Genomic DNA, 55,884 nt, shown 5'->3' on the forward strand with positions numbered 1-55,884 from the left:
GCTGTAGACGGCTCGGGATTCATGATGCTTACCGGCGGCGTCGACGAGGCGCTCGGGAAATCGGCATTGGTCGGCTTGCCCGTCGGCATTGTAGTCGGCAGCCCGGCAAGCGCACCCGAGGGCGGCATTGCCGGCGCCGCTGCGGGCGCATTCCAGGCCGGCGCGTAGCGCGCGACCAGCATGTCGTAAAGATGGGCGTCCATATTGGCGGCGACCTGCTGCTGATCGGTCAGCGAACGGAAGACGGCGCAATCGAACTGCGTGCAGCCGTCGCGCGCGACCAGCACCTGCGCGACGAGGCCGTAGCGATCATGCTCCAGCGCCTTGCGCAGCACCTTCATGTCCGGCGTCAGGCTCTTCTCGGCGGTCGCAGCGTCGCCAAGCGCGGTGAGCCGGTCGATCCTCGCCGCGGTGTAGGAGACGGCGGCAGCCGCAGCATCAGGCGAGCCGAACAGCGCCTTCTCGCAGCCGCCCAGCACGGCATCGCCAGCGAGATCGTCGAGGCAGGACAGCGCCGGCAGGTTCGCCGTCGCCACGGCCTGGGCGCGGGCTTCGCCAGGCGCGGTCCGCCCCGCCGGTCCATAGATGCGCATGGTGGCGGCCACCGCGATGCCGATCGCGAGCAGCGTAATGACGGTCAGCGCGCCGTTGGCGACCGATTTTTCGGCGCGCACGAGCGTGATCAGGAGAATCAGTCCGAAGAAGCCGGCAGCCGCCAGCGTCATCCACATCGGAAAGGCCGGCGAGCGCCAGATTTCATCGAGCGAAGTGGCCCATGCCCAGTTCATGCGCGACGTCCTCTCACGCGAGCAAAGAGCGAATGGTCAAAGCGAGCACCGTGAGTCGGCAACTGCCCCCGGTCCACCTTGTCGAGGTGAAGCGGGCCTTTTAACGGCGAGCAGAGCAAATTCGTCCGCAACGTCAACGCGTAATGCCGTCAGCGCTTTACGAGAGCGCGAGCTGGCTTTCCTTGGCGACCCGTTCGAAGGCCTCGGTCGAGCTCTTGATCCGGTATTGGCAGTCGTCGCCGTCCGTCGGCAGCAGACGGATGACCTCATACGAACCGCTGGCAGCCGGGCGCGCGACGTTGCTGGCAGTGAACAATACGTGCGTTCCAACGGGGAATTTGTGCTTCAACACCCTCTCCATCACTCAAACAACGCCTGCCCCGCACATGGTCCCACTGCGGCGGCCGGCTGGAAACCCGGCCGTTATATAGCATGCATGCGGCGTTTTTGGCCAGCCTCATGCGAGCATGGCAAACGAGCCAATTTGGAAGTGGTTTCAGGACGATAACGGAACCGCGGCCCGCCATTAATACCGCTGGAACCGGGGCTCAGGCGGTATGGGGCAGATGGCCCTCCGGGCTGGCCTGGTCCACGGCCTTGGGCAGTTCCTGAGCCAGAATCTGGCCCAATTGGTCGACCGGGATGTTGTAGCGGGCGGCGAGCTGACGGACGGTGTCATTGCCGAGCACGGCGCGGAGCTGGTCGGCCGAGATCGGCAGGTTCTGGCCGTTGCCAAGCCAGGATTTGACCTGGTCGCCCATGCCCGCCTGCTGGAGCTTTGCGACGATCGCGCTGAGGCCGCCCTGATTGTTGCTGCCGAGCACTTCGCTCAGCACGGCCGGCAGAACCGCAGCGCCAAGCTGGCCGAGCGCGCTGCGCAGTGCGGGGTTGTTTTCGAGCGAGTCCAGAATTCCCATAGCCGTGCCCTCTCGTTGTTCCACCACGATTGAGCGCCGCGAGACGGCATGCCGTCAAGCAGCGCTCAATCACATTTTAAGCGAGCATGATCTCGTCGGAAAACCGGTGCCCACTTTTCCGGATCATGCTCACACAGTCTCGAACTTTTCGATGACAAGCGTTTCGGCGAGCCCGTCGCGGGTCCATTCCTGGAACGCCGGCAGCGCCATCATCGTGTCCATATAGGCTTTGGCCTCGGGGGCCGCATCGATCGCAAAGGTGCGGAAGCGGTGCACGACCGGCGCATACATCGCATCCGCCGCGCCGAAGCGGCCGAACAGGAACGGCCCGCCGGCGCCATAGCGCGTCTGGCACTCGCGCCAAATCTCCTGCACGCGCGCGACGTTGGCCAGCGCATCCGCCGACAGCGCCACGGCGCGCACGGGACGATGCAGGTTCATGCCGCATTCGCTGCGCAGGGCTACGAAGCCGGAATGCATCTCCGCGCACACCGAACGGGCATGCGCGCGCGCCGCGACGTCGTCCGGCCACAGTTTCTTTTCCGGATAGCGCTCGGCGATGTATTCGATGATCGCGAGCGAATCCCACACCGTGATGTCGCCGTCGACCAGCACCGGTACCTTGCCGGCGCGGCTGAAATTCAGGATCTGTTGCTTGTCCGCGGAATTGTCGGTGTAGAGCGGAATCACGGTCTCGGCGAACGGAATGTCGTTGGCGCGCAGCGCGAGCCAGGGCCGCATCGACCATGACGAGTAGTTCTTGTTGCCGATCGCAAGCTTGAGCGCTGCCATGTCACTGGTCCTTTCCGAGTCTCCTGGATGCGGCTGCTTTTAGCGCCATCGCCTGCCACCAATCAATCGTTGCCGCGCCGAAGCATGCGTGGCAATCGTTGGCACCTGCGAGGAGAGAGACATGAGCAGGCATTGGGTCGACATCACCGCCGTCGGCTTTTTCATCATCGAATGGCTGGTCTACGGCATGACGCTGGAGCACTCGGCCTATGGCCGCGACAGCCTGTCGGCGCGGATGAACCGATATCGCGAGGTCTGGGTCCGCCGCCTGCTCGACCGCGAGGCGCGCATGGTCGACATGCAGATCATGGCCTCGCTCCAGAACGGTACCGCGTTCTTCGCCTCCACCAGCCTGTTCGCGCTCGGCGGCGCGCTGGCGCTGTTGCACGCCACCAACGACGCCATCACGATCCTGAGCAAGCTGCCGCTCGACCTCAGCACCTCGCCCGCAATGTGGGAGCTGAAATGCGTCGGCCTCGTGCTGATCTGCGTCTATGCCTTCTTCAAGTTCGCCTGGGCCTATCGCCTGTTCAACTATGTCGCGATCCTGTACGGCGGCATGCCGCCGGCTTCGCAGCGCGACACGCCACAGGCGGAAGCCCACGTCATCCGCACCACGCGCGTGTTCGAATCCGCCGGGCGCCATTTCAACCGCGGCCAGCGCGCCTTCTTCTTCGCACTCGGCTATCTCGGCTGGTTCGTCAGCCCCTGGGTGCTGTTCGTGACCACGGCAGCGGTGGTGATCGTGACCTGGCGCCGGCAATTCGCGTCGAGCGCGTGGGAGGCGATGGCGCCGGACGATGGCGAGGTGCGGAAGCGCGGTCATTGATCTCCATATCGTCATTGCGACCGCAACAACGGAGAAAACAGCCCCGTCATCCTGAGGTGCGAGACTTGCGATGCGATCGCATTGCAAGCCGAGCCGCGAAGGATGAACGGCCCCGATGCAGCCGGGCCGTCGCCCTTCGAGGCTTGCTCAGCTGCGCGGTTGCGCCGCCGAGCGCGCACCTCAGGGTGACGGTTATGGAGTTTGGCTCGCCTCATCATCAGACACGCCTTCGCGTTCTCGCGGCTCAATTTGCCTGAGCTTTGCTTGATCTCTCCACCCTCTTATCCAAGAGGGCGCAGGGAAGGCGGGGTGCCGGCTGGCACCCGCGGTCCGCTGTGCGCGGGTAGTGCAAAAGGAATTGCACAGCGGCATACAGGTGAAGCCGAACACACGGCCTTCCCTGCGCAGTGGGTTGACGGCTTATGCCGTACTCTCCCGGGAGCCGAGTTCGTTCTGGCCTCCCTCACCTTCGCGAAAGTCGCGGACACCGCGCCGGTTGACGCGAATGCCGCCTCCGCAAGAGCTTGACCGTAGCAACGACGGTCAGGACCACACGGTTTTGCCGTACGCGCGTTCGCTTGTTCGCCACAGAGCCCGACAGCGTGGTGCACACAGCCACCGGGATATTGGCGAGACGAACTCTCAGCGCCGCTCGTCGGCGTGAAGCCTCGGGCTCACGGAGAGCAATCCGCCCTGCCCGCACATCTCACGCCCGACGCTGCTGCGTCCACCGCAAGCCCGGCTCGCGAAAAATGACGACACATGATCGCCCCTCAAGGTCGAGCCGGGATGGCCGACACATACGACAAATCCGAATTTCGGTAAAGTGGAATATATTTGCGCTCACGGCTTGACGGCCCCGCAGGTGTTTTGCCCGTCGGGCACGCCATTGCCGGCGGGAGCCTCTTGCCGCGTGCTGTCCGCAGATTTCGCGTGCGTTACTTGACATTGAGAGCGCGACTGGGTGCAACTGAAAGCATGATTAGATTTCCAGACATCGCGGACCTGCCGACCACGCTCTTCTCCGGGACAGACGTGGTCCGCGGCGTTGAATGCTCCGCATCCGATGGCGATGGTCCGGGACGCGTTTTGGTCGAGGTCGACGGCAAGCCGGACGTTCTCGCCTTCTATGGTGCAACGCCCGAAGGTGCGCCGGCCGACCCCGTCATCTTTCTGCGCGGCGATGCCGTGGAGAAGCGCGGTAGCGAGGTCGTGGCCAACGAGTGGTACGTTGCAGCGACGGCTTACGACGTGCAGGCGCTGACCGAACAGCTGAGCGCCAGCTTCCATCGCCCCTATGTCCATCTGGCGCGCCCCGGCATCCTGGGGTCCACAGGTCGTCATCTCGACCGGCGGCGGCCGCGCGAGGTCGCGTTGGTCGATGCGGCGCTCACCCGGCTCAAGGCGCATTTCGGCTGGCGTCGCCTCAATCTCGTCGGCCAATCCGGCGGCGGCCATCTCGTGGCCGCACTGCTCGCGCGCCGCGACGATATCGGTTGCGCGGTGATCACTTCTGGAAATACGGCGGTGGCGCAGCGCAACCGCGAGAACGGCTGGACCGCCGACATCACCGGCCACGCCGACTTCCTCGATCCGATCGACCATGTCGCCGAGGTGGCACGCCATCCTCCGCAGAAGATCATCGTGCTGACCGATCCGCACGACCAGCGTGTGTCGGCGTCAGTTCAAACCGCCTATGTCGAGGCGCTGCGCCGAGTTGGTGTTGCCGTCGACCATCGCTTCCTGCCGGCGTCCGGCAAGCTTCGTCACGATCTGCAACTGCCGGGAATTCTGGCAGCTTTCACTTGGCTCGCGAACCACAGTGCGTAGCATTACGGTTCACTTCCTGCACATCTTCCCGGACCGGACATCGAATCTGGCCACGGGCCGATCCATCTGCCAAAGCTCTACATCGCGGCCGTCGACGAGCCTTTCGGCGCAGGTGATAGCGGATTCATCGTCGACGCAATCCATCTGAATCATTTTAATTGGGCGGTCATGTCGTCCCATGATCAATGCACGATAAGCGGACATTTTGGTCTCCACACAATGCGCGATGGCAAGCGCGGTCCGGAAGATGGCGCTGTCGGCATTTGAATTCGATAGGGATCGCACCGTCTTCTTCTAGGCGCGGCATAAGCCTCGGAAGCGCGGAGCGTCCCGACACCGGCCCCTATGCCGGTCTTATGCAATCATGGCTGCGTCCGTCTCGAAATCATACCTCATCCCACGACATATCCGCGGCACCGCGCAAGACAGCGCGACATATCGCAGGACATGCGAGGGGTGCCGACCGTGGAAACGTCGCCATGGACTCCCGGCCTGTCCTGCCAGACAGCAATCAACGAGCTGATGAAAATGATGTCTACCCCAGAGACCAACAACAGGATCATCGATCCGATGATGGCAATCGCGAACTGCTCGACGCGGCAGCGCATCGTCGTGGTCGGCGTAAAGAGCATGGAATTGATGATTGAGTTGCATCGTCGCGGATATCTGCTGGCCGCGGCAGCAGGCAATTGCGGCCTCCCGGCAGGTCAATATGAAGTCGCGCTGGTGGATTGGCGGCGACGCACGCTGCACGCCCTCGACGCGACAATGGATTGGCTCGACGACTTCCTGAGCCCCCGCGCCGCGCTGGTGATCTGGCTCGATGCGCAAAAGGCGGCGGCGAAGGACGCCCTTCGTGCCGCGGTGATGAAGCGCGGCTTCGTCGTCCTACAAGGCGCCGAGCATCCCTGCGGCAGCGTGCTTCTGGCGCAACGTTGGCAGGCCATCCCCGTTCAGCAGGCGGCGTGAGCACGCACCTCGCCGGCCCCCTCGAAGATTTAAATCAGATGCTGAAATCGAAGACACGACGCGCCGTCATTCGCGAGTGGATGGCTCTGGCGCCCGAGCAGCGGCGATCCGCCGAGCAGGCGGTCGCCTTTGCGCGGCGCGCCGTCGAAAGACACAGCCTGCCACGCAGCCGGCGAACGCCGCATGCCGTGATGATCGCATGGCTGACGCCCCGTACCGGGCGGCCTTAGGCCACGGAAGCGGTTCCGGCAGCCATTGACGCGGGAAATTTTCCCACGTATTCGTGCCGCCGCGAATTCAGCGGCAGCCGGGCGCAATGGATCCTGACCTTCGGCCGGCATCGGCACACACTGCAATCAAGCCGAACCGATCGCGCGACGTCGCTTACGCCGGGCTGCTGGCATCGATCACGGCCATAGTGGTCGCCGGCCTTCTGGCGCGGCTGGATTCATTTCCCGGCTTGCACGGTGATGAAGCCTGGGTTGGGCTGCGCGCGCTCGAGCAGCAGGCCCGCGGAATGTTCACGCTTCGCGGCATGAACGGCTACACCGGCTCGCTATTCCCCGAGATCGTGAGCCAAGTCTTCTCGGTGGTCCCGGCCAGCGTCGGCAGCCTGCGGCTGGCGGGCGCCATCCTCAATGGACTGGCCCTAGGCCTGACGGCCCTCGCGCTCTGGACAAGAGGAGCGGCCGCGCTCTATTTCGCGCTGGCGATGGGATCCTCGCTGCTCTTCCTGTTCTACAGCCGGGTCGCCTGGGAGGTGAACGCACTCCAGAACCTGCTGCTCGCGCTCGTGCTGCTGGCTCTGCCACATCTGCTGGACCAAAGCCGAAGCTCTCATCGCTGGCTCTTCCTACTGCTGCTTGCCTTCTCATTGGGGTGCTGGAGTCACGCCATATTCGTCGCTGCGGCGCTCTCCTTCGCCGCAGCGACGCTCCTCGTCGCGCTCAAATGGCCGAGCGAAAGCAGCGCAAGGCTATTGCTGATCGGCCAACTGAACCTGCTGGTTCAGCTCGTCCTGTGCGCAAGGCATTATGTCGGCGATGGCGCCTTTGTGGCCCGGGCCTTGCCGGCGATGCTGGCCGGCCTCGCTTTGATTGCGCTCGCGACCCACGCCTATGTTCGCATCGAGGACCGGCTCCTTCCGCACACAATGAAAGCCCTGACCAATCGGCGTGTCGCGAGATTTGCCAACATTGTGCTTGTCGGTTTCGTGGTGCTCGCGCTGACGGCGTCGCCGATCGGCGATGTCAGCTTTTTCGGCACGGTCTCGGGCGTGATCCTGCTCGAGCGCGTCGTCTCCTATCTGCCCGACCCGATCGAAATGATCGCGCTGCACCTGCGCATGGTGCTGCTGCTCGCATTGTTCGCGGCGGTCGCACTCCGATCCTTCCGCGCCAAACCAAGCAAGGCGGAGCAGCTCCTGCTGCCGCTGTTCTGTCTGTGGACGATCGCCTACTTCCCGGCGCTGCGGCTTTCGATCGCCAGTGTTGCCGATCGATATTACATCATACCCCAATTCCTGTTGTTCGTTTCAATCGCGCTCGCCGTCGACGGACTTCGCGCGAACTGGAAAATGCCGGCCATCGCGCTCCTCCTCACCGGATTCGTCCACGCGCAAGTCACGACATTTCGCGAAGCCTTTCGCGGCGAGGACAGGCCGCCATTCGAGCTGTTCGACTATGCCGGCTACACCGACACTTCTCGTCATTTCATGAGGCTCGACGCGCTCAAGAATGAATTGAAGTCACGGGCCACTTGCCGGGTGAAGTCCTCCAGCTTCTTCATCGCCCAGCCGATGCGCTTCCTGATGGCGGTGGGTCAGCCCTGTACGGGCAGTAGCGAAGTGCGGGTGGAATATTGTGCGGCGTGTCTCGCGCCGGTTCGTGGCTTTGAGTTGCAGATGCGGAAGTAGCCCGGTTGTACGGGCGTCACGATCCAAAATCCTGCGGCGTGAACGGAAGGTCCAATACCTTCCACTCCTGGTACTTGTCGGCGGGCAGCATCGTGTAGGGCTGGCAGGCCTCGAGCGCGCTCATCGCCGACTTCACGAGGGCCACCCCCTTGGTGGATGGCGGGGCTTCGATCAGGATCGGCGGGCGCGCCAGCGTGCCGTTGGTGGCCAGCACCGTGCGCAGCTTGATGCGCAAATTGTCGGTCGGCGCGACCCCGGCCGGCAGCTTGGCGCAGCTCCTCAAATGCCGGCGAAGCTCGGCGATGACCTCGGGCGGCAGCTTCGCACTGATCGAATCCTTGGCATCGCCGCCATCATCCTTGGGCGCGTCTTTCGGCTCGGCCGGCAATTCGGGCGGCAGGCCCAGCAGGACGCCGTACTTGACGGTGACGTCCGGCTCCGGCGGCTGATAGGCCGGGGGCGCGGCCTGTGGCTGCGGCATCGCGGGTGGCGGCTGCTGCTCAGGCTGAGGCTGCGGCGGGGGCTGTTGCGGCGGCGACTGCGATTGCGGCGGCTGTTGTTGCGGTTGCTGAGCTTGTGGTTGCGGCGGCTGCGTTTGAGGCGTTTGCGGCTGCGCGTTGGCCTCGCGCTGCTTCGGCGCCTGCGAGGGCTGTGGCTGCGGCTGTTTCTGCTGCGGTTCGGACGACGCCTGCTTCTGCGATGATTGCGGCGCGGCCTGCTGCTTGGCCGCAGCCTTCGGCGCTACCGCCGCCTTGTCCTTGTCGGTGAAGTCGATCTTCGGCAGTTGCAGATCGGGGAGTGGCTCCGGCGCCTTCTCCTTGACCTGTTCTTTGGCCTCCTGCTCCTTGATCTCCTCCTGTACCTGCTCCGGCGTGACGATATCGACCGAAACCGTCTCGGGCGGCACGGGATGAAATGGATGGACCTCGCTGATCAGGATGATCAGCCCCACCAGCGTCAGATGCGCGATCGCCGACGCTGCAATATCCGTCCGTATGATCTTCTGCAGTTCCATCGCCTGATCTTAGGTTGCCGGCCTGCTCCTAGCATACGGCAGCCGCCCCTCAATCCCATTTCGGCGCGAAGCCGAAATCCGTCAGTCGGCCCTTCGGACTGGCCAGCGCCGCAATCTGCGCCATTTCGTCGTCCGAAAGCTCGAAATCGAAAATCTCGATGTTTTCCGACAGACGCTCGACGCGCGAGGTTCTGGGAATCGCAGACACATTCTGTTGCACGAGCCAGCGCAGGCAGATTTGCGCCGGCGTCTTGCGATGGGCGCGCCCGATCGCGGCGAGCGTCTGGTCGGCCTTGATGCGGCCCCTGGCGATCGGGCTGTAGGCAACGAGCGCCAGCCCATGCTGGTCGCAGGCCGCCCTCACCTTCGCCTGGCCCAGATAGGGGTGATATTCGACCTGGTTGCAGACGAGCGGCTCCGGCGACAGCGCGACCGCCTGCTCGATCAGCGCCACCGTGAAGTTGGAGACGCCGATGTGCCGCGTCAGGCCCATTTGCTTGGCATGCGACAGCGCGCCCAGCGTCTCCACCAGCGGCACGTGCGAATTGGGCCAGTGCAACAGCAAGAGGTCGACGGACGGAAGCCGCAAGCGGACCAGGCTCTCCTTGACCGAACGCTCGAGATCGTGGGGCGCAAAATGGTTGGTCCAGACTTTTGTGGTGACAAAGACCTCGTCGCGGCGCACGCCGGAGGCGCGCAGGCCGTCGCCGACCTCGCGTTCATTGTCGTAGATCTGGGCGGTGTCGATGTGGCGGTAGCCGAGCCGCAGCGCCTGCTCGACCACGCGCGCGCAGGTCCGGTCGCTCAACTCCCAGGTCCCGAGCCCGAGCGCCGGGATGCTTGCGCCATTGGCCTCGACGAACAGCATGAGAAGCCTCTCTGTTGCGGTCGCCCCTAACGCATTATGGACCTCGCCCGTGAGGCTGCCAACGGAGGCGGTGTCACGCGAGCCGGATATTCAGTGCAATGCTAACGGGAAGTTCGCGCAAAGCCTTGAGGTCAGGCTTTGGCGAGCGCCTGGAACACCATGTCCGGTGCATGCGCGATCACCGCGAGCAGCGCCCTCGCCGGGCCGCGCGGGGCGCGCTTGCCCTGCTCCCAGTTGCGGATGGTCTCGACGGGCACACCGAGTTTGGCGGCGAACTCCATCTGGGTGAGGCAGGCACGGCGGCGCAGGTCGCGCACCGCAAGCGAGCTGGCATCAGCCGGCGCTGCATTGGTCGCGGGCTGGATTGGAAACGGCTGGACAGGAAACGGCTGGACAGGAAACGGCTGGACAGGAAACTCTTGCCCGTCCCGCAACTCGACGATCCGTCCGTCCGCCTTCAGCCGCACACGCATGCTCATTCCCCCAAGCGGGGCGATGATGCGGCAGTACGCTTAAGTTCGGATTAAAGGTGGCAGCGGGCGCGTACCGCCCCAGAGTGCGCCCCTACTTCAGCCCGAACCAGAGCGTCGCGATGCCGAGGAAGGAGAAGAAGCCGACGACGTCGGTCACGGTCGTCACGAAGGTGCCGGAGGCCACGGCCGGATCGGCGCGCACCCGCTCGAGCGCCATCGGGATCAGGATGCCGCCGAGCGCGCCGGCGACGAGATTGACGATGATCGCGAGCCCGATGACGATGCCGAGGCCGGGGATCTTGAACCAGACCACCGCCGCAATGCCGGTGATCACGGCGAAGGCCAGGCCATTGACGAGACCGACCGTGGTCTCGCGCACCACCACGCGCCAGGCATTGGAGGAACCGAGCTCGCGGGTGGCAAGCGCCCTCACCGCAACCGTCATGGTCTGGGTCGCGGCGTTGCCGCCCTGGCTTGCGACGATCGGCGCCAGCACCGCGAGCGCCACCATCTTCTCGAGCTGGCCCTCAAACAGGCCGAGCACCGAGGACGCGAGGAAGGCGGTGGCGAGATTGACCAGCAGCCAGTTGAACCTCGCGCGCGCAATGGTGAACACGGTGTCGGAAAGTTCTTCGTCGCTGTTGACGCCGCCGAGCGCCTTGAGGTCCTCGTCCGCCTCTTCCTCGATGACGTCGACGACGTCGTCGACGGTGATGACGCCGACGAGGCGATCCTGGGTGTCGAGCACGGGAGCTGCGACCAGGTTATATTTGCCGAACATGCGCGCCACCTCCTCCTGGTCCTCCAGGACGGAAACGCGGCGGCGATCCTCGTCGGTCAGCTCGGCAAGCGCCACCGGGCGGCGGGCGCGGAGCAGGACGTCGAGCGAGACCGCGCCCTGCCAGTGCCGGTCCTTGTCGACGACATAGATCTCGTAGAAGCGCTCGGGCAGATCGGGCGTATCGCGCATGTAGTCGATCGCCTGTCCGACGGTGAAATCCTGCGGCACGGCAATGAACTCGGTCTGCATCCGCCGGCCGGCGGAATTTTCCGGATAAAGCAGGCTGCGCTCGAGTGCGACGCGTTCTTGCAGCGGCAGCTTCTCGAGGATCTCCTCCTGCTCGTCCTCGTCGAGGGTCTCGAGCAGCTCGACCGCGTCGTCGGATTCGAGCTCGCGGACGCCTTCGGCCACCGTTTCCGGCGGCAGCTCGTCGAGGATCTCCTCGCGCACGGCCTCGTCGACCTCATTCAGCGCGGAGAAGTCGAAGTCGCGCCCCGTGAGCTCGACCAGGCGGACGCGGTCGTCGGGCTCCAGCGCCCCGATCAGATCGCCGAGATCGGCCTCGTGCAGCTCTGCAACGCAGGCGCGCAGTGCGGCGCTGTCGCCGGCCTCGATCGCATGAGCGATCTCCTCGACGAATTCGTGCCGGATTTGGCCGTCTTCATTGCGCATCGGGACGTGGTCGAGTACCGAGGCCTCGGCGGAAGCGGTACCGTCCATATGGTCATCCATGGTACGCCTCGCCGTTTGACGGGTTGATCAGGTGGTTTGGGCTGACGGGTCAGGCAATACCCACATGCTAATCGCGAGCGCAATGACAAAGATGCATCGACCGAAATGGACCTCGATAACGGCGGGCGCGGCTCTCGCTGCCCTCGCCGGGATCGCCTCGGCCGCGGCCGCCGAGTGCCCGCGCAAGGACGCGCTGGGGACCTCGCGGGTCTTGAGCGTCGATGCGAAGACCACGCCGCGCGTGGGCCTGAAGAGCTTTCCGCAGACGCTGCCGCTCGCCGACCACGAGGTCGTATTGACCTTCGACGACGGCCCGCATCCCCCGACGACATCGAAGGTGCTGGCGGCGCTGGCGCAGGAATGCGTGCGCGCGACCTTCTTCCTGATCGGCCTGCACGCCTCCGAACACCCCGACATGGTCAAGCGCATCGCCCGCGAGGGCCATACCATCGGCCACCACACCTGGTCGCATCCGTTCATGGCGCGAATCCCGTTCGACAAGGCGAAGGGCGAAATCGACCGCGGCATCGCCGCCGACGAGACGGCACTGCACGGGGTGTCGACCACGACGCCCTCGACGCCGTTTTTCCGCTTTCCCTATTTTGAATCGACGCAGGCAGAGCTGGACCTGCTCCAGTCGCGCGGCATCGTCGTGTTTGGGGCTGATCTCTGGGCCAGCGACTGGAACGAGATGACGCCGGATGAGGAACTGAAGCTCATCACCGAGCGCCTCGCCGCCGCCGGCAAGGGTATCATCCTCTTCCACGATCCCAAGGCGCGCACGGCCGCGATCATGCCGGCTTTCCTGCGGTATTTGCGGGAGAACGGCTACCACATCGTTCATGTGGTGCCGGCGGGCGCGGCCCAGAAGAACGCCGACGCGCGTTGATGCCGGAATGTCACGCCGGCGCAAAATGGGGTGATTTGGGCCCTATTAACACTCTGTTCATGCTACCCCATGCAATGATGACAGAGGTCCCCAGCCTGAACCGTTTCGGGACGGCTCCGACCAACGAATATTGCGGCCATCGCGTGTGAGGGCAGACGAGATTCATGATCGGCACTGGCGTTGCTTTCCGGACGCGATCGTGGACCGTCCTGCTTCTGGGGTTGTTGACCACGGCGTCGCCAGCGGCCTTCGCGGCCGACTGCCCCGGCCATCCGGACGCGCTCGGCACCTCCCGCACCATCGTCGTCGATCCGCACGAACATCCGCGCATCGGCACCATGCAGTACCGTGAGACGCTGCCGCTGAAGGACCACGAAGTGGTCCTGACCTTCGACGACGGTCCGCTGCCGAAATATTCCAACCAGATCCTCCAGATGCTCGCCGACGAGTGCATCAAGGCGACCTTCTTCATCATCGGCGAACAGGCCAAGGCGAACCCGGAAGGCGTGCGCAAGCTGGTCGCGGCGGGCCATACCGTCGGCACCCACAGCATGACCCATCCGCTGACATTCAACAAAATGCCGCTCGACAAAGCCGAGGCGCAGATCAACGGCGGCATCGAGTGGACCTCGGCCGCGATGACCGATCCGTCCAAGCTCGCGCCGTTCTTCCGGATTCCCGGCCTGATGCGCGCTGAGGGCGTCGAAAACCTTCTGATCTCACGCGGCATCCAGGTCTGGAGCGCCGATTTCCCGGCCGACGATTGGCGTCATGTGTCGCCCGATCGCGTCTACCAGCTCGCGATCCAGCGGCTGGAGGCCAAGGGCAAGGGCATCTTGCTGCTGCACGACATCCAGGCCCGCACGGTGGCGGCGCTGCCAAAAATCATCCGCGACCTCAAGGCGCGCGGCTATCGCATCGTGCATGTGGTGCCCGCCACGGCCGACCGGCCGGCGACGCCGACCATGGCGGTGGAGTGGCTGTTGCATCCGCCGACGGAGACGACGCCGATCGCGCGCTGGCCAGCCGTGCCGAATTTCGTGTTCACGCAGACCGAGAGGCTTCCCGCGCCCGGCTTGGCTGATCTCAACGCGCAAGCCGCGCACCAGCCGTTATTGCCGCGCAAGACCATCGCGCAGGCGGATGTCGCGGCAACCCTGCCCGCGCCCGGCCGCGATCTCTTCGCGATCCCCGAAGGCTCGATCGAGGTGCTGCTGTCGACGACATTATCGCGGCGCGCAGCGACGCGGCTCGCCATGGCGGCCGAGACGCCTCATGCTGCCAAAGGCAAGGCGGCCAGGATGCAGGCACGGCGGACGGCGCATGCTGCGCATGCCGTGCCGAAACACGTAAGCCAGGCCAAGGGCGCACCACCGCGCCCGACGCGGGTTGCCAGCCTGAAGAAGCGGGCGCAGTAAGCCTTGTTGCAGTAAGCCTTGTTTACTGCCGCATGATGTTGGCGACGCAGAGCAGCACGATCAACGCCAGGAAGAACAGGTCCATATAGGACTTGAGCTCGCCGTCGCGGCGCAGCCGTGCAACGTCGGTCACGACCTGCTTGCGCGCGTTCGTCCCGCCGCTGCCGTCATTGATGGGGCCCTGAAGCCGCCGCACCTCGGATTCGAGCTTCTCGATCTTCTGGAAGAAATAGAACGAGCGCAGCGTCGAGGCCGCGCGCATGGCGCTGTAGACCAGCACCAGGATCGCGAGCATCGCCCGGTTCGGATATTTCTCCATGAAGTTCAGGCTGAAATAGACCATCGCCATGAACGCGAAGTTGGTCAGGAAGCGGTAGATGATGCTTAGAAAGGCCATACTGGCTCCAGCCGAGAGAAGGCGCGCAACCGGAAGCGTGTTGCGAATTCGGGGACGTGGGATTCAGGCGGGAACAGCCAGCCTAGATGCCGCGCACGCCCGTCTACGCCAACTTTGTTTCAACAAAGATACCATCGCCCCTGCGCCGCCGCCTTTTAGCCACGCGTCGCCGTAATGCAAGCGAGAGCATCGTCATCGGGCTGTCCCAGGCTCGCCACGAGGTCCGCTGCGGCTCGATGGAGATTCGGCGGAAGCTACGGTAGACTGCTCACTGCCACCGCATGTGGGGTCTGCCGATGCCGAAAAAGGGAATCACGGGCCACGACGATTGGGTCCTGACCGAGGCGCTTGCGACCGCGCTGGTCGCGCTGGAGCAGCTCGAGGCGAAGCACCAACCGAGCGCGCATATGGACGACATCCGGAAGATGCTGGCGAATGGCAAGGAACCTGCCGCCGTGAGCCTGCACCTGGCCCAGGCCAAATGCCGCCTGTTCCCGGAGGCGGATCCGCTCGATATCTACAAAGAGTACGGGATCGGCGATGAGTATGGCTGAGGAGCCCCGCCCTCGCCGGGAGCTTGATCTCATTTCGCGCAGTTTCAATGGTTTAGCAGCAGGAATTGGCAATCACAGCCCGACGAAGCGTTCGACGCTGGCGGCATCGCGCTCAAGCGCGGCACTGTCGCCGCTCCACACGGTGCGGCCCTTCTCCAGGACGTAATGGTGATCGGCGAGCCGCTTCAGCGCCGCCATGTTCTTGTCGATCAGCAGGATCGACTGTCCCTGCGCCTTCAGCGCCGCGATGCAGCGCCAAATCTCGCCGCGGATGATCGGGGCGAGGCCCTCGGTCGCTTCGTCGAGGATCAGGAGTTTTGGGTTGGTCATCAGCGCACGGCCGATGGCGAGCATTTGTTGCTCGCCGCCGGAGAGCGTCCCGGCATATTGCTTCGCCCGTTCGCCCAGTCGCGGAAACAGCCGGTAGATCCGCTGCTCGGTCCATGGTTCGGCGCGCCCGGCACGATTGGCCGCGGTCGCGACCAGGTTCTCGCGCACGGTCAGGGTCGGGAAGACCAGACGCCCCTCCGGTACCAGTCCGATGCCGCGCCGCGCGATCGCCTCCGGAGCAGCGCGCCCAATCGGTTGACCGTCGAAGCTCACGCCTTCACCGGGCGACAGCAGCCCCATGATGGCCCGCACGGTCGTCGTCTTTCCCATGCCGTTGCGCCCGAGCAAGGTGACGATCTTGCCGTCCGGCACCTCCAGATTGACATCGAACAGCACCTGGCTCGTGCCGTATGCCGCGCGGACGTTGCAGAGCTTCAGCATCAGTCGCCGTCCTCGCCGAGATAGGCAGTCCGGACAGCCGGATGCGCCCGGACGTCGTCGCTACTGCCCGTGGCCATCACCCGCCCATAAACCAGCACCGAGATGCGGTCCGCCAATGCGAACACCGCATCCATATCGTGTTCGACCAACACCATGGTGACCCGTCCCTTGATCCTGCGCAGCAACGCCACCATGTGTTGGCTTTCCACGAGGCTCAGGCCGGCCATCGGCTCGTCGAGCAGGAGCAGTGACGGGCGAGTGGCAAGCGCCACCGCAAGTTCGAGCTGCTTGCGTTCGCCATGCGAGAGATCAGCCACGCGTACCGAAGCGCTCGCGGAGAGGCCGACGTCCTGAAGAAACTGCGCTGCCTGCGCATGCGCATCAGGATCGCTCCGCGCGTCGGCGAAGAAACGGAAGCTGTGACCGCGTTGGACCTGCACCGCCAATGTGACATTGTCCAGGACGGTTTCGTCCGGCAGCAATTGGGTGATCTGGAAAGTGCGGGCGAGGCCACGCCCCACCCGCTCCCAAGGCGGCAGCGTGCCGATCTCGTGGCCGTCGAGCAGAATGGCGCCGGCGTCATGACGCAACTCGCCCGCCACCTGATTGAGCAACGTGGTCTTGCCTGCGCCGTTGGGACCAATGATCGCATGTAGTTCACCCGGCGATATCGCCAATGAGACATCATCGGTCGCCGTCAGGCCGCCGAACCTTTTGCACACCCCTCGCAGTTCGAGCATCGGCGACGTCATCGGCCGCTCGCTCGATCGAGCAACGCGGAGAGGCCTCCCCGTGTGGTCATCACGACCGCCAGCAGGATGATGCCGAGATAGAATTGCCAGTTCTCGGTATAGGCCGCGAGCGCTGTCTCCAGCGCAAGCATCGCGGCCGCACCAAGGATCGGACCGAAAAGCGTTCCGGCGCCGCCGAGGATGACCATCATCATCAGCTCGCCCGATTTGGTCCAATGCATCATGTCCGGGCTGACAAAGCGCAAATAGTTCGCCATCAGCGCCCCTGCGAGAGCCGCGCCAGCCCCCGCGATCACAAACGCAACCAAGCGGTAGCGATAAGGCGCGATGCCGATCGCCATCATGCGGCGCTCGTTCTGCCGAAGTCCCGACAGCACGGCCCCAAATCTGGAACGCACCAGGCACCAGGTGAGGACGAGCCAGCCGACAGCCAGCGTCAGACAGATCAGGTAGTAGCTGATATCGTCGCGAGCATCGATGAACGGAACGACGTCGCGCCGGCGCATCATCAATCCGTCGTCGCCGCCATAGGTCTTCAGCGACACGAACAGGAAGAACAGCATCTGCGCGAATGCAAGCGTGATCATGATGAACGGCACGCCCCTCGTCCGGAGCGACAGGCTGCCGATCACCGCTGCCGTCGCCGCGCCGATCAGCACGGCCGCCAGCAGCGCGACCGCCAGATTGTCGGTGCCCGGCACCAGAGCGAGAAAGGCGCTGCGCTGGGCGGAATGCTGGTACAGGATGCCAAGCACATAGCCGCCAACGCCAAAGAACGCTGCGTGGCCGAAGGTGACCATCCCGCCGTAACCCAGAATGAGGTTCAGGCTCATCGCGGCGATCGCATAGATCAGCACCTGCGTCGCAAAGCCCGTCACCGACGGCATGTGCAACGCGGTCGCGCCAGCGGGCACCAAAGCCAGGATTGCGACCGCAATCACGAAGATGACGATACGCGACATGGGGAAAGCGTATGTCCGTCCCGAGCGCCGCGCTTCCAGCGTATCCGACGTCATGACTTCTCCGCGAGAAGATCCTGCGAGCGCATCAACAGCACGAGCGCCATCAGGAGATAGATGCTGATCGCCGACATTCCGCTCGCCAGCGCGTCGGCGTTGGAGCCGTCCATGATCTGGCGGAACAGCGTCGGCAGGAAGGCCCGCGACAGCGTGTCCACGAGGCCCGCAGCGATGGCGCCGAAGAAGGCGCCGCGCACCGAACCGAGGCCGCCGATCACGACGACCACAAACGCCAGGATCAGGACCTGCTCACCCATCCCGACCTGGACGGAGGTGATCGGCCCAGCGATCACGCCCGCGAGCCCGGCCAGCAGCGCACCGATGCCGAATACGGCGGTATAGAGCAGCGCGACATTCACGCCGAGCGCGCGGACCATCTGGCGATGCGTCGCGCCCGCACGCACCAGCATGCCGATGCGGGTCCAGTGGATCATCGCGAACAGGCCCGCCGCGACGGTGGCCCCGACCGCGATGACCAGCAGGCGGTAGACCGGATAGGTCAGCCCCGGCAGCAGCGTGACTGATCCGGACAGCGCCGGCGGCATCGCAACGAACAACGGCTGGCGGCCGAACAGCATGTTGGCGCCCTGGTTGATGATCAAGACCAGAGCGAAGGTCGCCAGCACCTGATCGAGATGATTTCGCACGTAGAGACGCCGCACCACGGCAAATTCGATGACGATCCCGCCCAGCGCCGCCGCGGCAAGTCCGCCCACCAGCGCGAGCCAGACCGACCCGGTGCGGACAGCCGTCAACGCCGCCGCATAGGCGCCGATCATGTAGAGCGAACCATGCGCGAGATTGATCACGCCCATGATCCCGAAAATCAGGGTGAGGCCGGCGGACATCAGGAACAGCGTCAGGCCGAACTGCACGCCGTTGAGTATCTGCTCCAGGATGATCATGCGGCAATCCGCGTCAGGTTCGACGTAACGGGACAGTCAAGCGGCGCGCGTGACATGCGCGGCCGCCGGCGATCAGAATTTGCACTCCTTTGCGTAAGCATCACCGTGATCCGAAAGGATCTTGCTTTTGGTCACGAGCGCGAGCTTGCCGTCTGCGCCCTTCTCGGCCTTCAAGGCGTACCAGTCCTGAACGGGATGCTGGTTCGGGCCGAACCTGAAGCTGCCGCGCACGGACTGGAAGTCGGCCTTCATCATGCCCTGGCGAAACGCGTTGGCATCATCCAGCTTCCCGCCAACGCCTTTCAGCGCGGCGCCGATCGCCATCGCCGTGTCGTATCCCTGGCTCGCATAATAGGTCGCCGGTCGGTGATAGGCCTGTTCCCAGGCCGCCACGAATGCCTTGTTCGCGGGGTTGTCGAAGTCCGAATTCCAGTGCGACGTGACGTTGACGCCAAGCGCTGCATCGCCCACGACCGAGAGCGTCACAGCGTCGAGCGATGGCGCCGCGACCACCATCGGGATCTTGTCCGTCAGGCCGGCCTGCTGGTACTGACGCAGAAACGCGATGCCCAGCCCCCCGGGCTCGAACTGGAAAACCGCTTCCGGACCGGCGGCCCGGATCTGAGCGAACTCGGCGGCGAAGTCGGTCTGATCCAGACGCGTGAAACTCTCGCCGGCGACCTTGCCTTTGTAGAAGCGTTTGAAGCCTTCGAGCGCATCCTTGCCGGCCTGATAGTTGGCGGCCACCAGGTAGACGCTCTTGTATCCGAGCTGGTTGGCAAGCTGGCCCGCGCTCTCGTGCAGCGAGTCATTCTGCCACGATACGACGAAGTAGTTGGGGTGGCAGTCCTTACCCGCAAAGGTCGATGGTCCCGCATTGGGGCTGACGTAGAATGCGCCGGCGTCGAGCACATCGGGAACAGTGGCACCCGCGACGTTGGAAAACACAATGCCCGTGAATATCTTGACCTTGTCGTTCTTCAGCAAGCGATCGACGATCTGCTTGCCCTGCCCCGGCTTGGCCCCATCATCCTCGACGATGGTCTGCACCGGCACCCCGCCGAGCTTGCCGCCTCCCAATTGGATGGCAAGCGCAATGCCGTCGCGGATATCCTGGCCGAGATAGCCGCCCGGACCAGACAGTGAGGTGATGACGCCAATCTTGACCGCATCCTGCGCGGACGCCGGTGCCGCCCAGGCGGCCTGCACAACCAGAACCGCCATGGCGGCAACGTTGAAGCTCTTCATGTGGTCCCCCGTGTTGTCCCGAACGCGCCTAGAGTTTGACCCACCCTGCCGGGGGTATCTTGCCGGGGTGCAGCGTCTTGCAGTGAGGGCAAGTGCGCGCCGCCTCGTTGCCGTAGAAAGCGCTGTAGAGCGGCGGTAGATCGTCGACGATGCTCTCGAGATCCACCTCGACGCGGTGCACCAGCCCTTCGCACTTGAAGCAGTACCATTCGAATGCGTCGAGCACGCCGTCGGGGCGCTTCGGCTCGACCACGAGACCGACCGAACCTTCCTGCGGCCGCTGCGGCGAGTGGCGCACATGCGGCGGCAGCAGGAATATCTCTCCCTCTTTGATCGGCACGTCGTAGTGCTTGCCGTCGTCAACGACCTTCAACACCATGTTCCCGCGGAGCTGATAGAAGAACTCCTCGACCGGATCGTCGTGAAAATCGGTGCGCTGGTTGGGGCCACCGACCACCGTGACCATCAAATCTGCATCCTTCCAGACCTGCTGGTTGCCGACCGGCGGCTTCAGAAGATGCTGGTGCTCGTCGATCCATTTGGAGAAATTGAAGGCTTGCAACCGTCCCAATTTGCTCATCGATTCTCTCCTTGCTCGCTGCGTCTGTGAATTCAACCGACCGCCTGCCGCGGTGTCACCTTCAAACCGCACGCCTCGAACGCGCGACCGGTCGCGGCGCGCTCCTCGTCAGTCAACGGCAGCAGCGGCGGCCGAACCGCGCCGCCGGCCTGTCCAAGCAGCTCCTGCCAATATTTCTGATGCGCCTGCGGCTTTTCCAGCGGCCGCGTGCGATGCAGAGCGGCGCGCACGGGATTGAGGCTGTCGCGTACGGCGCGCGCTTCCTCGATTCGGCCCGCAAAAGCCAGATCGGTGTAGGTGCGCATGCGCCGGTCCGTGGCGGACTGCAGGAGATACGGCGGCGATGAACAGAGATAAAGCTGCCAACCGAGCTCCACGATGTTGTCGAACCACTCCTCTTCGGACGCAGTACTGACCAGGATACGATCACCGGCAAGACGGGTCAGTTCCTGGTACATCGGGCGCGGGACGCTGTATTTGATCGCGACCACGTTCTCGATATCGGCGAGCCGATTGCAAAGCTCGGGCGACAACAGGTAACCGCTGTCCGGATGACTCCACAGCGCGATGCCAATATCGACCTTGGAGGCGATCGTCTTGTAGTAGTTGAAGATCGTCTCTTCCTGTGCCTTGAAGAAATGCAACACGGGCGCGTGGACAACGATATAGTCGGCACCGATCTTCTGCGCGTGCCTCGCGAGTTCGATCACGACGTCCATATTCTGATCCGAGCACGACATGATCGTCGCCCCTCGGCCTTCGCAAGCGGCGACCGCCAGTTCGAAGGAGCGCTTGCGCTCGTCGAGAGACATCGAGAAGAATTCGCCCTGCTTGCCGGCGATGAAAAGCCCGTCGATCCCGAGCTCACCGGTCCAGTGCGCGACGTTGCTCCGGAAGCCCTCCTCGTCCATCGAGAGATCCGGCTTGAACGGCATCAGCGCGGCAGCCCAAATCCCCTTCATGTGGGATCTAGCGTAGGCTTTTGCGTCCTTCTTTGCGTACTTCATGGCTGTTCGATCCTTATCGATCCTTGCCCGCCCTGCGATCCTCGTGAGGCGCCTTATGTGAGCCGATGCGACACGTTCTTCACGATCGTGTAGTGCGACAGACCTTCGGCACCGCCTTCGCGGCCGAACCCGCTCTCCTTCACGCCGCCAAACGGCGTTTCGGCGACGGACGCCTCCAGGGTGTTGATGGAGAAATTGCCGACCTCGACATCCTCGGCGAGACGATCCGCGTTGCGCGCAGAGTTGGTGAATGCGTAGGCAGCAAGCCCGAACGGCAGTGCGTTCGCCTTGGCAATGGCGTCGTCCAGCGTCTCCACGGGATTGATCAGGGCCAGCGGGCCGAACGGCTCCTCGCGCATCGCTCTGGCGTCATCCGGCACGTCCGCAAGCACGGTCGGCGAGAAGAAATAGCCGCGATTGCCGAGCCGTTCGCCGCCGGCGAGAACCCTGGCGCCCTTCGCCCTGGCATCGGCCACCAGCATTTCCATTGCCTCCACCCGGCGGCCATTGGCCAGCGGCCCCATCTCCGTGGCTTCATCGAGACCACGCCCAACCGTAATCGCCTTCGCCTTCTCCGCGAACGCCTTGGCGAAGCGCTCATAGAGAGGCTGCTGAACGAAGAACCGCGTCGGCGAGGTGCAGACTTGCCCAGCGTTTCTGAACTTGCGCACCGCCGACATGATTGCGGTCTCGACCGGATCGACGTCGTCGCAAACGATGACCGGCGCGTGCCCGCCCAATTCCATCAACACCGGCTTCGCGTGGCGGCCCGCCATCTCGGTCAGTCGCTTGCCGACGGCCGTCGATCCGGTGAAAGCCACCAGCCGGATCGGATCCTGCGGGATGAGGTATTCCGAAATGTCGGACGGCACGCCGAAGACGAGATTGAGGACACCCGCGGGCAAGCCTGCATCGTGAAAGGCCCTTGCAATGTGCAGCGCGCCTGCCGGCGTCTCTTCGGCCGCTTTCAGGATGATGGAACAGCCCGCCGCGAGCGCTCCGCCGATCTTGCGCGCGGGCTGGCTCATCGGGAAATTCCACGGAGAGAACGCCGCGACGACCCCGATCGGCCGGTGGACGACGATGTACTTGATCCCCGGTTCGCTCGGGATCACCCGGCCATAGGTGCGCTGCCCTTCGCCGGCGTCCCACTCGAAAAACTCGCAGCCCCGGATTACCTCGAGACGCGCCTGGGCGATCGGCTTGCCATGCTCGAGTGTGATCGCGAATGCGATCTCCTCGATCCGCTCGCGCATCAGCGCGGCCGCCTTTCGGATGATCTCCCCTCGCCTGGCCGGCGACGTCTTGCTCCAGACCTTGAGGCCATCCGCCGCGGCTGCGATCGCGTCGTCGAGATCAGATCGCGAAGCTGCCGGAATGGCTCCGATCACGCTCTCATCGGCTGGATTGAACACGGGCTGACCGGGCGTGCCCCGTCGCCAGGAGCCGCCGATATAGAGTTGAAGATCGGGATACTGGAGCATTGGGCGCCTCGACATCGGTCAGACCAGCATGGATCGAAAGATGTCCCGCGCGGAGCGGCCGATCCATGTCGTGACGCGATTAAGGGGCACTGGCGTTTAGGCGGCAATCGCTATAATTATTATCGATTGATAACGTATTCGATATGAATGATGAACATCACCATCCGCCAGATCAATGCTTTCCTCCAGGTCGCCGCGCTCGGCAGCTTCACCCGCGCCGCCGAACAATTGCACACGATGCAGCCGGCGCTATCGCAGCAGGTCCGCGATCTGGAAGCCGAACTGGGCATCCGCCTTTTTGACCGGACGACCCGCCGGGTCGAACTGACCGAAGCCGGAGCCGAATTCCGCACGATCGCGGCGAAGGCCATCGAAGAGCTCGACATCGCAGCGCGCAACGCGCAAGGCCTTGCGGAACGCAAACGCGGGCGCGTCATTGTCGCGGCCCCACCCCTGCTCGCGGCTGCGGTCGTCCCCAAGGCGATTGTCGACTTCCAGGAGAAATATCCAGGGATTACGGTCCGCTTGATCGATGCACGATCGGACCAGATCGTCGAGATGGTACGCTCAGGGCAAGTCGATTGCGGCGTCGGGACGTTCCACGCCGGCGAGGAAGGCATCACGTCGACCCTGCTTGCCCGTGACAATCTGATGGTGTTCTGCGCGCCCAATCACGCGCTCGCCAAACGGAAGTCCGTGCACTGGAAGGAGCTTGAAGGCCTGCCCCTGGTGACGCTGACGCGTGACAGCGGAATCAGGATACTCGTCGAGGTCGGCTTCGAGGCTGCTCACATCAAACTTGTGCCCGCCTACGAGGTGACCTGGATCACCACCGCGCTGGCCTTGGTGGAGGCTGGGCTCGGCATCGGCGTCTTTCCGACATACGCTTGGGCCGGCGCGCAATCCCTCGATATTTCCGGTTCGCCTCTGGAGCCGGCGATTGCACGCGACATCACGCTCATCACCCGATCCGGACGCGAAGTCGCGCCAGCCACCCAGGCCTTCGTGCGCTTCTTGCGCAAGTCGACCAGCGGCTCGCGCCCCGACAAGCAACCCCCGAAGTTGCCCCGTCGAGCCAAAGGGAACCGCATGAATCGGTGACAGTGGAATCGGATCGCTGATCTCGGCCACCAACTCAGGGCAGCACCATCCACGTCCCGCCGCTCAAACCCGGGGATACGTTCCCAACGCGTTCAAAACGGGACCCGCTCGAGCAAAAAGCTCAACAATATCAATATTGAATTTAGAGGCTGGTGCGCTCGGAGGGACTCGAACCCCCACGATTTTACTCACTGCCACCTCAAGGCAGCGCGTCTACCAATTCCGCCACGAGCGCTTTGGGGATGCCGGCTTAAGGCTTGAGGCCTGCCGGATCAACGGCGCCGATCTAACAAATCCATCAGAGGGGTACAAGCCTGCAAAGGCCCCGAATTCCACAAGCTTGGGAAGAAAGTTCCTGAGCTCCGAGCCGCCCTACCGGGTGCCCGGGCCGCTACGGCGTGCCCCGGGCCGCTACCGCATGCCAGCCGTGCGTGGCAGCATCTGCTTGACCTCGACCGCGATCCGGTTGCGGTCGACCAGCACGACGCCGGAAGCGACCGGGAGATTATTCGCCAAAACCTTGACCTCGTCGGCCTCGGTTGCGTCCAGCTCGATGATGGCGCCGCGGGAAAGACGTAATACTTGATGGATCGGCATGGTGGTCGTTCCGAGGACGACCATGAGATCCACGGTGACTTTGTCGAGAGTAGGCACTGTCAGCACCACCGCAACTTGGGACTTACGCCAAAGGACTTGGCATCTTGGTATTTGCGCCTGCGATCATCACCCGGTTATGGTTAGCCAATGGTTAATTCGCCCCAAAATCCCCGCCAAGACTTGGATTTGACGTCGTTTTCCGCCGCACGTGGCGCGCCCGTCGAATGGCGAATCTCGGACGCCCCTGTCCCCTATCCGGAGGCCGTGGCCGAAATGGAAGCGCGCGTCGCCGCGATTGCGGCGGGCGAAGCTCCGGAGCTGGCCTGGCTGCTCGAACATCCCCCGCTCTACACCTCCGGCACCTCAGGCAAGGCGTCCGACGTGCTCGACGCGCGATTCCCGACCTTTGCCACCGGGCGTGGCGGGCAGCTCACCTATCACGGCCCGGGCCAGCGGGTGGCCTATGTCATGCTCGACCTCAAGCGCCGCCGGCCGGATGTGCGAGCCTATGTCGCCAGCCTGGAGGAGCTGATCCTGAAGACGCTCGCCGCCTTCAACATCCGCGGCGAGCGTCGCGAGGACCGGGTCGGCGTCTGGGTGAAGCGGCCCGACAAGGGCGTGGGGCACGAGGACAAGATCGCCGCCATCGGCGTCCGGCTGAAGCGCTGGGTCTCGTTCCACGGCATCGCCATCAATGTCGAGCCGGAGCTTGCGCATTTCGCAGGGATCGTGCCCTGCGGCGTCGCCGATCCCCGCTACGGCGTCACCTCGCTGGTCGATCTCGGCCAGCTCGCGACCATGGCCGACGTCGACATCGCGCTCCGGCAGGCCTTTGAGAAGCTGTTCGGGCCGACCCGCGCGCTGCTGCCGGAAGCGGCCGTCTAGCGCTTTCCTGTTGGACACGCACAGGTCCCGTTCTCCGCGAGCGCGGAATCGGCTAAGCTTGTTTCGGGTGTCGCCCACGCCTCCCCCCTCCGCCGGGAAAGTAGACTTCATGCCGGGCGAGTTGATCATCGGACCGACTGTTCGAGCGCCAGGCATAAGGAGGGATTGCGCTTTAGCTCGTAATGGGAGGTTTTCACGATGAGACTGTCTGCACCCATCTATCATCTGAAGCGCAAGGCGAAACGCATGTCGCGCGAGGAAGGCATTCCGCTCCACGATGCGCTTGACCGCGTCGCCTCGACGGAAGGGTTTTCCGCCTGGAGCATGCTCGCAGCGAAAGCCGCCGCAGCGACGCCGGCCAATCGACTTTTCCCGCAATTCCAGCCGGGAGACCTGGTGCTGGTCGGGGCACGTCCCGGTCAGGGCAAGACGCTGATGAGCCTCGAACTTGCCGTTGAGGCGATGAGGTCGGGCCATCGCGCCGCGTTCTTCTCGCTGGAATATACCGAGAGAGATGTCCTGGACCGCTTCCGGGTCATCGGCGTGGACCCGGCGCAATTCGCTGACATGTTCGAGGTCGATTGCTCCGACGCCATCAGCGCCGATTACGTCGTCAAGCAGATGGCCGCGGCTCCCCGCGGCACGGTGGTGGTGATCGACTATCTGCAACTGCTCGATCAGCGGCGGGAAAACCCCGACCTGACCGTTCAGGTGCGCGCGCTGAAATCCTTCGCACGCGACAAGGGCCTGATCGTCGTCTTCATCTCGCAGATCGATCGCTCCTATGATCCCTCGATCAAGCCCTGCCCCGACCTCAGCGATGTCAGGCTGCCGAACCCGCTGGATTTGAAGCTGTTCGACAAGACCTGCTTCCTGAACAATTCCGAAGTTCAATTCCGGGCGGCGAGCTGACGGTTCCCTGCGAGCTTGGGCCGCGGGTGAGATGCTCACCCGCGGCTTGCGCCATCACGCCGCCTTCAGCGAAACCTCGAGCTTGCCGGCGATGTAGCGGCGCTCCTGGGTCAGGCCGCCAAAGCCGTAGGCATCGCCCTTGACCTCGTCGACATGAAGGTACGTCTCGGGATGCAGCGGGCCCAGGATCTCGGCCATGCGCTCGAACATGGCGGCGAGATAAGCGGCCTTCTCGTCCTTGGTGTTGGTGCCCTCGGTGACGTGGATGTCGATCCAGTAGCTTGCGAGCTTTTGCTCGGCGAGCGATCTGCCGCCGGCGAACCAGTCGCTCGCCTCCACCGACTTCACGACGATGGCGGTGACCTTCGGATCCTTGTGCAGGATTTTTGCGGTGAGCTCGGACACGGCGTTGGCGATGTCGGCCTTCAGCGACGGCGATTGGCGGGAGCTGGTGTAGGACACGGTGATCAGCGGCATGGTCGTTCTCCTCAGAATGTCGCGCGGGGTTCGTGCGGCGTTGACGAGAATCTAGACCTCCCACCATCATTTTGGTATATTATCTCTATTGATACCAGTGATAATCATTCATAATGATAGCCACACTCGACATCGCCACCGTCCAGGCCTTCCTGCTGGTCGCCGACCTCCAGAGCTTTACCCGCACTGCCGAGACACTCGGCACGACGCAGGCGGCTGTCAGCCTCAAGCTGCAACGGCTGGAGACGCTGCTCGGCAAGCGGCTCGTCGAGCGTTCGCCGCGCGCGGTTCGGCTCACGGCCGACGGCGCAGCGTTCCTCGATCGCGCACGTGCGCTGATGCAGGCACATGACCGCGCGCTGTCGGGCGAGGCACCGACGGCACAATCGCTTTCGCTCGGCATCTCCGATCACGCCGCAGGCCCGGTGCTGGTGCCGCTGCTCGAACGGCTGCACGCGATGTCCTCGAACCTCACGATCGCCGTCACCATCGGCTTCTCTCGCGAGATGCAGGATGCTTATGACGCAGGCCAGTTGGACGCGGTGATCGTCCGCCAGGAAGGCAGCCGGCGCGGCGGCGAAAAACTCACCGAGGACGAATTCGGCTGGTTCGCATCGAGACGCTTCGCCCTGCCGCACGGCCAGCCGCTGCCGCTCGCGACCCTTGCCCCGCCCTGCGGCGTTCGCGCTATCGCCGTGCGCGTGCTCGACAAGGCCGACATCGCCTGGCGCGAACGCTTTGTCGGCGGCGGTGTCACGGCGGTGGTCGCGGCAGCACTTGCCGGACTTGCGATCGCACCCTTGGCGCGGCGGATCGCGCCTGCCGGGCTGGTCGATATCGGGCCTGCGCACAAGCTGCCGAAACTCGGCAGCTCGAAGGTGATGCTGCATTCGAAGGTCAGCGATCCCGCGAAACTGGCGGCGCTGCGTGCGGTGGCGGCGACGTTCCGGAGCGTTGCGGTGGTCTGACTCACAAGATCGCCTCGAACGCGCTGCGCAACGTTTCGTGCCGAAACACAAAGCCGCGGCTGAGCGCCTTGTTCGGCAGCACGCGCTGGCCGCCGAGCAGGAGTTCGTCGGCGAAGCTGCCGCCGATCCGGCGCAGCAGGCCGCCGGGGATGCGGAACACGGCGGGCCGGTGCAGGCGGCGGCCGAGCTCCTCGGTGAATTTTGCGTTGGTGACGGGGATCGGCGCGGTGGCATTGACGGGGCCGGCGAGATCGGGCGTTGCCACCACATAAGCGATCAGCCGGATGAGGTCGTCGCGCTCGATCCACGACATCCACTGCCGCCCGGTGCCGAGGGGACCGCCGAGGCCGAACTCGAACGGCGTCAGCATGCGCGTGATGAAGCCTCCTTCCGTGCCCAGCACGAGGCCGATGCGCAAGCAGACCACGCGGACGCCAAGCTCCTCCGCCGGCCGCGCCGCCTTCTCCCAGGCCGCGCAGAGCTCGTGGCTGAAGCATGCGTGCGACTTCGCAGACTCCGTCAGCACCTGGTCGGCCCACAGGCCGTACCAGCCGATCGCGGAACCGCTGACGAGCACATCGGGCTTGTGGTCGAGCCGCGCGATCAGTTTTACGATCTCACCGGTCATGTCGATGCGCGAGTTGACAATTTTCGCGCGCTTCGCCTCGGTCCACAGACCGTTGCCGATCGGCTCGCCGGCGAGATTGACGATGGCGTCGATATGCGTGTCCGAGGCGAGCTGATCGAGGCTAGTGATCAGCGTAACCGGCGGCGGCAACATCTCGGCCTTGGCGGGGTTGCGGATCAGCGCGATGAGTGATGCCCTGCCCCGCTGAGGCTTGCTGCAAGGCGGCTCCCGATGAAGCCGGTCGCGCCGGTGATCAGCACGGTCTTGCGGCCTGGAATTTTGTCAACAAGTCCGTGTGCGGGCACGCTCTTCATGCGGCCGAGCCGGCGCATCGCCGCGAAATCCCTGGCGCCGCAGAGCGCCGCGCCGACCGCGCAGGCCGTCGCGGCAACGCTAAGCAGGCCCTGGTACACGACGGTCACCCCGAAGGGCTGCATCGCCCAATCGATCAGCACGGGCAACAGCAGCACCAGGATGGCGCCGTAATTGATCGCGAGCAGCGTGTGATTGATCCGCTCGCTCGGCGGCAGCTTCCGACTCAGATCCTCCTCGACGAAATCCATCAGCGTGATGGCGATCTCGGCGACCAGGACTGCGACGATCAAGAGCGCCAGCACACCATAAACCTCGAGCCAGCCTAGCAGCAGGAACAACAGCGCATAGAGCATGTTGCGGATGCCGTGCAGCTTCAGCTCAAAACGCTGCGACGGACGCCAGGCCAGGCGCTCGGTGAATTCGTGGTGATAGAAGGTGTCGAACACGCCCATCACGATCTGAATAGCGATGAGGGTCCACAACAGCGGCGTCATGATACGGCCTCCCTGAACATTGCGGATTGGTGGATCAGCGCACCGTAACGCGGGTGAACGACATCGAGAGTGAAGCGGAAGGCGCCCTCGCCGAGATCGCTATGCGTCACCGTGAGATCGCCCGGCGTGAGCCATTGCGGCAGCGGGATCCACAAGCTTCCGAACTGGAGGCCGTAGCCGGCGCTTCGGAAGGTCAGCGTCTGGCCTTCGACCGCGATGCGCAGCGCCATCGAGACGCCGAAGCCGACATATTCCTCGAGCCCGGTCGGGCCGGCAAAGCGTTTGGCGGAATGGATCACTTGCGGAAAGCCGCGCTTGCGCGCGCAGATGCGGGTCCAGGTCTGGCCGCCGGTTGCACCGTCCTCGGTGACCGTGACGATCATGGGCACACCGGTGTCGCGGCCGGTCGGCAGCGGACCGCCGATCAGACGCGCGACTTGGGCGAACCACCAGCCGATGTCGCTGAAGCCGACCTCGTCGACCACGCCGACATAGACGACGCTGTCGCCATCGGCGACGCGTTTGGAAAAGCGCCGCCAGGTCGCGAGCGGCAGGCGGCCCCAATCCTCGTCCGACAACAGTGCGCGAAAACGCCGATCGTCGAGCAGTTTGATGTGAGCGGAAGGAGGTGCGTTGGAGCCTGATAATCTTGCCGACGTCATCGCAACCCTCCCCAACGCTATTTGGCTTTGCCCAGCGGCAGCAAATTGGCGATCTTCTCGCCAAGCCGCATCAAGGCGACCAGCCGCGGCCGCGGCACTTTCAGCATCTGCATGAACCAGTGGTCGGCGAGCTCGGTGAAGGCCAGCATCTCCTTCAGCCGTTTGGCTGCGACCGGACTGATGGTCGGATCGTCGGCGGCATCGGACACGCAGGCCCTGAGCGCCGTGATCGCTGGATCGAGCTCCCGCTCCTTGCGCCGCGCCGCGATCCGCGCGGCGACCTCCCAGATGTCGGTCTCGGCCTCGTAGTGATCGCGGCGGTCGCCGAGGATCGGCACCCGACGGATCAGGTTCCAGGCGAGCAGCTCCTTGATCGAGTTGGAGACGTTGGAGCGCGCCATGCCGAGCGTATCGGCGATGTCCTCGGCGGTCATCGGTGCTTCGGCCAGATAGAGCAGCCCGTGGATCTGGCTGACCGAGCGGTTGACGCCCCACCCGTCGCCCATATCGCCCCAATGCAGGATGAAGCGCTCGACGGCGGCGGGGAGTTTCTTCTTTCCGGTTGTTTCTGTCATAACAGAACTATCTGACGAGACTGTGCCGATGTCAAGCGGTCCGCGCACAGCTTTCCATGCATACGGACCAGTGAACTTGCCTAAAATTGTTCCAGGGACCGGGAACAAATGGGTCCATCCCACGTTTGCACCGGTCGAGGCGGGGTTTCAGGAATGTTCAAAAAGTCCAGTCAACTGCGAGACTTGTTCGAAAGCGAACGCAGTTTCCGGCTGTTGGTTGAGGGGGTTGCCGACTACGCCCTGTACATGCTCGACCCCTCGGGGATCGTCACGAGCTGGAACATCGGCGGCGAGCGCATCAAGGGCTATTCATCCGAAGAGATCGTCGGTCAGCATTTTTCCCGCTTCTACACCGAGGTCGATCGGGCCAACGGCAAGCCTGCGCGGGCGCTCGGCATTGCCCGGGACAAGGGCCGCTACGAGGAGGAAGGCTGGCGCGTCCGCAAGGACGGCACCTTCTTCTGGGCGAGCGTCGTGATCGACCCGATCTATGAGGACGACCGGCTCATCGGCTATGCCAAGATCACGCGCGACATCACCGAACGCCGCAACACCCAGGTCAAGCTCGAGGTGATGCAGAAACAGCTCGCCGAGTCCCAGAAGTTTGACGCGCTCGGCCAGCTCACCGGCGGCGTTGCGCACGACTTCAACAACCTCCTGATGATCATCAGCGGCAGCCTTCACATCCTGAAGAGGGACGCCGCCGACGACGCCAAGCTTCAGCGCGCGATCTCGGCGATCGAGACCGCGACCAAGCGCGGCGCCGCGCTGACCAGTCAGCTCCTGACCTTCGCGCGGCGTCAGAGCGTCAATCCGCAGGCGATCGATTTTACCGATCGCATCGCGGCGATCCGCGAGGTGCTCGATGCCGGCGTCGGCAGTTCCGTGCGTCTTGCTTTCGACATCGACCGCGATGTCTGGCCGATCAGGACCGACGCCTCTGAGCTCGAGACGGCGCTGCTCAATCTCGTCATCAATGCCCGCGATGCGATGCCCGACGGCGGCACGGTGACGATCAGCGCCCGCAACGTCGCGCTGGACGAGACGCTGCCGACCGGCGAATTCGTCGCGATCGACGTCGCCGACACCGGGCTCGGGATTCCCTCCGACGTCATCGACAAGATTTTCGAGCCGTTCTTCACCACCAAGCCGATCGGCAAGGGCACGGGTCTCGGTCTATCCCAAGTGCATGGCTTCGCGCACCAGGCCGGCGGCACCGTGAAGGTCGCAAGTGAGCTCGGCAAAGGCACCACCTTCACCATCCTGTTGCCGCGCGGAACGGACGCGCCGGTGCGGGAAACGGCAGAGGCATCGTCGTTCCGCGGTAGCGGCACAGTGCTGCTGGTCGAGGATAATCCCGAGGTCGCGACTGTCAGCATCGGCTTGCTGGAGCAGCTCGGCTACCGCGTCCGCCGCGTCTCCGATGCCGAATCGGCGCTGCGCGAGCTTGAGCACAACGGCGTCGACTTCGTGTTCTCTGACATCGTCATGCCCGGCAAGATGGATGGGCTCGGCCTCGCCCATCATCTGCGCCAGATCCACCCCGGCCTGCCGATCCTGCTCGCCACCGGGTACAGCGAAGCCGCCGCCGACGTCCGCGGCGATTTTCCGATCCTGCGCAAGCCCTACGAGATCCACGAGCTCAGCGAGGCGATTTCGAAGCTGCCGCGATAAAGCTGCTACACCGTCGGTAACACCGAAAATGCTTCCCCTGCCCTGCGCAGGTTCAACTCGTCCACACTGGCGGTCTCGCTGGTGACATTGTCGACGCGCGAGGACGGCGGGCCGTGGCGGCACAGTGCCACCATGTCGGCGACGTGCTTCGGCACGCCAGCGAACAGTGCCTCGACGCTGCCGTCGCGGCGGTTGCGGACCCAACCTTCAAGCCCGCAGGCCACTGCCTGGGACTCGACCCAAGCCCGATAGCCGACGCCCTGGACGCGGCCGCTGATCATGACCTGGAGGATCACCCGGCTCATTTTTTTAGCCCGAGAAAGTCGGCGCTGCGCGCCTTGACGTCAGACTCGCGCATGACGCGGCCATTCAACTCGGACGATGCGAGACCCCTGAGCGCTTTCGGCGGCGTGCCCTCGCGCAGCGCCTTCAGCGTGTCGTAAACGGCTTGTGTCGCGGCCGCGATCGGCGCATGGCCCTGGAGTGCGATGCGCACGCGCTGGGCGGCGAGATGGTCGAGCGCGTTCAATTCCTCCGGCGCGCCGCCCAGCACGATTGGCAGCTTCGTAGCGGCGACAATCGCCTCGAACTCGGCACGCGACTTGATGCCCGTGAAGAACAGCGCATCGACACCGGTGGCCTCATAGGCTTGCGCGCGGCGGATGGTGTCGTCGAGCGAGCTGATCGAGGGCGCGCCGGTGCGGCCCATGATGACAAGCGAGGGATCGCTGCGGCCGCTGAGTGCCGCCTTCATCTTGCCGACGCCTTCTTCCAGCGAGATCAACTGCGCTTTCGTCTCGCCGAAAGCCCCCGGCAGCAACGTGTCCTCGACGGTGAGGCCGGCAGCGCCCGCCGTCTCCAGCTCCTGCACCGTGCGGCGCACGTTGAGTGCATTGCCATAGCCGTGGTCGGCATCGACCAGCACCGGCAGCGCCGCCGCCCGCGACATCCGCCGCATCTGCTCAGCAAGCTCCGTGAGCGTGATCAGCGTGATATCAGGGTCGCCGAGCACGGCGAGCGAAGCGACCGAACCGCCGAACATACCGAGCGGAAAGCCGAGGTCCTCGGCAATGCGGATCGAGATGGCGTCGTAGACCGAGCCGGGATGGATGCAGGCCGAGCCCGACAGGATCGATCGCAGTTTTTCGCGGCGGGAACGGAAGGCCATGGTGCTGTCTCGATTGGGTCACGGAGGCCGCAGCATACTCCGTCATTGCGAGCGAAGCGAAGCAATCCAGGAATGCATCCGCGGACACAGACTGGATTGCTTCGTCGCTAAGGGCTCCTCGCAATGACGGCGCTTGGGGAGACCGACCGCCTACCCCACTCACACCCTACGCAAACTCCAAAATCAGCGCATCCACCGCGAGCGTTGCGCCGGCGCTGGCGTGGACTTTCTTCACGGTGCCGTCCTGCTCGGCGCGGAGCACGTTCTGCATCTTCATGGCTTCGACGACCGCGAGCGTCTCGCCGGCCTTGACCTCCTGCCCCTCGGTCACCGCGATCGAGACCACGAGGCCGGGCATCGGACAAAGCAGCTTCTTGCCGGTGTCGGAGGCCGTCGTCACCGGCATCAGCCGTGCCGACGCGGCTTCCGCTTCGGTCCAGACATAGACCGGCACCTCGACGCCCTGATGCGCGAGGCGGATGCCGTTCGCGATCGGGCGCGCCTGCACCGCGACGACATGGCCGTCGATGGTGCCCTGCCAGACCGGATCTCCCGGCTTCCACGGCGACTGCAACAGATGCGCATTGCCGGTCTTACCGTCGGCATCGACGAAGCGCACAGCGATCGCGTCGCCTTCGCGCGCGACCTCAAGCAGGATCTCCTGGCGGTCGAGCCACACCGCGCGACGACGCTCGCGCTGCACGACGCGGCCGCCCATCTGGCCCGAGATCTGCCGCTTGCGTTCGCCGAGCACGTGATCGATCGCGGCGCCGACCGCCGCAATGCGACGCGCGACCTCGCCTTCCGGCGCGCGCACAGCAAATCCCTTGGGGAATTCTTCCACGATGAACCCGGTCGAGAGGTTGCCCTCGCGCCAGCGCGGATGGTGCATCAGCGCCGCCAGGAACGGGATGTTGTGGCGGATGCCGTCGACGTAGAACGAGTCCAGCGCGGTTGCCTGCGCCTCGATCGCGGCGGCGCGCGAGGGCGCATGGGTGACGAGCTTGGCGATCATCGGATCGTAATGGATCGAGATCTCGCCGCCCTCCTGCACGCCGGTGTCGTTGCGGACGGTGATGCCGTCCTTGCTCACTTCCGCCGGCGGGCGATACTTCACCAGGCGCCCGATCGACGGCAGGAAGTTGCGGAAGGGATCTTCGGCGTAGAGGCGCGATTCCACAGCCCAGCCCTTGAGCGAGACGTCCTTCTGCGCAAGCGCAAGCTTCTCGCCGGCGGCAACGCGGATCATCTGCTCGACGAGGTCGATGCCGGTGACGAGCTCGGTGACGGGATGCTCGACCTGGAGGCGCGTGTTCATCTCCAGGAAGAAGAAGCTCTTGTCTTGCCCTGCGACGAACTCGACGGTGCCGGCGGAGTCGTAGTTCACGGCCTTGGCCAGCGCGACCGCCTGCTCGCCCATCTTGCGGCGGGTGGCTTCATCGAGCAGCGGCGACGGCGCTTCCTCGATGACCTTCTGGTTGCGGCGCTGGATCGAGCATTCGCGCTCGCCGAGATAGATGACGTTGCCGTGCTTGTCGCCCAGCACCTGGATCTCGATGTGGCGGGGATTGACGATGAATTTTTCGACGAAGACACGGTCGTCACCGAACGAGGCCTTGGCCTCGGCCTTGGCGAGATTAAAACCCTCGGCGACCTCGGCCTTCGAATGCGCAATGCGCATGCCCTTGCCGCCGCCGCCGGCGGAGGCCTTGATCATCACGGGATAGCCGATCTCGTCGGAGATGCGCACCGCGTGCTTGTCGTCCTCGATCACACCGAGATAGCCGGGCACGGTCGAGACCTTGGCCTTGGCGGCGGCCTTCTTGGATTCGATCTTGTCGCCCATCGCCGCGATCGCGCCCGGGTTCGGGCCGATGAAGACGATGCCGGCCGCCTCCAGCGCGCGCGGAAACGCCTCGCGCTCGGACAGGAAGCCATAACCGGGATGCACGGCCTCGGCGCCGGTCTTGCGGCAGGCCTCGACGATCTTCTCGATCACCAGGTAGCTCTCGGCCGCAGCGGGCGGGCCGATCAAAACGGCCTCGTCGGCCATCTCGACATGGAGGGCATCGCGGTCGGCCTCGGAATAGACCGCAACCGTCTGAATTCCCATGCGGCGAGCGGTCTTGATGACCCGGCAGGCGATTTCGCCGCGATTGGCGATCAGAATGCGTTTGAACATGCTTTTCTTGAGTCTCGACCTTGGGCGGGACCCTTCCCTGACCGTTGGGGCCTATGGGGCTGGGCCGTGTGGCTCCCGTGGTACATCAAAATGGGGCGGAGGCAACGGTCAAAATCCACCTCCCTGGGTACCAGACCGGGGCCTAACCGGCCCTGCCGAGCCCCCAGCTTCTAACGCCCCTTGGCCTTGGCCGCGTCCCGGACCAGGCCGTGAATGAAACCCAGTTTGGCAACCACCGCGGGCGACAGGATGAACGGATAGAGGTCGCGCATCCCCATCGCGCGGTTGACGCTGTTCATGGCGAAGGTGAACGGCAGCCATGCGTCAACGAGCGTCTGGACGTCTTTTGCCTCATAGGGGTTGAAGCGGATGCGCGTCGACAACTCCCCATCGCGGTCCACCCGCGGCCGAACCTCCATGCCGAACTCGGAAGCCATCTCCAGGGTGTCGACGATGTGGAGATAGTGCGCCCAGGTTTCGGCGAAGTCTTCCCAGGGGTGCGTCGTGGCGTAGGCCGAGACATAGTTCTGCTGCCAGTCCGGCGGTGCGCCTTCGGCATAATGGCGCTGCAAGGCTTGGCCGTAATCGACCGAATCGTCGCCGAACACCGCGCGGCATTCTTCGAGCCTGTCGCCGTCGCGCACCAGCACGTCCCAGAAATAGTGTCCGACCTCGTGGCGGAAATGCCCGAGCAGCGTGCGATACGGCTCGCCCATCTCCAGCCTGCGTCGCTCCCGCTCGATCTCGTCGGTCTCGGTGAGCGCGATCGTGATCAGGCCGTTGTCATGGCCGGTCATGATCTTCTCACCGCTGTTCAGATTGTCGGCAAGGAAGTGGAAGATCAGGCCGTGCTCGGGATTGTCCTGCCGGGTCTGGAGCGGCAATTTCCAGCGGATCAGGGAATAGAACAACCGATGCTTGGCCATCTCCAGCTCGCGCCAGCCGGCAAGCTGGACGGAATCTGACAGGTCCGGCACGATGCCGTTATGGCGGCAGGCGCGGCAATAACCGGTGCTATCGCCCGTATCCGTCAGCCAGTTGCAGGCATCATGCTCGGCATTGCGGCACAGCATCCTTCCCTTGCCCTTGTCGGCGAGCGTCGCCCAAGCCACACAATCAGCCTCGCCATCGGGCTCGAGCGCGGACATCGTCTCCTTCTCCGGCAGGAAGGCGACCCGGTGACCACAGCGTTCGCAGGCGCGATTCTCGAAATAGAGGACGTTGCCGCAGGCCTGGCAGACAAAGAGCTTCAAGATTTAGCCTCTTCCGAAAGGGAGTTTTATCAATGAGAGTTATGGTGCCTCGCAAAGACTCGCCCCATCGCTGATCGTTCCAATATCCGGAACAAAATGCCAGCCCCGACGTTGATCGGATGGACCTTTTCCCGCGTCTGGCAGGGCGTGGGACCGTTCCTGAGGCTCTTTCCCCTTCGAACAATGGTCATCACGCCCCGTCTATGTGAATATCGGTCCGGCACGTGCGCACACGCATCACAACGGCCAACGCCTTGAACGATCCTTTGCCCGAAACCATCGCCGCCGAAAGGCTGCGCCAGCACCTCGAAGAGATCGCGCGCGAGCGCGACAATGCCTATCGCGCGCTCCAGGAGCGCGAGGCGGAGCTGGCACGGATCCAGCGCATCGGCAAGGTCGGCGGGCTCGAGGTCGACTTCCGCGAAGGTTTCAAGAACCGCCGCTCGCCGGAATATCTGATGATCCACGGGCTGCCGTCCGAGGCCGCCGATGAGTCCCACGACGACTGGGTCAATCGCATCCATCCCGAGGACCGGGATGCGACCGTCAAACATTTCCTGGAGGCCCTGGCCGGGACCAGCGAAGACTACACCGCCGAATACCGCATCGTCCGCCCCAGCGACGGCGAGACCCGCTGGATCCGTGTCGTCGCCAAGCTCAAGCGCGATGCCGACGGTCGCGCCATCCGCCTCGTCGGTGCCCATATCGACATCACCGCTCAAATGGTCGCGCGCGAGACGCTGCGCGAGAGCGAGGAGCGCTTTCGGCTAATCGCCGACAGCGCCCCGGTGCCGATCTGGGTCACAAAACTCGACCGCACACGGTCCTTCGCCAACCAGGCCTATGTCGACTTCGTCGGCCTGCCCTACGACCAGGCCATCGCCTTCGACTGGCGCAAGGTGTTGCATCCCGACGACCTGCCGCAGGTGCTGCAACAATCCGTCCAGGGCGAAGCGTCGCTGAAGCCCTTCGTGCTGGAAGCGCGCTACAAGGACGCCAACGGCGAATGGCGCTGGCTGCGCTCGGAATCCCAGCCGCGCTGGGACCCGACCGGCAAGCATATCGGCTTCATCGGCGTCGCCCACGACATCACCGCCGCCAAGCAGGCCGAGATCGAGCTCCGGCAGCTCAACGAGACGCTGGAAGAGCGCATCGTCGAGCGCACCGCCGAGCTCGAATCCAACGAGGCCCGGCTGCGCGCCATCCTGGAGACCAGCAACCAGTATCAGGGCCTCGTCAATCTCAAGGGCGAATTGCTTTACGCCAACAAGACCGCTCTCGCCGGCATTCGCGCGGAAGCGCAGGACGTCATCGGCAAGCCGTTCTGGGAGACGCCCTGGTTCACCGGTTCTCACGGCATGAGCGCGACCGTGCGCGAGGCCTTCGAGACCGTGCTCAAGGGCGAAGCGGTGCGGATGGAGATGCGTCTGCGCCTTCCCATCGGCGAGCGCGATTTCGAGTTTGGCATGCGCCCCGTGCTCGACCGCCACGGCAACATCACGGGTGCCGTGCCTGAAATGGTCGACATCACCGAGCGCCGGCGCGGCGAGGAAGCGCTGCGGCAGTCGCAGAAGATGGAGGCGATCGGGCAGCTCACCGGCGGCGTTGCCCACGACTTCAACAATCTCCTCACCATCATTCGCTCGGCGACCGACTTCCTGCGCCGGCGCGAACTGCCGGAGGAACGCCGCCGCCGCTATGTCGATGCCATCTCCGACACCGTCGAGCGCGCCTCCAAGCTGACCGCGCAGCTTTTGGCCTTTGCGCGCCGGCAGCCGCTGAAGCCGCAGATCTTCAACGTCGGCAGCCAGGTCGAGGGCGTGGCGCAGCTGGTCCGGCCGCTGGTCGGCGGCCGCATCGAGATCGCTGTGGAGGTCCATGATGCCGACTGCTTCACCATCGCCGACATCGCCCAGTTCGAGACCGCGCTGATCAACCTCGCCATCAATGCCCGCGACGCCATGGAGGGCGAAGGCCGTCTCATCATTGCGGTCCGCAAGGTTTTGGGCATCCCGAGCCTGCGCGAGCAATCGGCGCGCGGCGGCGACTATGTCGCAATCTCGGTCGCCGACACCGGCAGCGGTATAGCGTCGGAACACCTCGACTCGATCTTCGAGCCGTTCTTCACCACCAAGGAAGTCGGCAAGGGCACCGGCCTTGGCCTGAGCCAGGCTTTTGGCTTCGCAAAGCAGTCCGAGGGCGACATCGCGGTGACCAGCACGCCCGGCAAGGGGGCGACTTTCACCATCTATCTGCCGCAGGCGCAGAGCCCCGCCGCGGAGAAGGAAGCAGCAGCCCTGACCCACGAGGCTGCCACCACCGGACGCGGCTATCGCGTGCTCGTGGTCGAGGACAATGACGATGTCGGCCAATTCTCGACCGAGCTTCTGGAAGATCTCGGCTACGTCGTCCGCCGCGTCGCCCATGCCAATGCGGCGCTGGCCATCCTCGGCGAGAACGAATTCGCCGTCGACCTCGTCTTCTCCGACGTCATCATGCCCGGCATGAACGGCGTCGAGCTCGCCGGAATCATCCGCGAGCGCTATCCGGGCCTCCCCGTCGTGCTCACCAGCGGCTACAGCAACGTGCTCGCCGAAAACGCGCATCGCGGCTTCGAGCTGATCCAGAAGCCCTATTCGGTGGAGTCGCTGTCGCGCATTTTGCGCAAGGCGATCACGGAGAAGCTGTCGGTGGCGCGGTGAGCTCCCGTCGTCCCGGCGAAGGCCGGGACCCATAACCACAGGATTGTGTTTGGCGAAGGACGACGACGCCTGTGCCTCGAGAGAGATTCCGCGGTATGGGTCCCGGCCTTCGCCGGGACGACGGCGGAGTGTTGGGGTGTAGCCACCCGCATAACGACGACCAACTGCAACACATCGGACACCGGCCCCATGAAACCCGCCCTCCTCTCCGCCTGGCAAACCTGGGCGCTGCTCTCGGCCTGTTTTGCAGCGCTGACCGCGATCTTCGCCAAGATCGGCGTCGAGAACATCAATCCGGATCTTGCGACCTTCATCCGCACCATCGTGGTGCTGCTGGCCTTCTCGGTGCTGCTGTTCTTCACCGGCCAGTTCGCCGTGCCGTCGGCGGTCTCGTCAAAAACGTGGCTGTTCCTGGTGCTGTCGGGGCTCGCAACCGGAGCGTCCTGGCTTTGCTACTTCCGCGCGCTAAAACTCGGGCCCGCGACGCTGGTGGCGCCGATCGACAAGCTTAGCGTCGTGCTGGTTGCTATTTTTGCCTTCGCCTTCCTTGGTGAACGCCCGACCACGCAGGGCTGGGTCGGCATCGCCATGATCGGCGCCGGCGCGGTGCTGCTGGCCGTGAAGTTTTGAGACGGAACAAAGCCGCCGCGAGATCAGTTTCTGCCGGGGCGCTTCCAGCCTCGATCGAGAAACCGATGTCGAGCCAAAACCCCGACCAAGCGAGACAGGCCGGCCGTGCGCTGGACGCAGCGAACTTCTTCCTTGCCGACGTCCGCGACGGTCTCGGGCCCTATCTCGCCGTCTATCTCCTCACAGAGCAGCATTGGGACGAAGCGCGTATCGGCCTCGTGATGTCGATCGCAACCATCGCCGGCATCGTGGCGCAGACGCCGGCCGGTGCGCTGATCGATACGACACGGGCGAAGCGGCTGGTGATGGCCGCAGCCGCAATCCTGGTGACGCTCGCTTCGCTGTCGCTGCCATTGTTTCCGAGCTTCCTGCCGGTTGCGATCTCGCAAGGCATTGCGCAGGGCGCCGCCGTGGTCTTTCCGCCTGCAATCGCCGCCGTGTCGCTCGGCATCTTTGGCCATGCCGCCTTCACCCGGCGGATCGGCCGCAACGAGACTTTTAATCACGCCGGCAACGCGGTCGCTGCGGGCCTTGCTGGACTGTCGGCCTATTGGTTCGGGCCAACCGTCGTGTTCTACCTTCTCGGCGCCATGGCGGTCGCAAGCCTCGTCAGCATCCTCATGATCCCCGAACGCGCTATCGATCACGATCTTGCCCGCGGGTTCGACGACGCCGACACACAGAACGACCGGCCGTCCGGTCTCGGCGTGCTCCTTGCCTGCCGCCCGCTGCTCGTCTTCGCGATCTGCGCCCTGCTCTTCCATCTCTCGAACGCAGCGATGCTGCCGCTGGTCGGGCAAAAACTCGCGCTCCAGGACAAGAACATCGCCACCAGCCTGATGTCGGCCTGCATCGTCGCGGCGCAATTGGTGATGGTGCCGTTCGCGATGTTGGTCGGCGCGAAGGCCGACCGCTGGGGCCACAAGCGCTTCTTCCTCGCCGCGTTGCTGATCCTGCCTCTTCGGGGAGCGCTCTATACGTTCTCCGACAATCCGTTCTGGATGGTCGGCGTGCAGCTTCTCGACGGCGTCGGCGCCGGCATTTTTGGTGCGATCTTTCCGGTGATCGTCGCCGACCTCATGCGCAACACCGGCCGCTTCAACGTCGCGCAAGGCGCCGTCATCACCGCGCAGAGCATCGGTGCGGCGCTGTCGACGACGCTGGCCGGCTTCGTCGTGGTCGGCGCGGGCTACAGCGCTGCGTTCATCACGCTCGGCGCGGTGGCCGCGATCGGCGCCATCGTCTGCCTTATCGCCCTGCCCGAGACGCGGCAAATCGCCGATGGCGGACCGCGCCCGGAGGGGAAGACACCGGCGCCGGCATCGGCTATCGCTGCCGAATGAGCCAACCTCATTGCAAGGACTGAACGTGCCGAGCGTGCCGCATGACGCCATCTGGGCCTGGAGCATCATCGTAGTCGCGACCGCAGGCGTCATCATCCGCCCCTTCCGCCTGCCCGAGGCGATCTGGGCCATGATCGGCGCCGCCGCGCTGGTCCTGCTCGGCTTGCTGCCCTGGCAGGATGCGCTCACCGGCATCGAGAAGGGCGTCGACGTCTACCTCTTTCTGATCGGCATGATGCTGATCGCAGAATTGGCGCGGCTCGAAGGCCTGTTCGATTATCTCGCCGCGCTCGCGGTGGAATATGCGGGCGGCTCGCCGCAGCGGCTGTTCTTGCTGATCTATCTCGTCGGCACGCTCGTGACGGTGCTGCTGTCGAACGATGCCACCGCGATCGTGCTGACGCCCGCCGTCTACGCCGCGACGCGCGCGGCCGGCGCCAAGCCGCTCCCCTATCTCTTCGTCTGCGCTTTCATCGCCAACGCCGCGAGCTTCGTGCTGCCGATCTCGAACCCCGCCAATCTGGTCGTGTTCGGCGCGCGCATGCCGCATCTGACTGAGTGGCTGCGCCTGTTCGCCCTGCCCTCGGCCGCTTCGATCCTGCTGACCTATGTCGTGCTGCGCCTGACCCAGCACCGCGCGTTAAAGGAAGAGACCATCGCGCGCAGCGTGCCGCACCCAGAACTCGGCCGCGGCGGCAAGCTCACAGCCGTAGGCATTCTGGCCATCGGTGTCGTGCTGGTCACGGCCTCCGCGCTCGACAGGCCGCTCGGCCTGCCGACCTTCATCTGCGGCGTGGTCACGGCCGCGATCGTGCTGTTGATCAGCAGGCAATCGCCCGTGCCCGTACTAAAGGGTGTGTCGTGGAGTGTGCTGCCGCTGGTAGGCGGGCTCTTCGTGATGGTGGAAGCGCTGGTGAAGACTGGCGTGATCGGGCAGCTCAGCGCGCTGCTGCATGAGGCGGTCGCGCAATCCGTCCCGCAAGCCGCCTGGAGCGTCGGCATTGCGACGGGGATCGCCACCAACATTGCCAACAATCTGCCGGTTGGCCTCGTCGCGGGCTCGGTCGCGGCCAGCGATCATCTGCCCGCGACCGTGGTCAGCGCGATTCTGATCGGCGTCGATCTCGGGCCCAATTTGTCGGTGACCGGCTCGCTCGCGACCATCCTGTGGTTGGTCGCGCTTCGCCGGGAAAAGATCGAGGTCGGCGCTTGGCCGTTCCTCAAGCTCGGCATGCTGGTGACGCCGCCGGCCCTGATCGCGGCGTTGGCCGCCGCGATCAGGTAACGCGCATCTTTTAGTCGTTCTCGTAGCCGTAGACTTCCGGCAGGATGAAGATTGCGGCGAGCAATCCGATCAGCGGGAAGATCGCGACGAACAGCGTGGCGCCGGCCTGCCCGATCGCGGCGAACAGCGACGGGAACAGGAAGATCGCCAGGAACGACGGCAACTTCACGAACATGTAGGCGAAGCCGCTGGCGGTGCCGCGATATTTCGGCTTCGCGACCATGGTCGGGATCGTCATGCAGTTCGACGCATCCCAGTAATGGCCCCACAGCATGGCCGCGGCCGCGAACGGCAGCAGGATCTTGTTGTCGGTGTAGAGCGCGAAGGCGGCAACCAGCAGCGAGGCCAGCACGATGCCGAAGCCGGCGATCGCGATGCCGCGATGGCCGATCTTCGGCGTCAGCAGCGGGCCTACCCAGCCCGACACCGCGGCAAAGCAGAACAGCGCCATCGTCACCAGGTTATTACCGAGCACGCTCGACACGCCGACCATTACGAACAGCACCGGCAAATAGAACGCGAAGGTCGAGAACTCGCTGCCTTGGGCGAAACAGGCGATCCAGCCGTAGATCGTGGCGCGCCAGCGGATCGGATCCTTCTTGAGATCGGCGATGAAGGCGCTGGTGCTGACCTTCGGCATCACCACGTCCTGGTCCGGCAACATGGCGAGATCGTCGTTGAACATCTCGCGCGCGACCTTCTTGGCCTCGCGGAAACGCCCCTTCTGCACCAACCACACCGCCGTCTCCGGCACGTCGTGGCGCATGATGAGGATGATCAACGCCGGCACCGCGCCGAGGCCGAGCGTCACGCGCCACAGCATCTCGTGCTGAATATCGAGCAGCAGGAAGATCACGATGACGCCGATGGTGAGGACTTCACCGACCGCGAACATGAACTGCCAGCGGTTGCCCATGACCTCGCGCTCTCCCTTCGCCATGGATTCCATGATGTAGGTGTAACCGGTCGAGATGTCTGAGCCGAGCGGGACGCCGAGCAGGAAACGGATCACGACGAGCCAGCCGACGCTGGGCACGAAGGCCTGCGCCAATGCGAGCACGATGAACATCACCATCGTGATCAGGAACATCACGCGGCGACCGATCTTGTCGGAGAGCCAGCCCCCGAGCAACGCGCCGACGAGAGCGCCGCCCTGCGTGCCGGCCGCGGCAAGGCCGAGCATCAGCGGATCGGGATTGAACTGCTCGCGGATGAAGATCAGCACGAAGGCGATCGAATAGAGATCCCACGCTTCAACCAGGATCGAGGCCATCATCAGCCAGCCGACCTTGTTACCCTTGGGACTGTAGTTCGTGATGAGGTAGCGGACCGCGGCTTCGCTCGCGGTCGGTTGTGGCACGGCCATCGTTGACATGTCTGGTCCTCTCTTCAAAACTCTTTACGCGCCGAGTAGCGGCTCGATACTGCAATCGAGCAGGCGCGGGTCGATCCCCGCCTCCATGCCCGTGAACATGTGGTCCATGTAATCGATCAGTGCATCGCTCGCCTTCACGGCGCCCTCGACGTGGCGGCCGGCGACCGCACTGAGAATGGCGAGGTGGTGATCGATCGTGCCTGATAGGTCGGTCTGCCCCGGCATGAAGCGGTGGTGGATGTAGCCGATGCGGCGGTACAGCGTGTGCAGCGGCCGCAGCGTATGCACGAGAAAGGGCTCGCCCGCCGCCTCCAGCACCAGCGCGTCGATGCGGCGGTCGATGCTGTTGAATTCGTCGAGCGTCAGGCTCGCGCGGCGCTCGCGCAGCAAACGCTCGATGTGCAGCGCCTGATTGCGGTGCGAGAGGCTGGCGCGATCAGCCGCAAGGCGGATCACGAAGCGCTCCATGTCGCGACGCAGACCGAGCAGCATGCGCTCGCGCGCCAGATCAATCGGCGCGATGTGCAGGCCATGGCGCGGGCGAATGATGATGAGCGTATCGTTGGAGAGACGATTGACGGCGTGATGCACCGGCGTGCGGCCGAAGCCCGTGATCTGCTGCAATTCCAGCATGGTCATGAACTGGCCGGGCTTGAGCTCGCAATGGACGAGGAGCTCTTCGATCCTCTGATAGGCCAACTCGAAAAAGTTGAGACGGTTGCGCCGAGAGGGCTTGCCCTCGCCGTCGTCCTCCGTCCTCACCAACTCGAGCGCGCGCATGCGCCGTGCCATTTCCATTTCCTCCCGTCGGCCTGCGCTCGTTGCAGGGCGGCGCCTTATTTGTGAAACTCCTAAAACATGTTGTGATATATTACAAGCAGAGGTAAGACTTTCGCCGGCGCGCGACATGTTGCGGTGCGGAATGAAAACACGAGGGCGCGAGGCGCCTGTAACGGGAGGAGAGTTGCCGTGAAGATCACCTCGATCGAGACGCTGCGCACCGAGGAATTTTCCAACGTCATCTGGGTGCGCGTCCACACCGATACGGGCATGATCGGCCTCGGCGAGACTTTCTATGGTGCAGGCGCAGTCGAGGCGCAGATCCACGACACCTTTGCCGGCCGCCTGCTCGGCCGCAATCCTCTGCACATCGAAGCCATCCATCGCGACATGCTGAACCTGCCGATGGCGCAGTCCTCCACCGGCGTCGAATACCGCGCAGCGTCCGCGATCGACATCGCGCTGTGGGACCTGTTCGGCAAGGTCTGCAATCAGCCGGTGCACCAGATGCTCGGCGGCCTCTGCCGCGACAAGCAGCGCATCTACAACACCTGCGCCGGCACGCAATATGTCCGCTCGACCAATATCAGCCCGGTGTCGAACTGGAATCTCGGCGCCAACAAAGGTCCCTATGAGGATCTCGGCGGCTTCATGAACCGCGCCGATGCGCTCGCCGAAAACCTTTTGGAGAGCGGCATCTCGGCGATGAAGATATGGCCGTTCGATCCGGCGGCGCAGGAGAACAAGGGCCTCTACATCACCGCCGCCCAGATGAAACAGGCGATCGAGCCGTTCGAAAAGATCCGGAAAGCCGTCGGCGACAGGATGGAGATCATGGTCGAACTCCATTCGCTGTGGAACCTGCCGACCGCAAAGCAGATCGCTCGCGCGCTCGAACCCTACAAGCCGACCTGGTATGAAGATCCGATCCGCATGAACTCGCCGCAGGCGCTTGCCGAATATGCGCGCTCGACCGATGTCTGGGTCTGCGCCAGCGAAACGCTGGGCTCGCGCTTCCCCTACAAGGACATGCTCGATCGCGACGCCATGCATGTGGTGATGGCGGATCTGTGCTGGACCGGCGGCCTCACCGAAGGCCGCAAGATCGCCGCGATGGCCGAGACCTATCACCGGCCGTTTGCGCCGCACGATTGCATCGGACCGATCGGCTTCATCGCCGCCATCCACATGTCGTTCAGCCAGCCGAACACGCTGATCCAGGAATCGGTGCGCGCCTTCTACAAGGGCTGGTACAATGAGCTCGTCACTACGATGCCAACGATCAAGGACGGCTATGTCTTCCCGATGGAAGGCCCCGGCCTTGGCGTCGACCTCCTGCCCGCGGTGTTCGACCGCAGCGATCTCACCGTGCGCCGCTCCAACGTCTGAGGATTTCTTGAGATGAGCACCGCCCTGTTCGACCTTTCCGGCCGCACCGCGCTCGTGACCGGCTCCTCCCGCGGCCTTGGCCGCGCTATTGCCGAAGGCATGGCCAAAGCCGGCGCCAAGATCATTATCAACGGCGTCGACCCCAAGCGCGTCGAGCAGGCCGTCGCCGAGTTTCGCGCCGCCGGGCATCAGGCCGAGGGTGCGGCGTTCAACGTCACCGATGAGCCCGCGATCATCGCGGCTTTCGAGCGTTTTGACCGCGAAGGGCTCGATGTCGATATTCTCGTCAACAATGCCGGCATCCAGCATCGCAAGCCGCTGGTCGAGTTCACCACCGACGAGTGGCGCAAGGTGATCGAGACCGATCTCACCAGCGCCTTCGTGATTGGCCGCGAGGCCGGCAAGCGCATGATCCCTCGCAAGCGTGGCAAGATCATCAATATCGGCTCGCTCGGCAGCGAGCTCGCGCGTCCCACCATCGCGCCCTACACCGCGGCCAAGGGCGGCATCAAGAACCTGACCCGCTCGATGGCAGTGGAATGGGCCCAGCACGGCATCCAGGCCAACGCGATCGGACCCGGCTACATGCTCACCGACATGAACGAGGCGCTGGTCAACAACACCGACTTCAACAACTGGCTGATGGGCCGCGTTCCCTCGAAGCGTTGGGGCAGGCCGGACGAGCTGGTCGGTGCGGCGATCTTCCTCGCGTCCGACGCCTCCACTTACGTCAACGGCCAGATCATCTATGTCGATGGCGGCATGATCGCCGCGATGTGATCGCGAAACTCTGAGGGAACGAGCCCATGCGCGCCGTCGTCATTCACGCCCCGAAGGACCTCCGGATCGACAGCTATCCCGATCCGGCACCCGGCCCGGGTGAGGTCCGCGTCAAGATCGCCAATGGCGGCATCTGCGGCTCCGATCTGCATTACTACCATCACGGCGGCTTCGGTGTCGTGCGCATCCAGCAGCCGATGGCGCTGGGACATGAGATCGCCGGCGTCGTCGCGGCCGTCGGTGACGGCGTCACTGGCGTAAGGTCGGGGACGCGCGTCGCGGTCAATCCGAGCAAGCCGTGCGGCCAATGCCTGCATTGCCAGGAAGGCATGCGCAACCAGTGCCTCGACATGCGCTTCCTCGGCAGCGCGATGCGCTTTCCCCATGTGCAGGGTGGCTTTCGCGAATTCCTCACGGTCGATGCCACGCAGGCCGTGCCGATCGCCGATAAGCTCTCGCTGGCCGAGGCCGCAGTCGCTGAACCGCTCGCGGTGTGCCTGCATGCCGGCAAGCAGGCCGGCCCCCTCCTCGGCAAGCGCGTGCTGATCACCGGCTGCGGCCCGATCGGCGCGCTGATGATCCTGGTGTCGCGCTTGGGCGGCGCCGCCGAGATCGTGGTGACCGATGTCGCCGACGCGCCGCTCGCGGTCGCCAGAAAGCTCGGCGCCACCCACGCGATCAATGTCGCGACCGACGCTGCCGCGCTCGATCCCTGGCGCGCCGGCAAGGGCGTGTTCGACACCCTCTTTGAAGCCTCCGGCAACCAGGCCGCGCTCCGCACCGCCCTCGACGTGCTACGGCCCGGTGCGACACTCGTCCAGCTCGGCCTCGGCGGCGAGATGACGCTGCCGATCAACTCCATCGTCGCCAAGGAGTTGCAGCTCCGCGGCACCTTCCGCTTCGACCCCGAGTTCGAGCTCGCGGTGCGGCTGATGGGCGAAGGCCTGATCGACGTCAAGCCGCTGATCACGGCCACCATGCCGTTCGATAACGCGGTCGCCGCGTTCGAGCTTGCCAGCGACCGCGCGCAGTCGATGAAGGTGCAGTTGACGTTCTGAGGCTGAACTCTCAGGGCTGCGCAGCGCCGTCGAGAAGGCGGTCGCTGACCAGCCGGACCGCGCCTCGCTTCCAGGAGTAGTCGGCCCCCATGCGCAGGCCACTGTCGCCGCGTGACAGCACCGCGCCGGTCCTCGCATCACGCACCTGGAAACCGAGCGTGTATTCGGTGCGGCTGACCCGCCGCACGACACCGATCAGCGACTGGTCCGCGCCGAGGTTTTGCGCAATCACGGCCTCGCAGCCATCGCAGTCGCGCAAGGCGCGCGTCTTCGCCGCCTCTCCGCTCGCGGTGCCGACATCGATGATGCGGTAACGGCCGGATTGGCCCAGCGCCTCGCGTACGCTGCCGGTGACCTCCGCCAGATGCGATGCATCGGACGTGGCTGAAGCCCCCGCCGAGGCGGCGGTCGTATCCTCGAGCTCGAAATCGAACACGGCAAGTGCGACCGGCGGCGGCGCGAGCGCGGCCATGATCTCGCGGGACACGAAGATCTCGGCGCGCTCCCATGATTCATCATTGTCGCCGCGGAAAGTGTAAAGCTTGTCCATCACGATCATTTTGGCGCCGACGTCGATCACCGCGATCTTGGCCCATTGCACCAGTGTGCTCGTCTTCTGGATGCCGCCGATGACCTTGAACGCCGCACCGTCCTGGGTGGATGGCGCGAGCCGATAGCGCCCGTCGGCGCCGATATCCCGCCTGAGCGCGGCCATGAACGCCGACAGCCTCCGGTCGTGGGCGGCGGTCTGGTTGGCCGGCTCGGCCGACGTATCGGCGTAACTGAAGTCATCCATGGCTACGCCGATGGCGGTCTCGGCGCGGGCCGGCGCTTCAGCCGCCGGGAGGACGAGCAGGAGAAATGCGGAGAAGATCAACCGGGAGCGGCGCATACGGACCTCGTGTGATGGAGCGGCGCGGCAATCTGGACGGCCGCCTCAGGCCATGCAGCAGCGTCGGTCCCGACCAGAGCCGGGAAAATTTCACGACGTTGCACCGCGGTAAGCCTGGCGCTTTCCGTCGCCTGCGTTCTGCCGTCTAATGCGGAGGCGACAAACCCGTTCGCGCCAGGTGCCCGCCGATGTGGAACCGCCCGAGGTTCGATCTCAAGGTCCGTCTGACGTTGCGCGTGGCCGCGATAACGGCCGCCTGCTTCGCCGCGATCTCCGCCTATTTCCTGATCACGGCTGACCGCGCGGCGCATGCGCGCATCGACGGTATCGCCGCCATCGTGGCCAAAACGCTGGAGCTGCAACAGGGCAAAGTCCAGTGGGTGGCCAACCCGCGCTCCGACTTTCCGAACCTCGACCCCGTTGCGGCCTTCGTGATGACGCCCGGCCTGTGTCTGGCATTCCGTGGCACGAGCGGCGAGATGCTCCAGCGGTTCTGTAGCGGTGCGCCCAATCCGGCGAACCTGCCGCCACAGGCCTTCACGGCCTTCTATCGCAGCCTGTTCGACCCCGGCCGCGAGGCGGCACGGCCTGTGATTGTGCGCGGAGCGAAGCTCGGCGAGACCGTGGTCTCGGTCGATCCGGCCGTGCAGACAGCGGAGGCCTGGCACGAAGCGGGCCGCCTGATGATCGCGCTTGCGATTGCGCTGCCGTTGTTGTGCGCGCTGGTCTACGCTGCGCTGGCGCGCGCGCTACGTCCGACGCGCCTGATCCGCACCGGCCTCGAGCGGATCGCAGCCAACGACCTCACCGCCCGGCTGCCGCCGTTCGACCTCGCCGAGCTCTCCGCGGTTCGCGACGTCTTCAACCATCTCGCCGAAAGCCTTGATACCGCGCTTGCCGAACGCGCGGAGTTGACCCGAAAGCTGATCGCACTCCAGGACGAAGAGCGCCGCCATCTCGCGCGCGAGCTGCACGACGAGTTCGGCCAGTCGCTGGCCGCCATTCGCGCACTCGCCTCATCCGCCCGCCTGACCGCCGTACAGGATTGCCCGTCCCTGCTTTCTGAATGCGACGGCATCGCGCGGACCGCGACCGGCATGATGGAGACGCTGCGCGGCGCGCTGTTCCGGCTGCGTCCCCCGGACATCGAGGAGCTCGGACTCGTGGCGAGCCTTGAAGGCCTGGTTGCGGGCTGGAATGGGCGCAGCCGCGGCGAGACGCGTTTTTCGATCCGTTTCGACGGCGCCTTCGAGACCTTGCCGGCCACGATCAGCGCCAATCTCTACCGCATCGTGCAGGAGGCGCTCACCAACGCCGCCAAGCATGCCGGCGCCACGCGCGTCAGCCTGGAATTGTCGATGCGTGCCGACGAGATCGCACTTGCGATCGACGATGACGGCCGCTCGAGCGATCCTGCGGCAAAATCCGGAATGGGCTTGCTCGGCATGCGCGAGCGTGTCGCCGCTCTGCGCGGCCGCCTGAGCTTCGAGGCCGGACCGCACGGCGGCTCCGCGTTGCGTGTGGCAATTCCGCTTGCGGCCGCCGATCGGCAGGTTCTGGAGCGCGCGGCATGAGCGCAGCCGACATGACCATTCTGCTGGTCGACGACCATTCCGTCGTCCGCGAGGGTTATCGCTCGGTGCTCCAGAAGCAGCCGGGCCTGCGCGTCGTCGCTGAAGCCGCCGACGGCGCCGAGGCCTACCGCCTCTTCAAATCCGAGGGCCCCGACCTCGTCATCATGGATCTCAGCATGCCCGGCATCGGCGGCATCGAGGCTGTCAGGCGGATTAGGCAATGGGACAAGGGCGCAAAGATCCTCGTCTTCACCATGCACGAGAATGCCGGCTTCGCCGTGCAGGCGATCCGCGCCGGCGCGAGGGGTTACGTCACCAAGACCAGCCCGCCGGAAACGCTGGTGCGCGCCGTGATGGACGTCCTCGCGGGCAAGATCGCGATCAGTCCCGACATCGACCATGAGCTCGCGCTGAGCCGGCTTGCCGGCGAAAGCTCCGCCGCCGACGTCCTCACCGCGCGCGAGTTCGAGGTGCTGCGCCTGCTGCTCGCTGAACGGACGACCGACGAGATCGCGGAGACGCTGCACGTCAGCCCGAAGACGGTGGCGAATCTGCACTCCCTGATCAAGGACAAGCTCGGGGTCGGCTCGGACATCGAGCTGGTTCGGCTTGCACTGCGCCAAGGGATTTTGACGCAGCTCGATCTGGGTGAGGCTTGACGCCTCACGTCAGATGGCGCGTCAGATACCCGTCCATCGCGTAGAGCGCGCAGAGAGCCAAGCTCGACCACACCGCGGCGCTGAAATACAGGAACATCCAGGTCAGTTCCCCCTTCCAGTGCGCGACGTCATGGGTCACCACCCAGCGCGTTGAGACGTCATGCAGGCCCTCGAGGAAGCCAAGCAACTTGTTGCCTTCGGCATGCCCTGCCCGCCAGCGGCTGAGATACATCGGCACATCGACGGTGACGAGGAAGGCGAGGAAGCAGGCAATGCCGACAATGCCGGCGACGAGCGCCCAGCGCACCGGGCCATGGAATTCCGGCATCAGGCGGCACAGCGCGATCCCAACGAGGAAGAAGGTCACCGCCCACAGCGAATTCTCGATCGCGTTGTAAAGATAGTTGGTGGTCACGACCGCGTACCAGGAGAAGCACTCCGCGATGATGATCACGGGCACGATGACCCAAGCAACGTTCACCGTGGTCTCCGCACCGGCCATACTGCCGAGCTGATGCAGGATGACGGCCCATTGCGCGGCGAAGCAGAGTTCGGCCACGGTCGCGACCGTACGGCCGACGAAGACACTGGAGAGCCAGGTATCGAACAGGCAGATGCGCTGTACGTCGGCTCGCGGCAGGAACGAACGGAATGCGCAGCCGAACACATAGCCGGCGCAGAGCAGCAGCATCACGCCGATACCGGCGGGTCCACTGATGCTGCCACCGGCCGGCTGATAGAACTCCCGGTACAGCATGAACCAGACCAGGATGTTGACGTTGCTCACAAGCGTCAGCGATCCCCACCACCAGGCCAGGGGATTTGACCGCGCCTGCAACATCAACCTCATCGACTGCTCCGTTGTAACTGGATCGACATCCAACGGTAGCAATACTGTCACAATAAGGCAGCTGGTCGCGACAAAAATCTGCGTGACGGCACTGTCATAATTGCGAAGACGGTCGGGAGCCCGCGCGCAGTTCCAGGGTCATTCCGGGTTGCCGCCTCTTGGCGCCCCGGAATGAGACGCTCACCCTACCCCTTCATGTCGGCCACATAGGCCGCCAGCTTGTCCAGCGTCTGGTAGCCGTATTCAACGGCGCCGAAGCCGATCATGTGATCACGCTGCGCCGCGGTCGAAGCCAACTGCCGCATCATCAGCACGGTCTTGCCGTTGCTCTGCTCGCCAAAGGTCAGGATGAAGCGGAACATGCTGGGATCATCGTCCTGGTCGCCGCCATGGTCCATCTCCATCAGCTTCGGCCGCTCGATGCGGCGGAAGCGCATCCGATTCGGATAGACGGTGCCGTCGGGCCCGACCATGTTGAAGCGCCAGACGCCGCCGACGCGCACATCGATCTCGAACGTCTCGATCTTGAAGCCCTTCGGTCCGAACCATTGCGGCAGATGCTTTGGATCGGACCACGCCTCGAACACCAGCTCACGCGGCGCGTCGATCACGCGCGACATCACGAGCTCGCGGTCGAGCGACCATTGTGACAATGCGGGATTGGCAGAACTCGTCATCACTCAGAACCTTTCCGTTTGGTTGTCTTGCTTGTTGTCTTGTCGGCTTTCCTGGACGGCCGCTTGGCGGCCTCCCTCTCTGTCTTGAGCTTCATCACATAGGCCTCGAACCGGTCGAGCCGCGCCTCCCAGATCGCACGCTGCTGCTGGAACCAGTCTTCTGCACCGACCAGCGCGTCCGGACTGAGGCGGCAGGTGCGCACGCGGCCCGACTTTTCCGACTGCACGAGTCCGCTCAGCTCCAGCACGTGGATGTGCTTCATGAAACTCGGCAGCGCCATGTCGAAGGGATCGGCGAGCTCGCCGACCGAGGCTTCGCCGGCGCACAGCCGCATCACGATCGCCCGCCTTGTGGGGTCGCCGAGCGCTGCGAAAATCTGGTCGAGCTGGGATAATTGGTTAGCCATGTAGCTAACTATAGACGCATCGCGATCACGCGTCAACAATTGTTAGCTCTACGGCTAAGTAATTTCACTGACGTGGAACTCACCACGCGCAATCGTGAATTGGGGCGCCGGGCTGGGCCCGCTAGAAAAGGCTTGGGGGCGCATCGCATCATTCGTCAGAGCACGTGCCGCCTGTTGTCACCTCATCATCAATCACCCGGCGATTCCTCGCCCGGGCTGCGCTCATTCCCTTCGCGGCCGCGCTTGCGTGGCCGCGTCGCGCATCGGCCGATTCCGACATGATCGCGCAGATGCGCGACATCGTTGCCTCCGAACTCGCGCCGACCGCGACGCCGGATCATCCGGGCGGCCTGGCCGCGGCGCTCTATGCCGGCCGCCACGTCGAGTTCTTCAGCTACGGCTTTGCCGACGACGCCAAGCGAAGACCGGCGACGCCGGACACGCTGTTCAATCTCGCCTCTCTGCGAAAACCTTTCGAAGCGACGCTGGTAGCGCTCGGCGAGCTCCGCGGCGAGTTGCGGTTGGACGATCCCCTGCCGAAATATCTGCCGGAGCTCGACGGCGATTATATCCGTCGCATCACGATCGGCGAGCTGACCACGCACACCTCGGGGCTATTGCTGCCGACCGACCACCCGCCCTGGCCCAACGAATCCTTCACGCGCGCACAATTCATCGACATGCTCAACGCCTGGACACCGCCCGCAGGCGTTGCGCCCGGCAAGCAGCGCATCTACAGCCATGCCGGGTACGTGCTGCTTCAGCTTGTGCTCGAGCGCTGTTATCGCACGCCGATCCACGAGCTGATCGAGAGCCGCATCCTCAAGCCGCTCGGCATGCACGCAACGTTCGTTCCCGAGCGCGGACCGGACAATCGCGCGATCATGGACGAGGCGTGGATGCGACGCGTGGTGCAAGGCTATTCCGACCAGGGCACGGCGGTCGGGCCGCCGGGCGACCAGCAGAGCTATTTCGACTTCCCCGGCACAGGGCAGATGTTCTCGTCCGTGCGCGATCTTTCGACATTCATGGCGGCCAGCGTCGATGTCCGGTCGATCGATCCGCATCTGCACGAAGCGTTGCGGATGACGCAGCACGAAAGCTTTCGCGTCGACGAGAAATTCGGACAAGCGATGGCCTGGGAGACTGTACACCTTCCCGGTGTCACCGTCGTCGACAAGCCGGGCGGCCTCAACAACGCCTCGGGCTATATCGGCCTCGTGCCGGCACAACGGATCGGTATCGTGCTGCTGGCCAATCGCGGCGAATATCCGCACGAGATCGCCCGCTACAAGATCCTCCCGGCGCTGGCGCATCTGTTGGCGTCGCACGCAGGCTGAGCCTCAAAACAGAAAGCCCCGGCCGAACCGAGGCTTTCCACGCCAGATCGAACGAGATGATGATCAGTATCTGGCGACGACCGGTCCATCAAACTTGTAGTTCACGCCGACGCGCACAATGTTCGACTTGATGTCGACCGAGTGGGTGTAGACGTTGCCCGGAAAGGCCCCCGCGCCGACAAAGGCGGCCAGGTTAGTGCTGGTCGCGCTGGCGCGGCCGAGATCGACATAGAGATATTCGGCCTTGAGCGACCAGCCGTTGCCAACGGCGTATTCGGTGCCGGCGCCGACGGTCCAGCCGACACGCGTGTCGCGGATCGCAGCGGATTCCGTCGCGGCCGCGAACGTGTCGGTGAAGTTGAGATTGCCCTTCACTTCGGCGATCGCAGCACCGCCCGTGGCATAAAGCAGCCAGCTCGGCGTGGCGAGGAAGCCGATGCGGCCGCGGATGGTGGCGAGCCAGTCGGCCGAAACCTGTGACGACACGGTGAAACCGGTCGGCGCGCAGCAGGGATAGAGCGCCGAGCCGGTCGCACTGCCCTTGAAGCCGAAATAGTTGATGTCGCCTTCGAGGCCGAACACGGCGTGATTGACCTGCCAGTTGTAGCCGGCGGTGAAGCCGCCGGTCACGCTGGAACTGTTGACGCTCTGGGCGCCGACCGCGGCGATGGCAGGAACGCTGCTGGCTGCGAAATAGCCGGTTGGAGTGAACACGGTCGATGTGGTCGGATCAGCGCTGCCCCATTGTCCGCCGACATTGCCGCCGACATAGAACCCGGTCCAGTTGTAGCCGGGCGCCGTCACCGGCGCCTTGGTGTACTGCGGCGCGAGGTCCGCCGCGAAGGCGGACGCGGTGCCCAAGACAACCGACGCGACCGCCAGCAAAAACTTCTTCATTGCAATCTCCTTGCCCCACGCGATCGAAGCTCGCGTTCTCGAATGCGCCGGCCAAGTGGATCCGGCACGGGCGAGGCATAGGCGGCACACCACTCAACGTCTTGGGCTGCGGCGAAGTTCGCAGGGACTGTAACGTAATGTGCGGTCCGAGGGCCCGCGAAGTGTGACGAGTGTGACCCAAGTGCCACGCGTCTCCCCGCTGCGGCGGCACGCAACGCGGGCTCGCGTCGCATGAGGACAAGCGCACGAGAGCTTGGATTCGAATCTGCTCTTGCTAGGAGGGCGCGCTTCAGACCGAGCGCGTCAGCCCGCCGTCGACGCGGATGTTCTGGCCGGTGATGTAGGCAGCGCCATCGGAGGCGAGGAACGAGACCGTCGCCGCGACTTCCTCGACCTTGCCATAGCGCTTCATCGGCACGCTG

The 55,884-nt window shown here is 64.5% G+C and carries 56 protein-coding genes, 1 tRNA gene and 1 pseudogene (1 of these 58 only partly in view); 23 read left to right on the forward strand and 35 right to left on the reverse strand.

Annotation, left to right across the window (positions count from 1 at the left end; translation table 11 throughout):
* The 4 genes from UP06_RS34085 to UP06_RS34100 form a co-directional block, all read right to left on the reverse strand.
* On the reverse strand, nt 1-788 hold a 788-nt coding region (locus UP06_RS34085; RefSeq protein ID WP_045008084.1), incomplete at its 3' end, for a hypothetical protein.
* A gap of 157 nt (nt 789-945) precedes the next feature.
* Nucleotides 946-1,149 (reverse strand): hypothetical protein, encoded by a 204-nt coding sequence (locus UP06_RS34090; protein ID WP_156163418.1) that lies wholly within the window; start codon nt 1,147-1,149, stop codon nt 946-948.
* Between the two features lie 187 nt (nt 1,150-1,336).
* Nucleotides 1,337-1,705 (reverse strand): YidB family protein, encoded by a 369-nt coding sequence (locus UP06_RS34095; RefSeq protein WP_045008085.1) that lies wholly within the window; start codon nt 1,703-1,705, stop codon nt 1,337-1,339.
* A gap of 129 nt (nt 1,706-1,834) precedes the next feature.
* The gene (locus tag UP06_RS34100) at nt 1,835-2,497 is read right to left on the reverse strand and encodes a glutathione S-transferase family protein (RefSeq protein WP_045008086.1); all 663 of its coding nucleotides are present in this window, start codon (nt 2,495-2,497) and stop codon (nt 1,835-1,837) included.
* A 121-nt stretch (nt 2,498-2,618) separates the two neighbouring features.
* On the opposite strand from UP06_RS34100, the gene UP06_RS34105 reads away from it, so the two are divergent.
* The 5 genes from UP06_RS34105 (at nt 2,619) to UP06_RS34120 (ending at nt 8,040) form a co-directional block, all read left to right on the forward strand.
* Entirely contained in the window at nt 2,619-3,326 is a 708-nt protein-coding gene (locus UP06_RS34105; RefSeq protein WP_045008087.1) for a DUF599 domain-containing protein, read from the forward strand.
* Between the two features lie 978 nt (nt 3,327-4,304).
* Entirely contained in the window at nt 4,305-5,156 is an 852-nt protein-coding gene (locus UP06_RS39375) for an alpha/beta hydrolase family protein (RefSeq protein WP_050032479.1), read from the forward strand.
* 456 nt (nt 5,157-5,612) lie between these two features.
* The gene (locus tag UP06_RS34115) at nt 5,613-6,125 is read left to right on the forward strand and encodes a hypothetical protein (RefSeq protein ID WP_156163419.1); all 513 of its coding nucleotides are present in this window, start codon (nt 5,613-5,615) and stop codon (nt 6,123-6,125) included.
* A gap of 38 nt (nt 6,126-6,163) precedes the next feature.
* The gene (locus UP06_RS41250) at nt 6,164-6,355 is read left to right on the forward strand and encodes a hypothetical protein (RefSeq protein ID WP_156163420.1); all 192 of its coding nucleotides are present in this window, start codon (nt 6,164-6,166) and stop codon (nt 6,353-6,355) included.
* A gap of 86 nt (nt 6,356-6,441) precedes the next feature.
* Nucleotides 6,442-8,040, forward strand: a complete 1,599-nt coding sequence (locus tag UP06_RS34120) for a hypothetical protein (protein WP_045008089.1) — start codon at nt 6,442-6,444, stop codon at nt 8,038-8,040.
* Nucleotides 8,041-8,056: 16 nt separating this feature from the next.
* On the opposite strand, the gene tolA is transcribed toward UP06_RS34120, so the two are convergent.
* The 4 genes from tolA to mgtE form a co-directional block, all read right to left on the reverse strand.
* A complete protein-coding gene (gene tolA / locus UP06_RS34125; protein ID WP_045008090.1) occupies nt 8,057-9,055 on the reverse strand; it encodes a cell envelope integrity protein TolA in 999 nt (332 codons plus the stop codon).
* Nucleotides 9,056-9,104: 49 nt separating this feature from the next.
* Complete coding sequence (locus tag UP06_RS34130; protein ID WP_045008091.1) at nt 9,105-9,923, reverse strand: aldo/keto reductase; 819 nt, start codon at nt 9,921-9,923, stop codon at nt 9,105-9,107.
* A 131-nt stretch (nt 9,924-10,054) separates the two neighbouring features.
* On the reverse strand, nt 10,055-10,402 hold the full coding sequence (locus UP06_RS34135; protein WP_045008092.1) for a helix-turn-helix domain-containing protein: 348 nt from the start codon (nt 10,400-10,402) through the stop codon (nt 10,055-10,057).
* Between the two features lie 85 nt (nt 10,403-10,487).
* The gene (mgtE, locus tag UP06_RS34140) at nt 10,488-11,909 is read right to left on the reverse strand and encodes a magnesium transporter (RefSeq protein ID WP_045008093.1); all 1,422 of its coding nucleotides are present in this window, start codon (nt 11,907-11,909) and stop codon (nt 10,488-10,490) included.
* 82 nt (nt 11,910-11,991) lie between these two features.
* Here mgtE and UP06_RS34145 point away from each other — a divergent pair, with 82 nt between their 5' ends.
* Together UP06_RS34145 and UP06_RS34150 are read left to right on the forward strand one after the other, a co-directional pair.
* On the forward strand, nt 11,992-12,798 hold the full coding sequence (locus UP06_RS34145; RefSeq protein ID WP_156163421.1) for a polysaccharide deacetylase family protein: 807 nt from the start codon (nt 11,992-11,994) through the stop codon (nt 12,796-12,798).
* Nucleotides 12,799-12,962: 164 nt separating this feature from the next.
* Entirely contained in the window at nt 12,963-14,216 is a 1,254-nt protein-coding gene (locus UP06_RS34150; protein ID WP_045008094.1) for a polysaccharide deacetylase family protein, read from the forward strand.
* 22 nt (nt 14,217-14,238) lie between these two features.
* Here UP06_RS34150 and UP06_RS34155 read toward each other — a convergent pair whose 3' ends face one another.
* Complete coding sequence (locus UP06_RS34155; protein WP_045008095.1) at nt 14,239-14,613, reverse strand: hypothetical protein; 375 nt, start codon at nt 14,611-14,613, stop codon at nt 14,239-14,241.
* A 296-nt stretch (nt 14,614-14,909) separates the two neighbouring features.
* On the opposite strand from UP06_RS34155, the gene UP06_RS34160 reads away from it, so the two are divergent.
* Nucleotides 14,910-15,167, forward strand: a complete 258-nt coding sequence (locus UP06_RS34160; RefSeq protein WP_197087451.1) for a hypothetical protein — start codon at nt 14,910-14,912, stop codon at nt 15,165-15,167.
* A 72-nt stretch (nt 15,168-15,239) separates the two neighbouring features.
* Here the strand turns inward: UP06_RS34160 and UP06_RS34165 are convergent, their stop codons facing one another.
* From UP06_RS34165 to UP06_RS34200, 8 genes are all read right to left on the reverse strand, one after another.
* A complete protein-coding gene (locus UP06_RS34165; RefSeq protein ID WP_045008097.1) occupies nt 15,240-15,938 on the reverse strand; it encodes an ABC transporter ATP-binding protein in 699 nt (232 codons plus the stop codon).
* Nucleotides 15,938-16,690 (reverse strand): ABC transporter ATP-binding protein, encoded by a 753-nt coding sequence (locus tag UP06_RS34170; RefSeq protein ID WP_045008098.1) that lies wholly within the window; start codon nt 16,688-16,690, stop codon nt 15,938-15,940. The genes UP06_RS34165 and UP06_RS34170 overlap by 1 nt, the downstream gene beginning before the upstream one ends.
* Nucleotides 16,687-17,706 (reverse strand): branched-chain amino acid ABC transporter permease, encoded by a 1,020-nt coding sequence (locus UP06_RS34175; protein ID WP_245305622.1) that lies wholly within the window; start codon nt 17,704-17,706, stop codon nt 16,687-16,689. The genes UP06_RS34170 and UP06_RS34175 overlap by 4 nt, the downstream gene beginning before the upstream one ends.
* Nucleotides 17,703-18,614, reverse strand: coding sequence for a branched-chain amino acid ABC transporter permease (locus UP06_RS34180; RefSeq protein WP_045008099.1), 912 nt, complete (start codon nt 18,612-18,614; stop codon nt 17,703-17,705). Before UP06_RS34180 ends, UP06_RS34175 begins: the two co-directional genes overlap by 4 nt.
* Before the next feature lie 72 nt (nt 18,615-18,686).
* On the reverse strand, nt 18,687-19,862 hold the full coding sequence (locus UP06_RS34185) for an ABC transporter substrate-binding protein (protein WP_045008100.1): 1,176 nt from the start codon (nt 19,860-19,862) through the stop codon (nt 18,687-18,689).
* Nucleotides 19,863-19,890: 28 nt separating this feature from the next.
* Entirely contained in the window at nt 19,891-20,433 is a 543-nt protein-coding gene (locus UP06_RS34190; RefSeq protein ID WP_045008769.1) for a 3-hydroxyanthranilate 3,4-dioxygenase, read from the reverse strand.
* Nucleotides 20,434-20,474: 41 nt separating this feature from the next.
* Nucleotides 20,475-21,449 (reverse strand): dihydrodipicolinate synthase family protein, encoded by a 975-nt coding sequence (locus UP06_RS34195; protein WP_045008101.1) that lies wholly within the window; start codon nt 21,447-21,449, stop codon nt 20,475-20,477.
* Nucleotides 21,450-21,502: 53 nt separating this feature from the next.
* The gene (locus UP06_RS34200) at nt 21,503-22,933 is read right to left on the reverse strand and encodes an NAD-dependent succinate-semialdehyde dehydrogenase (RefSeq protein WP_045008102.1); all 1,431 of its coding nucleotides are present in this window, start codon (nt 22,931-22,933) and stop codon (nt 21,503-21,505) included.
* A gap of 147 nt (nt 22,934-23,080) precedes the next feature.
* Here UP06_RS34200 and UP06_RS34205 point away from each other — a divergent pair, with 147 nt between their 5' ends.
* The gene (locus UP06_RS34205) at nt 23,081-24,034 is read left to right on the forward strand and encodes a LysR family transcriptional regulator (protein ID WP_063778879.1); all 954 of its coding nucleotides are present in this window, start codon (nt 23,081-23,083) and stop codon (nt 24,032-24,034) included.
* Between the two features lie 150 nt (nt 24,035-24,184).
* Here UP06_RS34205 and UP06_RS34210 read toward each other — a convergent pair.
* Nucleotides 24,185-24,269 (reverse strand) — tRNA-Leu (locus UP06_RS34210).
* Between the two features lie 176 nt (nt 24,270-24,445).
* On the reverse strand, nt 24,446-24,688 hold the full coding sequence (locus UP06_RS34215; RefSeq protein WP_045008771.1) for a FliM/FliN family flagellar motor switch protein: 243 nt from the start codon (nt 24,686-24,688) through the stop codon (nt 24,446-24,448).
* Between the two features lie 90 nt (nt 24,689-24,778).
* Between UP06_RS34215 and lipB the strand changes: the two genes are divergently transcribed.
* Nucleotides 24,779-25,516: a lipoyl(octanoyl) transferase LipB gene (lipB, locus tag UP06_RS34220; protein WP_045008103.1), complete on the forward strand. Its 738-nt coding sequence runs from the start codon at nt 24,779-24,781 to the stop codon at nt 25,514-25,516.
* A gap of 198 nt (nt 25,517-25,714) precedes the next feature.
* The gene (locus UP06_RS34225; protein ID WP_045008104.1) at nt 25,715-26,428 is read left to right on the forward strand and encodes a DNA helicase; all 714 of its coding nucleotides are present in this window, start codon (nt 25,715-25,717) and stop codon (nt 26,426-26,428) included.
* 54 nt (nt 26,429-26,482) lie between these two features.
* Here the strand turns inward: UP06_RS34225 and UP06_RS34230 are convergent, their stop codons facing one another.
* Nucleotides 26,483-26,905, reverse strand: a complete 423-nt coding sequence (locus tag UP06_RS34230) for a tautomerase family protein (protein ID WP_045008105.1) — start codon at nt 26,903-26,905, stop codon at nt 26,483-26,485.
* A gap of 113 nt (nt 26,906-27,018) precedes the next feature.
* Between UP06_RS34230 and UP06_RS34235 the strand changes: the two genes are divergently transcribed.
* The gene (locus tag UP06_RS34235) at nt 27,019-27,873 is read left to right on the forward strand and encodes a LysR family transcriptional regulator (protein WP_082081822.1); all 855 of its coding nucleotides are present in this window, start codon (nt 27,019-27,021) and stop codon (nt 27,871-27,873) included.
* A gap of 1 nt (nt 27,874) precedes the next feature.
* Here the strand turns inward: UP06_RS34235 and UP06_RS34240 are convergent.
* From UP06_RS34240 to UP06_RS34250, 3 genes and pseudogenes are all read right to left on the reverse strand, one after another.
* A pseudogene (locus UP06_RS34240) lies at nt 27,875-29,310 on the reverse strand (TIGR01777 family oxidoreductase).
* Nucleotides 29,307-29,972 (reverse strand): DUF4166 domain-containing protein, encoded by a 666-nt coding sequence (locus UP06_RS34245; RefSeq protein WP_045008106.1) that lies wholly within the window; start codon nt 29,970-29,972, stop codon nt 29,307-29,309. The pseudogene UP06_RS34240 and the gene UP06_RS34245 overlap by 4 nt, the downstream one beginning before the upstream one ends.
* Nucleotides 29,973-29,989: 17 nt before the next feature.
* Complete coding sequence (locus tag UP06_RS34250) at nt 29,990-30,547, reverse strand: GbsR/MarR family transcriptional regulator (RefSeq protein WP_045008107.1); 558 nt, start codon at nt 30,545-30,547, stop codon at nt 29,990-29,992.
* A gap of 153 nt (nt 30,548-30,700) precedes the next feature.
* Between UP06_RS34250 and UP06_RS34255 the strand changes: the two genes are divergently transcribed.
* Nucleotides 30,701-32,221, forward strand: coding sequence for a PAS domain-containing hybrid sensor histidine kinase/response regulator family protein (locus UP06_RS34255; RefSeq protein ID WP_045008108.1), 1,521 nt, complete (start codon nt 30,701-30,703; stop codon nt 32,219-32,221).
* Between the two features lie 5 nt (nt 32,222-32,226).
* Here the strand turns inward: UP06_RS34255 and UP06_RS34260 are convergent, their stop codons facing one another.
* The 4 genes from UP06_RS34260 to UP06_RS34275 all read right to left on the reverse strand — a co-directional run bounded on the left by UP06_RS34260 (nt 32,227) and on the right by UP06_RS34275 (nt 36,824).
* Nucleotides 32,227-32,526 (reverse strand): acylphosphatase, encoded by a 300-nt coding sequence (locus tag UP06_RS34260; protein ID WP_045008109.1) that lies wholly within the window; start codon nt 32,524-32,526, stop codon nt 32,227-32,229.
* On the reverse strand, nt 32,523-33,389 hold the full coding sequence (locus tag UP06_RS34265) for an isocitrate lyase/PEP mutase family protein (protein ID WP_045008110.1): 867 nt from the start codon (nt 33,387-33,389) through the stop codon (nt 32,523-32,525). Before UP06_RS34265 ends, UP06_RS34260 begins: the two co-directional genes overlap by 4 nt.
* Before the next feature lie 166 nt (nt 33,390-33,555).
* Complete coding sequence (locus UP06_RS34270) at nt 33,556-35,571, reverse strand: acetyl-CoA carboxylase biotin carboxylase subunit (protein WP_045008111.1); 2,016 nt, start codon at nt 35,569-35,571, stop codon at nt 33,556-33,558.
* A gap of 170 nt (nt 35,572-35,741) precedes the next feature.
* A complete protein-coding gene (locus UP06_RS34275) occupies nt 35,742-36,824 on the reverse strand; it encodes a zinc-binding metallopeptidase family protein (protein WP_045008112.1) in 1,083 nt (360 codons plus the stop codon).
* 224 nt (nt 36,825-37,048) lie between these two features.
* Here UP06_RS34275 and UP06_RS34280 point away from each other — a divergent pair, with 224 nt between their 5' ends.
* From UP06_RS34280 to UP06_RS34295, 4 genes are all read left to right on the forward strand, one after another.
* On the forward strand, nt 37,049-39,526 hold the full coding sequence (locus UP06_RS34280) for a hybrid sensor histidine kinase/response regulator (protein ID WP_045008113.1): 2,478 nt from the start codon (nt 37,049-37,051) through the stop codon (nt 39,524-39,526).
* Between the two features lie 189 nt (nt 39,527-39,715).
* The gene (locus UP06_RS34285) at nt 39,716-40,156 is read left to right on the forward strand and encodes an EamA family transporter (protein ID WP_045008114.1); all 441 of its coding nucleotides are present in this window, start codon (nt 39,716-39,718) and stop codon (nt 40,154-40,156) included.
* Between the two features lie 65 nt (nt 40,157-40,221).
* Nucleotides 40,222-41,499: an MFS transporter gene (locus tag UP06_RS34290; RefSeq protein WP_045008115.1), complete on the forward strand. Its 1,278-nt coding sequence runs from the start codon at nt 40,222-40,224 to the stop codon at nt 41,497-41,499.
* Between the two features lie 34 nt (nt 41,500-41,533).
* A complete protein-coding gene (locus UP06_RS34295) occupies nt 41,534-42,784 on the forward strand; it encodes an arsenic transporter (RefSeq protein WP_045008773.1) in 1,251 nt (416 codons plus the stop codon).
* 10 nt (nt 42,785-42,794) lie between these two features.
* Here UP06_RS34295 and UP06_RS34300 read toward each other — a convergent pair whose 3' ends face one another.
* The gene (locus UP06_RS34300; protein ID WP_045008116.1) at nt 42,795-44,159 is read right to left on the reverse strand and encodes an MFS transporter; all 1,365 of its coding nucleotides are present in this window, start codon (nt 44,157-44,159) and stop codon (nt 42,795-42,797) included.
* Between the two features lie 24 nt (nt 44,160-44,183).
* The gene (locus tag UP06_RS34305; protein WP_045008117.1) at nt 44,184-44,951 is read right to left on the reverse strand and encodes a GntR family transcriptional regulator; all 768 of its coding nucleotides are present in this window, start codon (nt 44,949-44,951) and stop codon (nt 44,184-44,186) included.
* A gap of 177 nt (nt 44,952-45,128) precedes the next feature.
* On the opposite strand from UP06_RS34305, the gene UP06_RS34310 reads away from it, so the two are divergent.
* From UP06_RS34310 to UP06_RS34320, 3 genes are read left to right on the forward strand one after another with little or no spacing between them, the layout of a single operon-like run.
* Nucleotides 45,129-46,328 (forward strand): mandelate racemase/muconate lactonizing enzyme family protein, encoded by a 1,200-nt coding sequence (locus tag UP06_RS34310; protein WP_045008118.1) that lies wholly within the window; start codon nt 45,129-45,131, stop codon nt 46,326-46,328.
* Between the two features lie 12 nt (nt 46,329-46,340).
* Nucleotides 46,341-47,108: an SDR family oxidoreductase gene (locus UP06_RS34315; protein ID WP_045008119.1), complete on the forward strand. Its 768-nt coding sequence runs from the start codon at nt 46,341-46,343 to the stop codon at nt 47,106-47,108.
* A gap of 26 nt (nt 47,109-47,134) precedes the next feature.
* Nucleotides 47,135-48,166, forward strand: a complete 1,032-nt coding sequence (locus tag UP06_RS34320; RefSeq protein WP_045008120.1) for an L-idonate 5-dehydrogenase — start codon at nt 47,135-47,137, stop codon at nt 48,164-48,166.
* A 10-nt stretch (nt 48,167-48,176) separates the two neighbouring features.
* Here UP06_RS34320 and UP06_RS34325 read toward each other — a convergent pair whose 3' ends face one another.
* Nucleotides 48,177-49,058: a DUF3280 domain-containing protein gene (locus UP06_RS34325; protein WP_045008121.1), complete on the reverse strand. Its 882-nt coding sequence runs from the start codon at nt 49,056-49,058 to the stop codon at nt 48,177-48,179.
* A 188-nt stretch (nt 49,059-49,246) separates the two neighbouring features.
* On the opposite strand from UP06_RS34325, the gene UP06_RS34330 reads away from it, so the two are divergent.
* A complete protein-coding gene (locus tag UP06_RS34330; protein ID WP_045008122.1) occupies nt 49,247-50,632 on the forward strand; it encodes a sensor histidine kinase in 1,386 nt (461 codons plus the stop codon).
* On the forward strand, nt 50,629-51,291 hold the full coding sequence (locus UP06_RS34335; protein ID WP_045008123.1) for a response regulator: 663 nt from the start codon (nt 50,629-50,631) through the stop codon (nt 51,289-51,291). Before UP06_RS34330 ends, UP06_RS34335 begins: the two co-directional genes overlap by 4 nt.
* Nucleotides 51,292-51,295: 4 nt before the next feature.
* On the opposite strand, the gene UP06_RS34340 is transcribed toward UP06_RS34335, so the two are convergent.
* The 3 genes from UP06_RS34340 to UP06_RS34350 form a co-directional block, all read right to left on the reverse strand.
* The gene (locus UP06_RS34340; protein WP_045008124.1) at nt 51,296-52,141 is read right to left on the reverse strand and encodes a hypothetical protein; all 846 of its coding nucleotides are present in this window, start codon (nt 52,139-52,141) and stop codon (nt 51,296-51,298) included.
* Between the two features lie 185 nt (nt 52,142-52,326).
* Complete coding sequence (locus UP06_RS34345) at nt 52,327-52,818, reverse strand: SRPBCC family protein (protein WP_045008125.1); 492 nt, start codon at nt 52,816-52,818, stop codon at nt 52,327-52,329.
* Nucleotides 52,818-53,225 (reverse strand): ArsR/SmtB family transcription factor, encoded by a 408-nt coding sequence (locus tag UP06_RS34350; protein ID WP_045008126.1) that lies wholly within the window; start codon nt 53,223-53,225, stop codon nt 52,818-52,820. The genes UP06_RS34345 and UP06_RS34350 overlap by 1 nt, the downstream gene beginning before the upstream one ends.
* A 278-nt stretch (nt 53,226-53,503) precedes the next feature.
* On the opposite strand from UP06_RS34350, the gene UP06_RS34355 reads away from it, so the two are divergent.
* The gene (locus UP06_RS34355; protein WP_045008127.1) at nt 53,504-54,565 is read left to right on the forward strand and encodes a serine hydrolase; all 1,062 of its coding nucleotides are present in this window, start codon (nt 53,504-53,506) and stop codon (nt 54,563-54,565) included.
* A gap of 63 nt (nt 54,566-54,628) precedes the next feature.
* Here the strand turns inward: UP06_RS34355 and UP06_RS34360 are convergent, their stop codons facing one another.
* Nucleotides 54,629-55,462, reverse strand: a complete 834-nt coding sequence (locus tag UP06_RS34360; RefSeq protein ID WP_045008128.1) for an outer membrane protein — start codon at nt 55,460-55,462, stop codon at nt 54,629-54,631.
* Between the two features lie 289 nt (nt 55,463-55,751).
* Nucleotides 55,752-55,884, reverse strand: partial view of an SDR family oxidoreductase gene (locus UP06_RS34365; RefSeq protein WP_045008129.1) — the 3' end only. The gene runs 572 nt beyond the window's last position; only the last 133 of its 705 coding nucleotides appear in the window; its start codon lies off the right edge, out of view — the gene reads right to left on this strand; the stop codon is at nt 55,752-55,754.

Source organism: Bradyrhizobium sp. LTSP857 (assembly GCF_000938285.1).
Taxonomy (GTDB): domain Bacteria; phylum Pseudomonadota; class Alphaproteobacteria; order Rhizobiales; family Xanthobacteraceae; genus Bradyrhizobium.

Bases quoted from the DNA above. Each gene is read 5' to 3' on its own strand.
- UP06_RS34120 (WP_045008089.1), top strand. From the start codon at position 6,442: ATGGATCCTGACCTTCGGCCGGCATCGGCACACACTGCAATCAAGCCG.
- UP06_RS34235 (WP_082081822.1), top strand. From the start codon at position 27,019: ATGATAGCCACACTCGACATCGCCACCGTCCAGGCCTTCCTGCTGGTC.
- UP06_RS34205 (WP_063778879.1), top strand. From the start codon at position 23,081: ATGATGAACATCACCATCCGCCAGATCAATGCTTTCCTCCAGGTCGCC.
- UP06_RS34315 (WP_045008119.1), top strand. From the start codon at position 46,341: ATGAGCACCGCCCTGTTCGACCTTTCCGGCCGCACCGCGCTCGTGACC.
- UP06_RS34155 (WP_045008095.1), bottom strand. From the start codon at position 14,613: ATGGCCTTTCTAAGCATCATCTACCGCTTCCTGACCAACTTCGCGTTC.
- UP06_RS34200 (WP_045008102.1), bottom strand. From the start codon at position 22,933: ATGCTCCAGTATCCCGATCTTCAACTCTATATCGGCGGCTCCTGGCGA.
- UP06_RS34285 (WP_045008114.1), top strand. From the start codon at position 39,716: ATGAAACCCGCCCTCCTCTCCGCCTGGCAAACCTGGGCGCTGCTCTCG.
- UP06_RS34195 (WP_045008101.1), bottom strand. From the start codon at position 21,449: ATGAAGTACGCAAAGAAGGACGCAAAAGCCTACGCTAGATCCCACATG.
- UP06_RS34330 (WP_045008122.1), top strand. From the start codon at position 49,247: ATGTGGAACCGCCCGAGGTTCGATCTCAAGGTCCGTCTGACGTTGCGC.
- UP06_RS34245 (WP_045008106.1), bottom strand. From the start codon at position 29,972: ATGACGTCGGCAAGATTATCAGGCTCCAACGCACCTCCTTCCGCTCAC.
- UP06_RS34185 (WP_045008100.1), bottom strand. From the start codon at position 19,862: ATGAAGAGCTTCAACGTTGCCGCCATGGCGGTTCTGGTTGTGCAGGCC.
- UP06_RS34105 (WP_045008087.1), top strand. From the start codon at position 2,619: ATGAGCAGGCATTGGGTCGACATCACCGCCGTCGGCTTTTTCATCATC.
- UP06_RS34165 (WP_045008097.1), bottom strand. From the start codon at position 15,938: ATGCTGAAGCTCTGCAACGTCCGCGCGGCATACGGCACGAGCCAGGTG.
- UP06_RS34290 (WP_045008115.1), top strand. From the start codon at position 40,222: ATGTCGAGCCAAAACCCCGACCAAGCGAGACAGGCCGGCCGTGCGCTG.
- UP06_RS34320 (WP_045008120.1), top strand. From the start codon at position 47,135: ATGCGCGCCGTCGTCATTCACGCCCCGAAGGACCTCCGGATCGACAGC.
- UP06_RS34305 (WP_045008117.1), bottom strand. From the start codon at position 44,951: ATGGCACGGCGCATGCGCGCGCTCGAGTTGGTGAGGACGGAGGACGAC.
- UP06_RS34170 (WP_045008098.1), bottom strand. From the start codon at position 16,690: ATGACGTCGCCGATGCTCGAACTGCGAGGGGTGTGCAAAAGGTTCGGC.
- UP06_RS34090 (WP_156163418.1), bottom strand. From the start codon at position 1,149: ATGGAGAGGGTGTTGAAGCACAAATTCCCCGTTGGAACGCACGTATTG.
- tolA (WP_045008090.1), bottom strand. From the start codon at position 9,055: ATGGAACTGCAGAAGATCATACGGACGGATATTGCAGCGTCGGCGATC.
- UP06_RS34160 (WP_197087451.1), top strand. From the start codon at position 14,910: ATGCCGAAAAAGGGAATCACGGGCCACGACGATTGGGTCCTGACCGAG.
- UP06_RS34175 (WP_245305622.1), bottom strand. From the start codon at position 17,706: ATGACGTCGGATACGCTGGAAGCGCGGCGCTCGGGACGGACATACGCT.
- UP06_RS34230 (WP_045008105.1), bottom strand. From the start codon at position 26,905: ATGCCGCTGATCACCGTGTCCTACACCAGCTCCCGCCAATCGCCGTCG.
- UP06_RS34360 (WP_045008128.1), bottom strand. From the start codon at position 55,462: ATGAAGAAGTTTTTGCTGGCGGTCGCGTCGGTTGTCTTGGGCACCGCG.
- UP06_RS34250 (WP_045008107.1), bottom strand. From the start codon at position 30,547: ATGACAGAAACAACCGGAAAGAAGAAACTCCCCGCCGCCGTCGAGCGC.
- UP06_RS34345 (WP_045008125.1), bottom strand. From the start codon at position 52,818: ATGACGAGTTCTGCCAATCCCGCATTGTCACAATGGTCGCTCGACCGC.
- UP06_RS34260 (WP_045008109.1), bottom strand. From the start codon at position 32,526: ATGAGCCGGGTGATCCTCCAGGTCATGATCAGCGGCCGCGTCCAGGGC.
- UP06_RS34255 (WP_045008108.1), top strand. From the start codon at position 30,701: ATGTTCAAAAAGTCCAGTCAACTGCGAGACTTGTTCGAAAGCGAACGC.
- UP06_RS34135 (WP_045008092.1), bottom strand. From the start codon at position 10,402: ATGAGCATGCGTGTGCGGCTGAAGGCGGACGGACGGATCGTCGAGTTG.
- UP06_RS39375 (WP_050032479.1), top strand. From the start codon at position 4,305: ATGATTAGATTTCCAGACATCGCGGACCTGCCGACCACGCTCTTCTCC.
- UP06_RS34270 (WP_045008111.1), bottom strand. From the start codon at position 35,571: ATGTTCAAACGCATTCTGATCGCCAATCGCGGCGAAATCGCCTGCCGG.
- UP06_RS41250 (WP_156163420.1), top strand. From the start codon at position 6,164: ATGCTGAAATCGAAGACACGACGCGCCGTCATTCGCGAGTGGATGGCT.
- UP06_RS34145 (WP_156163421.1), top strand. From the start codon at position 11,992: ATGACAAAGATGCATCGACCGAAATGGACCTCGATAACGGCGGGCGCG.
- UP06_RS34150 (WP_045008094.1), top strand. From the start codon at position 12,963: ATGATCGGCACTGGCGTTGCTTTCCGGACGCGATCGTGGACCGTCCTG.
- UP06_RS34130 (WP_045008091.1), bottom strand. From the start codon at position 9,923: ATGCTGTTCGTCGAGGCCAATGGCGCAAGCATCCCGGCGCTCGGGCTC.
- UP06_RS34100 (WP_045008086.1), bottom strand. From the start codon at position 2,497: ATGGCAGCGCTCAAGCTTGCGATCGGCAACAAGAACTACTCGTCATGG.
- UP06_RS34335 (WP_045008123.1), top strand. From the start codon at position 50,629: ATGAGCGCAGCCGACATGACCATTCTGCTGGTCGACGACCATTCCGTC.
- UP06_RS34300 (WP_045008116.1), bottom strand. From the start codon at position 44,159: ATGTCAACGATGGCCGTGCCACAACCGACCGCGAGCGAAGCCGCGGTC.
- UP06_RS34225 (WP_045008104.1), top strand. From the start codon at position 25,715: ATGAGACTGTCTGCACCCATCTATCATCTGAAGCGCAAGGCGAAACGC.
- lipB (WP_045008103.1), top strand. From the start codon at position 24,779: ATGGTTAATTCGCCCCAAAATCCCCGCCAAGACTTGGATTTGACGTCG.
- UP06_RS34265 (WP_045008110.1), bottom strand. From the start codon at position 33,389: ATGGCCTTCCGTTCCCGCCGCGAAAAACTGCGATCGATCCTGTCGGGC.
- UP06_RS34180 (WP_045008099.1), bottom strand. From the start codon at position 18,614: ATGATCATCCTGGAGCAGATACTCAACGGCGTGCAGTTCGGCCTGACG.
- UP06_RS34340 (WP_045008124.1), bottom strand. From the start codon at position 52,141: ATGAGGTTGATGTTGCAGGCGCGGTCAAATCCCCTGGCCTGGTGGTGG.
- mgtE (WP_045008093.1), bottom strand. From the start codon at position 11,909: ATGGATGACCATATGGACGGTACCGCTTCCGCCGAGGCCTCGGTACTC.
- UP06_RS34350 (WP_045008126.1), bottom strand. From the start codon at position 53,225: ATGGCTAACCAATTATCCCAGCTCGACCAGATTTTCGCAGCGCTCGGC.
- UP06_RS34355 (WP_045008127.1), top strand. From the start codon at position 53,504: ATGATCGCGCAGATGCGCGACATCGTTGCCTCCGAACTCGCGCCGACC.
- UP06_RS34095 (WP_045008085.1), bottom strand. From the start codon at position 1,705: ATGGGAATTCTGGACTCGCTCGAAAACAACCCCGCACTGCGCAGCGCG.
- UP06_RS34325 (WP_045008121.1), bottom strand. From the start codon at position 49,058: ATGCGCCGCTCCCGGTTGATCTTCTCCGCATTTCTCCTGCTCGTCCTC.